The following is a 53,253-nucleotide window of genomic DNA, read 5'->3' as shown; positions in this document are numbered from 1 at the left end:
TCGATCCTGCTGATCGTGTTCTTCATCATGGTGGTGCAGTTCGGCGACCTGTTCGAATATTACGCAGGCCGCCAGTTCGGCCGCCGCCGCATCGCGCCGGACCTGTCGCCGAAAACCATCGAGGGCGTGATCGCGGGCGTGCTGGCCGCAGCCGTGATCGGCGGCTTCCTGGGATGGATCACCCCCTTCGGCATGATGGGGGCGGCGGCGATGGCGGCGCTGGCCTCGTTCACCGGGCTTCTTGGCAGCCTCGTCTTCGCCGCGATCAAGCGCGACCGGGGCGTCAAGGACTGGTCGCACCTCATCCCCGGCCATGGCGGGTTTCTCGACCAGCTCGACAGCGTCATCTTCGCGGCGCCCGTATTTTACCACGTCACGCTCTTTGTCTGGGGATAGGGTTGAAGCCGAGGCCGCTCTCATGCTTGATGGGTGTCAGCCACAAAACGGGAATCTACAAAAATGAAAGCTTCTGGTTATGCCCTGGCCGCGCTGCTGCCGTTGATCGCTGCCTGCGCGACCCTGCCAAGCGATGAGACCGAGGGGACCGACCCCGGCATCGTCACCGAAGTGCCGGAGGAGGTCCGCGCCCTTGCCGCCCCGAACCAGAGCCTCGCGGTCGTGCGGATCATGCCCGAAGACGGCTGCTACTGGTATCAGCATAGCGGCCCGGTGGAGAATACGTTCCTGCCGCTGCGCACGCGCGAGAACCGGATGATCTGCACCCGTCCCAACGATCCCGTGCTGGCCGCGACAGGGGGCTGAGGCCGTCTGCCGACGCCCTGTCCACGTCCAAGACCCTATGTTCGCGGCAGCGGCACCACTGTTGTGTTTGCCGCATCCGGGGCCAGTTCCTCGAAGTCGAAATTGTCCAGCCGTTCGGCGCGTTTGCCCGCCCGCGCGCTGGCGGTCAGAATGCCGTCCACGTCGTCACCTGCCTGCCGCAGATGCGTTTCCAGCTTGCCCGCGCGTTCGCCGATGATCTCCACGTCGCGGTGGAGCTGCTTCAGCGCCTTGCGGATCTCACCGGCCTGTTCGCGCATCCGCGCATCCTTCAATACCGCGCGCATCGTGTTCAGCGTCGCCATGCAGGTGGTCGGCGAGACGATCCAGACGCGGGCGTCGAACCCTGCGCGTACAACCTCGGGCAGGCGGGCGTGCAACTCGGCATAGACTGCCTCTGAGGGCAGGAACATCACCGCGCCATCGGCGGTTTCGCCTTCGATGATGTAGCGTTCCGAGATCGCCTTGATATGCACCCGCACGGCGGTGCCAAGATCGCGCAGGGCGCGCTTCACCGCCTCGGCCCCCTCGGCCTCGGTCAGGGTCTCATAGGCCTCCAGCGGGAACTTGGCGTCGATCACCAGCGGCCCCGGCGGGTTCGGCAGGTGAATGAGGCAATCGGCGCGTTTACCGTTCGAAAGTGTGGTCTGGAAACTGTAGGCGTCCGATGGCAGGGCCTTGGAGACGATATCGTTGAGCTGAATCTCTCCGAACATACCCCGGCGTTGCTTGTTCGACAGGATGTCCTGCAATCCCAGAACATCACCAGACAGCTTCTCGATATTGGCCTGCGCCTTGTCGATCTGTTCCAGCTTCTGTTGCAATTCGCCTAAGGAACGCGCGGTGCGGGTCGAGGTGCCGTGCAGCGTGTCGCCCATGCTTTTCTGGACTTCCTCCAGCCGCCGCTCCATCGCCTCCATCATCTGGGACTGGCTGCGCGCCTGCAATTCCGAGACATGAGTGAGCCCACCGGCCAACCGCTCCTGCCCGTTTGACAGTGCCTGCACGGTACCGCCGAGCGCGCCCATCTGATGCGCCAGGGGCTCCACCGCCCGCGCGGCACGGGTCGCGGCGGCCCCGGACCGCAGGACGAGCCAGAAGAGCAGGAGGAGCGCGATGAGGGCGCCCGCGACAACCCATGTGACGGGGTCGGAGGTGTCGATCTGATAGCCGCCGATCTGGATCATGTGCGCCCAAAAAGCCTCTCGATATCGGCCAGCCTCAGCTCCACATAGGTGGGCCGGCCGTGGTTGCATTGGCCCGAATGCGGCGTGGCTTCCATCTCGCGCAGGAGGGCGTTCATCTCCTCGGCGCGCATCTGGCGGCCCGAGCGGATCGAGCCGTGGCAGGCGACCCGGCTCAGGATCGCCTCGATCCGGGCCTGGAGCGTCCCGCTTTCGCCGATATCATCCAACTCATCCAAAATATCGCGCAGCATCGCCTCGGCGTTGACGGGGCCGAGGATCGCGGGCGTGGCGCGCACGGCGATGGCACCGGGGCCGAAGGGCTCGATACTGAGGCCAAGGCGGCCCAGTTCAGTGGCCAGTTCCACGAGGCGCTGGCCGTCCTCCTCGCTGACCGGGACGATCTCGGGGATCAGCAGGGCCTGGGATGTGACGCCGGTTTCGGCCATCTGGCGCTTCAGCTTCTCATAGACCAGCCGTTCATGCGCGGCGTGCTGGTCGACGATGACCATTCCGGTCTCGGTCTGCGCGATGATGTAGTTCTCATGCAGCTGCGCGCGGGCGGCGCCAAGCGGGCGGGTCGTTTCCTCGGTCGCATCCGCGACCTCCTCGACACGGGCCGAGGCGGGGGCGAAATCGGCTGGGGCCTCGTCCAGACCGGGGGCCTGCCAGCGGGCGGCATTGCCAAGGCTGCCCTGCGACGGGCGGTCCATCTGGTAGACGCGCGCGGGTCCGGGCTCATGGCGGCGGAACGCGCCGAGCGTGGCATCCGCGACGGTCGAGGAGGAGCGGTGCCCGGCCTCGGCCAGCGCATGGCGCAGCGCCGAGACGATCAGCCCGCGCGCGATCCCTGGCTCGCGGAACCGGACCTCGGCCTTGGCGGGATGCACGTTGACGTCCACCCGTTCCGGCGGGCAGTCGATGAAGAGGGCGACGGCGGGGTGCCGGTCACGGCTGAGGAAATCCGAATAGGCCCCGCGCAGCGCGCCGATCAGCAGCTTGTCACGCACCGGGCGGCCATTGACGAAGAGGAACTGCGCAATGGCAGAGCCGCGCGAATAGGTCGGCAGGGCGGCGTAACCGATGAGGCGCATCCCCTCGCGTTCGGCGTCGATGGGCAGGGCGTTGTCGATGAACTCCCGCCCCATGACCCGGCCAAGCCGCGCGCCAAGCGCATCGAAGAGGTCGCCGGTCTCGGCATCGGTGCGAAAGAGGATGCGTTCATGCCCCTCGGAGATGTCGCGCAGGGTGAAGCCCACGGCAGGCTCGGCCATGGCGAGGCGCTTGATCACATCGGTGATCGCCTGCAACTCGGCCCGGTCCGAACGCAGGAACTTGAGCCTTGCGGGCGTGGCGAAGAAGAGGTCGCGCAGCTCCACCACCGTGCCGGAGTTGAGCGCGGCGGGGCGCAGCACGGATTGCCGCCCGCCGGAGATCGCGATGGTATGCGCCCCGGTCCCCGCGGCGCGGCTGGTGATGACGAGGCGGCCGACGGCGCCGAGGGAGGGGAGGGCTTCGCCTCGGAAGCCGAAGGACTGGATGTTGAGCAGGTCTTTGCCGTCGATCTTGGAGGTCGCGTGGCGGGCAAGCGCGAGGGGCAGAGCGTCGGGGCCCATGCCGCAGCCGTCATCCGTCACCCGGATCAAGGCCTTGCCACCATTGGATATTTCCACGGTGATGCGGGTCGCGCCGGCGTCTATGGAATTCTCTACCAGTTCCTTGACGGCGGAGGCCGGACGCTCCACGACCTCGCCCGCCGCGATGCGGTTGATCGCGGCGTCGTCCAATTGGCGGATTACGGGCTGATCGCCGCCTATCTTGGGGTGAGGAATGGCCATGCCACAAGGGATAGCATGGGGCAGAACGATTCGGAAACATCAGATGGGGCAAACCGGCCCCGGATCGCGGCTGTGCACCCCCTGTACACCCCCCGATGCACCCCCCGTGCAGACGCGGCGGCGGAAACGGGGCGGTCGATGCGCGCAGGTCGGCGGGTGAGGCAGGCGCCTTCGAAGGCGCTTGCGAGGCATTTCGAAATGCCTCGGCACCCTTGCCGGGGCCTGCGTCCTGATCTTTGGTGGCTATTCCACCCCCTCCAGCCCCTGCGGCTGGCCCACCACCACGACATGCAGCGCGTCGGGGTCCATCAGGCGGGCGGCCATGGCGCGGACATCGTCGAGGGTGACGGCATTGACGCGGTCGTTGCGGGTGTTGATGTAGTCGATGGGCATGTCATCGGCCTGCATGCCCGCAAGGATGCTGGCGATGTTGGAATTGCCGTCGAAGCGCAGCGGGTATGAGCCGGTCATGTAAAGCTGCGCGGCCTCAAGCTCCTCTTCCGTGACGCCGTTTTCCGCCACCTCGGCCCATTCCGCGCGCAGCACGTCGATGGCCTCGGCCACCAACTCGTTCGAGGAGGAAAACTGCCCCATCATCAGGGGGCCGTGATCGAAAAGGACGAGGAAGGTGCTGATGCCATAGGTGAGGCCGCGATCCACCCGGACCTCCTGCATCAGGCGCGAGCGGAAGTTGCCGCCGCCCATGATCTGGTTGAGCACGAAGGCCGGGAAAAACTCCGGGTCGTCGAAGGCAATGCCGCGATGGCCAAAGAGCGCGGTGGATTGCGGTGTCGGGTAGTCGATGACGGTGATGCCGCCCTCCAACTCGTAGGGCGCGTCTTCGGGCATGGGCGCGCCGGTCTCGGGCAGGTCGCCAAGCAACTCGTCGAGCAGCAGGCCAAGCTCCTCGGGCGAGATGTCGCCCGCGGCACCGACATACATCCGGTCGCGGGCGAAGACGGCGCGATGCGCGTCGATCATGTCCTGACGGGTCAGCGCGGTGACGCTCTCAGACGTGCCCTCCTGCGGGCTGCCATAGGGGTGATCGCCGAAGGCCTGCGCGTAGAACTCGGTGCCCGCGATCTCGCTGGGGTCGTTGGCGTTGCGGTCGATGATGGCCAGCACCTGGCCGCGCACGCGGTCGAGGTCGTCCTGCTCGAAACTGGGTTCCTGGAGGGCGAGGCGCAGAAGCTCGGCGGCCTCGTCGCGGTTCTGGGTCAGCATCTGGGCGGTGATCGAGACGGAATCGACGCTTGCGTCAAACCCGAACCGCGCCGCGAGGGTTTCGACGCGGGTGGCAAATTCACGCGAATCGAGGTCGCCCGCGCCTTCCTCGAGCAGACCGGTCATCAGGTAGGTCGCGCCGCGCTTTCCGGGCGCGTCCAGCGAGGTGCCCCCCTGGAACCGGATATCCAGCGCCACGAAGGGGATGGTGTCGTCCTGCACGAGCCAGGCGGTGATGCCGCCGGGCGAGGTGACTTGCCTGATATCGACCTGCGCCTGGGCGGGGGCGGCGAGGAGAACCAGGAAGGTGAGAAATGCGCGGATCATCATGGGGGCGTGTCCTTACTGGTCTTCTGGGGCGGTCAGATAGCCGGTGACGGGATGGGTCTCCTCGAAGATGAGGCGGGCGGCGTCCATCACCTCGTCTTCCGTGATCGAGGCGATGATGTCGGGCCAGGCCTGCACATCGGCCACGGTGAGGCCCGAGGTCAGCGCGGCCCCGTAGCTGCGCGCCAACTGCCCGACATCGTCCTGCATGAAGATCTGGTCGGCGGCCCATTGGAACTTGATGCGCTCGAACTGTTCGGGGTCGATGCCCTCTTCCAGGAACTGCGCGATGACGCGGTCCATGTCGGCCTCGGCCTCCTCCAGTGTCACGCCGGGCACGGGGACGTTGAAGATCGAGAACACGGTGTCATCCAGGTTGGTGCCGCCATAGGAGGCGGAGGTGTAGAGCGCGCGTTCCTCCTCGACCTGGAGGATGCGCGGCATCAGCGAGGTCTGGCCGGAGCCGCCGAGGATGTTGGACAGCAGGGTGAGCGCCGCCGCCATGCGCTGATCGCCGGGGTCGCGTTCGGGGGCGAGGTAGCTGCGGATGACGTAGGGATCGGACACGCGCGGGTCTTCGTAATAGACGCGGCGGTCGGCGATGATGGGCGGGTCCATGGGCCGTTCGCGGGCTTCGATGCCCGAGGGTTCCAGCGGGCCGTAATATTGCTCGGCCAGGGCGCGGACCTCATCCGGGGTGACGTCGCCCGCGACGATGAGGATCGCGTTATCGGGCGCGTAATGGTCCTGGTAGAACTCGAAGACATCCTCACGGCCAAGGGTCTCGACCTCATGGCGCCAGCCGATGATCGGGATGCGGTAGGGATGGGCCAGGTAGAGCGACGCGCGCATCTGTTCGGTGAAGAGCGCGCCCGCGCTGCTGTCGGTGCGCTGGGCGCGTTCTTCCAGGATCACGCTGCGCTCGGTCTCGATATCCTCATCCGTGAGCAGGAGGTTCCGCATCCGGTCGGCCTCCATCTGCATCATCAGCCCGAGCCGGTCGGCGGCGATGCGTTGGATATAGCCGGTGTAATCCCACGAGGTGAAGGCGTTGTCCGAGCCGCCATTGGCCTCGACCGTGCGCGAGAACTCGCCGTTTTCCAGCGTCTCGGTGGCCTTGAACATCAAGTGTTCGAGGAAATGCGCGATGCCGGAACTGCCGATGGGTTCATCCGCCGCGCCGGCACGATACCACAGCATGTGGACGACGACGGGGGTGCGGTGATCCTCGATCACGACCACCTGCAGGCCGTTTTCCAGGGTGAACTCGGTGACCTCGGCGGCCCGGGCGGGTCCGGTCAGGGCCATCGCGGCCAGTCCGGCGGCCAGCGCAAATCGCAGCATTCTCAACCTCTCAGATAGGATTGTCGCCCTTAGACATACGGGGTTTCGGTCCCGCATCAAGCGCACTGACGTCGATGTGAAGCTCAGTTGACGTTGCCGATGGATTGCGGCGGGGCGGCCGGCGTGCGGATCCCGGCGGCGCGCATCCTCTCAAGCTCGCGGTAGCGGTCCAGCGCCATCTGGCGATATGCGCGGTGATAGACATTGACGTTGAAGATGCGTTCCAGCAGGCGGCCATCGTTCTGGCGGCGGAACTCCAGGTCTTCGCGGGCCAGTGCGTCGCGGATGCCCGCCGCGACGCCGAAGCGGGTGGCGTGGGTCATCAGGCTGTTGCTGCCAGCCGCGGCGCGGTTCACGTCGCCGCCAAGGGCGGCCGCGACATCGGCCTCGGGGTCGGGATCGACGCGGTTCTGGCCGCCGAGCGTGGGGGCGGGCAGGGCGTTGAGGTCGGCGGGCATTTCCAGGGGACGGGTCGGCAGCACGCCGAACTCATCCGGGCCCTCGCCGGTGGCGCGCAGGTTCAGCAGGGTGGGATCCCCCTGTTCGCAGGCCGCCAGTGCCAAAAGCACCAGACCTATTCCCAAGCTCTTGCGAAACCTGCTCATTCAGCCACTCCTTTGCGCATGGTTTAACGCATGTTTTTCCTGCCGTCACGGGGTGATCTTCTTCGCATCCGCGAAGATCAGCAACCCGGCGGCCCCCGCAAAGATGGCGATATCGGCAATGTTGAATGTGTAGGGGTTCTGAAAGCCGCAACAGGTGGTGTTGAGGAAGTCCACCACCGCGCCGTAGATCACCCGGTCCAGCGCGTTGGCCAGCGCCCCGCCGACGATGAGCCCCGCCGAGATCAGCGCCATGGCCCGCGTCAGCCCGGTGCGAGCCCACCACAGGATCCAGGCCGAGATGATCAGCGCGATGGCGATGAGGATCCAGCGCGTGGTCTCGGCGCTGTTGGCGAAGAGGCCGAAATTCACGCCGGTGTTCCAGCCGAGGCGGAAAGTCAGGATGCCGGGGATGACCTCGACCGGGCCGCGCGTGGCAAGCCCCAGCCCGTAGAGGATCCAGATCTTGCTGGCCTGGTCTGCCAGAAAGGCAAGGACGGCGGCGATGAAGGTCAGGCGCATCGGGGTCTCCTTTCTCAGTGCCGGAAATGGCGCATGCCGGTGAAGACCATGGCAAGCCCCGCCTCGTCGGCGGCGGCAATCACCTCGTCGTCGCGCATCGAGCCTCCGGGCTGGATCACGCAGGACGCCCCTGCGGCGGCGGCCTCCAGCAGACCGTCGGCGAAGGGAAAGAACGCGTCCGAGGCGACGGCGGAGCCTTGCGTCAGCGGCGCGGGAAGGTCCATCGCCTCGGCCATGCGGCGGGCCTTTTTCGCGGCAATGAGCGCCGAATCCAGCCGGCTCATCTGGCCTGCGCCCACGCCTACGGTGGCGCCGTCCTTGACATAGACGATGGCGTTGGACTTGACGTGTTTCGCGACCTTCCAGGCAAAAAGCAGATCGCGCATCTGGTCCTCGGTGGGCGCCAGCCTGGTCACGACCTTCAAGTCGTCCGGGCCGACAAAGCCCACATCCTTGTCCTGCACCAGCATGCCGCCCGCGACCTGCCGGTAGGTCAACCCGCCCGCGCGGGGGTCGGGCAGGCCATCGGTGGTAAGCAACCTCAGGTTCATCTTCTTGGCAAAAATACTCATGGCCCCATCGCTGGCCCCGGGCGCGATCACCACTTCGGTGAAGATCCCGGCAATCTCCTGCGCGGTCTCCTCATCCAGCGGCTGGTTCAGGGCGACGATGCCGCCGAAGGCCGAGGTCCGGTCGCAGTCGAAGGCAGATCGATACGCCTCCAACAGGGTCTTGCCGGTGGCGACGCCGCAGGGGTTGGCGTGTTTGATGATGGCGCAGGCGGGGCCGTTGGCGGGGTCGAACTCGGCCACCAACTCAAACGCCGCATCGGTGTCGTTGATGTTGTTATAGGACAGCGCCTTGCCCTGGTGCTGGCGCGCGGTGGCGACGCCGGGGCGGTGCGTGCCATCGGTGTAGAAGCTGGCCGCCTGATGCGGGTTCTCGCCATAGCGCAGGGTCTGCGCCAGGGTTCCGGCAAAGGCGCGACGGCGCGGGGCGGGATCATCCATGATCCCGGCCATCCAGGTCGAGACCGCCGCGTCATAGGCTGCCGTGCGCGCATAGGCCCGTTGCGCCAGCTTGCGCCGGAACCCGGGGCAGGTCGCGCCATCATGCTGGTCGAGATCGCCGAGCAGCCTGTCGTAATCCTGCACATCCACCACGACGGTGACAAAGGCGTGGTTCTTGGCCGCCGCGCGGATCATCGCGGGGCCGCCGATGTCGATGTTTTCGATGCAGGTGTCGACATCCGCGCCGCCTGCCACGGTGGCCTCGAACGGGTAGAGGTTGACGACAAGCAGGTCGATCTCCTCGATCCCGTGCGCCTGCATCGCCGCCTTGTGGTCGGCATTGTCGCGCAGGGCCAAGAGCCCGCCATGCACCTTGGGGTGCAGCGTCTTCACGCGGCCATCCATCATCTCGGGAAAACCGGTCAGGTCGGCCACGTCGCGCACCTCAAGCCCCGCCTCACGCATCGCTTTCGCGCTGCCGCCAGTCGAGAGCAGTTCGACGCCCCGCGCGGCCAATCCTCGCGCAAACTCGATCAGCCCGGTCTTGTCGGACACGGAAATCAGCGCGCGGCGCAGGGGGATGTGGGTCATGGTCTCGTCCTCGATCTGATCAGAGCCAGTCATCGTCACGTTCATAGTCACGATGGCCGCGCGGGGTATCCGTGGGCTTGGCCAGGCTCCAGCTTACGGCGGACCCATAATCGGTCAGGCGGGAAGATAGAACGATCTGTTTTGTCGCGCGTGGCTTGAGGCGACCGGATTCGAGGTAAACGCTTTTCTCCAGGCTCAGGCTGGCCTCCTGCCCGTGGCGGAAGACCCAGGTTTCGCCGCCGCGCAAGGTCAGCGAGACGGCGCTGCCGTTCATGTCCAGCTTGGCCTCGATATCGGGGTGCAGGTGGAAGCGGACCGAATAGGGGATGCCGTCCATCGGCAGGCGGGCGATGACCCGGTCCAGCGTGTCGCGGTCCTGGGCGTCGAGGGCGGCCAGCCCGTCTTCGCCGCGCAGGAGCCGCCCGTCGTTTTCCAAGGACAGGCTGCGCAGATGCACCAGGCCATGGGTGCGGCGGTATCCGTCATGCGAAAAGGCGATGGCGCGGGCGGCGCCGGTCTCGGCCTCCTGCACCTCGACCGTTTGCGGCCCGTCGATCAGCGCCTGCCGCACCACGCCCTGATGCGCGGCGCGGCGGCCAAGGCGGGACGATGAATAGCCCTCGATCGACAGGGTGGAATGCGACGGCGTGGCCCGGCCCGCGCGCCGCCAATCGGCCCCGAAACTGGCCCCGGAACCGCAATTCACGATCACGGGGCGGCGGCCGCTGGTCATCTCGAAGGCGAGCGTCGAGGCGTGCGAGTTGAGCGCGTCCGGCCCCATCATCGGGGGGCTCGCATCGACCACGATGGAGGTGCGCCCGGCAGAGAGGCGCGCGTATCCCATCGCCAGCCCCTTGAGGATCGAGGGGCGCACGCCCGATTGCGACAGCGCCTGATCCAGCCGCCCCGGCGCGCCGCGCCCGCCGCCCTGGAACCGAGCCAGCGCGCCATCGGCGTGGCGCAGGCTGCGCAGGGTGGGGGCGATGCGCATGATCGCGGTGTTGACCGCGGGGTCGGGTTTCTTGCCCGATTCCTGTAACACTGCGGCGGCCCATGTCAGCAGGGTGAAGACGTTGAGCAATTCCTCGGGGTTGCGGGTGACGATGCCGCCCGAGGCGTCGATCTCATGCGCGCATTCCGAGGCCAGCGCGCGCAGGGCGGCGGGCAGGTGATGCTCCATCCCCGTCAGGGCGCAGGCGGAATAGATCAGGCCGGTCAGCGCCTCGAACCGGGGCAGCCCGTGCGAGGTGGTCCTCCAGCGCCGCGCGAGAAAGGCGGTCTGGCGGCCCAGGGCGGCGAAGAAGGCGCGGGTTTCCGCGGTGCTCTGACCGCTCATCAGGAACAGCGCGTGGCTGATCCAGCGGATCTGCCGCCGGCCCACCAGATCGGGCGTCCAGCCGGGGCCTTTGCCGGAACCATAGCGTTTCAGCCAATCGGCCAGCCAGTCCTGCGCCATGGGACGCCCCGAGCCGTCGGCGATCGCGGCCAGGTGGTCGAGCCATTCGAAGCCGTGCAGCTCATCCTCGAACGCGTCCGAGGGGGGGTCGATCGCCCAGGGCAGATCCTCGGGCAGTTGCATGAGGACACCGGCGAAAAGCAGGTTGCCCGACATGAGCTGCCGCCCGCGCGTGTCCGAGCCGATGGAACGGGGATCGGGCTGCGAGGTGAAGCCGCGCGCGCGCGGCGAGAACCCGGCCCGCCACGCCGCCCACCGGTTGACGGATCGCAGGATCCGTCCGGGTCGTTCCCGCAGGGAAATCGGGGCCGGGGACAGGGTTTCAGGCATCAGGGCGCGCTGGCTGCTCTCGTTTATGTTTTGAGAGCGAGGATACAGGCATCAGGGCTTTTGCAAAAGAGCCATGTAAAACCCGTCCATCCCGCCGCGTTCGGCCCAGTAATCAGGGCGCAGGCGCAGGCCCCCTTCGGGGCTGGCCCAGGTGGCATCGCCGCCAAGCGGGGTCGGATCGGTCGGGATCACCCGCAAACCGTCATGGCGCTTGAGCGCCGCCTTGACCTGATTCTCGCCCTCGTTCGGCAGGAGCGAGCAGGTGCAGAACACCATCCGCCCGCCGGGTTCGAGATGGGTTAGCGCCTTGTCGAGCATCTGCATCTGGAGCTTGGTGAGCGCCTCCACCTCGTCCGCGGATTTGACGAAGGGCAGGTCGGGATGGCGGCGGATGGTGCCGCTGGCCGAGCAGGGCGCATCGAGCAAGATGGCGTCATACTGTCCGCCCTCCCAGGTCAGCAGGTCGGCGGTGATGAGCGTGGCGGTCAGCTGCGTGCGGGCGAGGTTTTCGGCGACGCGGTTGAGGCGATGCTCGGAGATATCCAGCGCGGTGACATCCGCGCCGCCTGCGGCCAGTTGCATGGTCTTGCCGCCAGGGGCGGCGCAAAGGTCGAGCACGGATTGACCCGTGACATCGCCCAGAAGGCGCGCAGGCATCGCGGCGGCGGCGTCCTGCACCCACCAGTCGCCCTGCGCGTAGCCGGGCAGGGCCGAGACCTGCGCGCCGGACAGCCGCAGCGAGCCGGTCGGCAGGGTTTCCGCGCCCTCCAGCGTGACGCCCGGTTTCGGGGTCAGGTCCAGCGGTGCGGGGCGTTCATGGGCGGCCTCGATGGCCTCCAATATGTCGGTCCCATAGGCTTTGTGCAGCGGCTTGCGCAGCCAGACGGGCAGTTTCTGCGGCGGGGTCGCCTGCCACACCTCCCGCGCCTCGGTATCCACCTTGCGCAGCACCGCGTTGACCAGACCGGCCCCGCGCCGCGTGCGGGCGTTGCGCTTGGCGACCTCGACCAGCGAGCTGACGACGCCATGCGCCTCGGACCCATCGACCAGCAGTTCCGCCGCGCCAAGGCGCAGGATGTTCTGCACCGCCATGTTGGGGCGACGTTCCAGGTAGGGGCGCAGCACGGCATCCAACCGGCCCAGGTGACGCAGCACGGTGAGGGTGAGACGCCCGGCGCGGGCGGCGTCCTCGGGCGGCAGATCGGGCGCGGAATGATGCGTCAGCAGACGCTTTTCCCAGAGCACGCCGTAAAGGTGATCCAGCGCCGCGCGGCGGGCGGAAAGGCCGGTCTCTGGCATCGGGCGCTCCTCTTGTCCTGACCCCCGGGGGGCGTATATCAAAGCCAAAGCCTTCACAAGGAGCCCCGCCGATGAGCGACCCGACAGACCGCCCCGACCTGCCCCCCGAAGCGCAACGCGCGCTGGCCGAGGCCGAGGCACGCCGCAAGGCAAAAGGCGAGATCGCGCTGCCCACCGAACTGGGCGGCCGCGACGGACCGGAACCGGTGCGCTACGGCGATTGGGAGAAGAAGGGCATCGCGGTCGATTTCTGAGGGGGGGGAGCTTGGGGGCTCATGTGTCTCGCGTTGATGGCGATACGGTCAGTCGCCAGCAGAAGGGCTCCACCTGATGCGCACCCGCGTTGCCGCTGATGCGCATCCTGGACCTGCTTGTTCGTCTTGAAGGAGCCTACCGCACAAATTTCTTGGTGCTTCAGCCGCTTCGGCTTTCACTCTCATCAAACACTCAACCGGGTGACGCTCTCATCGCTTTTCGTTGAAAAGCGACTGCCGCGCACGCCTTGGCCCCAAAGCGTGAAGCCCAAGAAACCCGTCCTAGCGGACGAATTTCTTGTGCTTCAGTCGTTTGGGCTCAAGGGCATCCGCGCCCAGGCGGCGCTTCTTGTCTTCCTCGTAATCCTCGAAATTGCCCTCGAACCATTCCACATGCGCCTCGCCCTCGAAGGCCAGGATATGCGTGCAGATGCGGTCGAGGAAGAAGCGGTCGTGGCTGATCACCACGGCGCAGCCGGCGAAGTCCACCAACGCATCCTCAAGCGCGCGCAGGGTTTCGACGTCGAGGTCGTTGGTCGGCTCGTCGAGGAGCAGCACGTTGCCGCCTTCCTTCAGCAGCTTGGCCATGTGGACGCGGTTGCGCTCGCCGCCTGACAATTGCCCGACCTTCTTCTGCTGGTCGCCGCCCTTGAAATTGAACGAAGAGCAATAGGCGCGGGAATTGACGCTGGCGTCACCCAGTTCGATCAGTTCGGCCCCGCCCGAGATCTCCTCCCACACTGTTGCATTCGGGTTCAGCGCATCGCGGGACTGGTCGACATAGGACAGGTCAACCGTGTCGCCATATTCCAGCGTGCCAGAATCCGGCTGTTCCTGGCCCGTCAGCATCCGGAAGAGCGTGGATTTGCCCGCGCCGTTGGGGCCGATCACGCCGACGATGCCGCCCGGTGGCAGGGCGAAGCTCAGATCTTCGACCAGAAGCTTGTCGCCATAGGCCTTTTGCAGGTTCTCCACCTCGATCACCTTGCCGCCGAGGCGGGGGCCGTTGGGGATGACGATGGTGGCGCGGGAGAGCTTCTCGCGCTCGGAGGTTTCGGCCAGCTCGTTATAGGCGGCGATCCGGGCCTTGGACTTGGCTTGCCGCGCCTTCTGCCCCTGCCGCATCCATTCCAGCTCGCGCTCCAGCGTCTTCTGCTTGGATTTGTCCTCACGCGCCTCCTGCGCCAGACGCTTGGCCTTCTGCTCCAGCCAGGCGGAGTAGTTGCCCTCGTAGGGGATGCCGCGGCCGCGGTCGAGTTCGAGGATCCAGCCGGTGATGTCGTCGAGGAAATAGCGGTCATGGGTGACGATCAGGATCGTGCCCTTGTAGTCGATGAGGTGCTGTTGCAGCCAGGCGATGGTTTCCGCGTCCAGGTGGTTGGTGGGTTCGTCCAGCAGCAGCATGTCGGGCGCCTCAAGCAGCAGCTTGCACAGCGCCACGCGGCGGGCCTCGCCGCCCGAGAGGTTTTCGGGCATCGCATCATCGGGCGGGCAGCGCAGGGCTTCGAGCGCGACGTCGATCTGGGCGTCGAGATCCCAGAGGTTTTCCGAGTCGATCTCGTCCTGAAGCTGCGCCATTTCCTCGGCGGTCTCGTCGGAATAGTTCATCGCCAGCTCGTTGAAGCGGTCGAGCTTGGCCTTCTTTTCGGCTACACCTTCCATGACGTTGTCGCGGACGGTCTTGGCCTCATCAAGCTGCGGCTCCTGCGGGAGGTAGCCGACACGCGCGCCCTTGGCGGCCCAGGCCTCACCGGTGAAATCCTTGTCGATCCCGGCCATGATCTTCATCAGGGTGGATTTACCCGCGCCGTTGGGGCCGACGACGCCGATCTTGACGCCGGGCAGGAAGCTCAGGCGGATGTTCTCGAAGCATTTCTTGCCGCCGGGATAGGTCTTGGAGACGCCATCCATGTGGTAGACATATTGGTAAGCAGCCATTGCGCATCCTCTGGGGAAAGTCCGAATTTCGCGCCTTGATATAGGGGATGAGAGGCAGGGGCAATCAGGCTGGCGGGAGGGCGGAGGCGGCGCCCGGATATGAGATTGTTGCCCTTGCCGTGGGGCTGAAACCGCGCCTCAGCGGTCCTGCCCGCGAGTGAGCAGGACCGGGTCGCCATGGGGCGTGTGCCGATAGGCGCGCGCCCATTCCGCCTTGCGGGAGGTGAGGTCGGAGGGGGTGAGGTCGGTGGCCTTAGTGGTCAGTTTTTCAAGGGCCGCGAGGGCGGCGAGGTAATAGGTTTCGGTCGTGTCCGGCTGCCCCCCCGCCTGCGCCGCGCGCAATTCGGCCCCGAGGGTGTCGGCCCAGTCGGTGGCGGAAAACCGGCCCGCCTGCACCAGTGTGTCGGCGATCGCCAGCACCTGCGCCTGCCACGCCTCGTCGAAGACCGGATCGCGGGGTTTCAGGGGATCATCGGGGCGGAACAAGGTAGCTTTCCCACAGTTCCAGCGTGACCGTGTCGGCGGGGTGGGCATCCGGCCCCCAAAGCTCGCGCGCGGTGAAGCTGATGGTGTAGAGGTGGTCGCCCACGTGGCGGCCCCTCGCGCCTTCATCGGGCAGCAGATGCGCGCCATGATGCGCGATGATGGTGCCGTGCCTGCCGCGCGCATAGCCGGGCAGGCGGGTGTGCGGCGCGGTACCGTGATCCAGCGTCAACACCTTGTCTCCAATAGAGAATTTCGCCGGAGCGTCGGGCGGGAGAGAGAAATCCGTGCACCCCGCGCGGACCTGTTCGACGACTTCCTCGGTGGTCTTTGCCGCCGCCCGCGGGGCGGGGTCGGCGACGTGGCCGGCCTCGATCTCCTGCAACGAGGCGATGCCGTCATCGGCGAAGATCATCAGGTAATTCGTGGCCCATTTCTCGAAATAGGACTGGGTCAGGTAGTCGGCGGGCACCATCATCTCCAGCCCGTGGCGGAACCAGTCGATGGTCATGGAAGGGACCAGCCCTTCGCGCGCGAGGCCCCACATGCGGCGCTCCCAATCATGCGAAAAGGGTGCGTCGCCGGTGTCCACCGGAACGGGCCCGTGGCCCTGTTTGCCGCCGAGATCGTGGATGCCGTCCATGGCTCAGCCCTCCGCTTTCAGGTCGCGCTCGGTCCCGATCATGGAATTACGGGTGACGATCCCGGCGAGGCGGTCCGTGTCCCATCCGTCGGTGCCGTCGGGGCGTTGCGGCACCACGATATAGCGCAGCTCGGCGGTGCTGTCCCAGACGCGCAGGGCGACATCGTCGGGCAGGAACACGCCGAACTCGGCCAGCACGGCGCGCGGTTCGCGCACGGCGCGGGAGCGGTAGGCGGCGGATTTGTACCACGCGGGCGACATGCCCAGGATCGAGAACGGGTAGCAGGAGCAGAGCGTGCAGACGACCATGTTGTGTTGCGCATCGGTGTTTTCGACCGCGTGCAGGTGGCCGGTGGCGTTGCCTTCAAAGCCAAAATCCTTGATGGCCTCGGTCGCGTTCTCCATCAGGCGGGACTTGAAATCGGGGTCGGTCCAGGCGCGCGCGATGACCTGCGCGCCGCGCATCGGGCCGATATGTTCGGAATAGGCCTCGACCCAGGCGTCGATGGTCTCGGGCGCGACGAGGCCGCGTTCAACGGCGAGGCTTTCCAGCGCCTTGACGCGCAGCGCGGGGTCGGAAGGCAGGTGGCTGTGCAGGTGGCGGTGAAGCTCTGCGGCTTTGTCGCTGTCGAAACTGGTCATGGGATTTCCCTTTCGCGGGCAGGCTGACCGCTGCACAAGGGGCAAGTCAAGCCCAAGCCACTGGACTTGGCGGCAAAGCCCCGCGACAAAGGCCGTCATGATGCGTGCCGGATTGCCATATGCCTGCCCCGGTCAGACCGTGGGCCTGTTCGGGGGGTCGTTTGACCCGCCCCATGCGGGCCATGTCCATGTCAGCCGCGAGGCGCTGAAGCGGTTCGGGCTGGACCGCGTCTGGTGGCTGGTCAGCCCCGGCAATCCGTTGAAGCGCGAGGGGCCTGCGCCGCTGGAACGGCGGATGCAGGCAGCGCGGGCGCTGGTCACGCATCCGCGCATCGAGGTCACGGATATAGAGGCACGGATCGGCACGCGCTATACGGCGCAGACGCTGGCCCGCCTCTTCGCGCTTTATCCCGGTGTGCGCTTCGTCTGGCTGATGGGGGCCGACAGCCTTGCCGATCTGCATCGCTGGCAGGATTGGCAATGGATCGTCGAGAATGTTCCGATGGGGGTGCTGGCGCGGCCCGGTCAGAGGATCTCGGCCCGGTCGGGCAAGGCGGCGCGGGTCTACAGGGATTGGAAAGTGCGGGCATCGGCGGCGGGCGGGCTGGCCCATATGGTCGCGCCTGCCTGGTGTTTCCTGAACGTGCCGATGGTGGATGTGTCGTCGAGCGAGATCCGGGCGCGGGGCGAGTGGCGCCGTTAGGGCCGCTCGCGCAGGGTCAGGCTGGCGAGGCCGGTGACGATGAGGAGCGCCAGGCCGAGCGTGGCGAGAAGATCGGGCAGGTCGCCGAAGACGATCCAGCCAAGCGCCGTGGCCGCGACCAGTTGCATGTAGACGAAGGGGGCCACGCGCGAGGCGGGTGCGAGGCGCAGGGCCAGGATCAGGAGCAGGTTTCCAAGCATGGAGCCAAGCGCCGAAGCACTGGACAGCGCCACCACTGGCAGGGTGAGCGGCGGCATTGTCATCAGGCCGAAGGGGGCCAGCACCAGCGCCCCGATGACAAGCTGCGTCAGCATCAGCGCGCGGGGCTGCCCGACCTGCGCCAGCCAGCGCGAGGCGGTGAGGAAACCGCCATAGAAGGTGCCCGCCAGCACCGCAAAGCCAAGCCCCGGCGTCATGCCGAATCCGGGTTTGACAACCAGAAGAACCCCCATGAATCCCAGCAGAAGCAGCAGCGTGCGGATGGGCGTGATCGGCTCTCGCAACAGGAGGGCGGAGAGGAAATAGCTGAGGATCGGGCCGACGAAGAACGCGCCGAAGACATTGGCCATGGGCTCCGTGCGCAGGGCGGTCAGGATCGAGGTGATTCCGCCGACGACCAGAAGCGCGCGCAGCCAGACCCGCCAGTCAAGGAAAAGCCGCATTGGCATCGCGGTGGTGACAAACGGGGCCAGCAGGATGGCGCCGATGGCAAAGCGGCTCCAGGCGATGAAGACCGGATGCACGCCATGGGTCTCGCCCAGGATCTTGCCCGCCGTATCCCCCGCCGGGATCAGGCACATGGCAAGGAGGACGAGCGGCAGCGCCTGGCGGATCGGATGGGTCATGGCCCCGCGCATATGAGGTTTTTGTGACCGGCGAAAGGGTTGAGATAACGCCGCCTTTTGGGTTTAGTCGGGGGGGCAGAAGGGTTTTTGACAAAATGGTTTCAAGACGCCTGTTTTTGAGCGGAGCATTGGCGGGGCTGGCCCAGGCGGGCTTTGCGATGCCGCCGGAATTGTCCCCCTATCCTGTTCGCAGACCCGGTGGGGTCCAGCAGCGCACGGTGCGGGAGGCTGCCGAGCTGATCGCGGAGGCCGCCCTTGGCGGGACGGTGTCCTTTGCCGTGGCCGATGCCAATTCGGGCGTGATGCTGGAGGCGGTCAACCCGCTGCGCGCGATGCCGCCCGCCTCGGTCACCAAGGCGTTGACGGCGGCCTACGCGCTCAACCGGCTCGGTCCCGGCTACCGGTTCCGCACAAGGGTGCTGGCCGATGGGGTGGTGACGGATGGCCGGCTGGAGGGCGATCTGTGGCTGGTCGGCGGGGCCGATCCGCTGCTGGATACCGACCGGCTGAACGACCTGACCCGGAGCCTGGCCGAGGCGGGGCTGCGCGAGGTGACGGGGCGGTTCATCGTGGCGGCGGGGATGCTGCCGATGATCCACGAGATCGACCCGGACCAGCCCGCGCATGTCGGGTATAATCCGGCGATCTCGGCGCTGACGCTGAATTTCAACCGGGTGCATTTCGAATGGGAGCGCGGGCAGGACGGCTATGAGGTGCGGATGGACGCCCGGTCGGAGAGCGTGCGGCCCCCGGTCTCGATGACGCGGATGCAGGTGGTGGACCGGACCGCGCCCGTCTATGGCTATTCCACGACCGAGACCCATGAGAACTGGACCGTGGCCGAGGGTGCGCTGGGCCGTGGCGGGGCGCGCTGGCTGCCGGTGCGCAGGCCGCATCTTTATGCAGCCGAGGTGTTCAAGGTGCTGGCGCGATCGCGCGGCATCGTGCTGGACGAGGTGCAGGTGGAAACGGGGGCGCCGCCCGAGGATGCGCTGGTGATGGCGGCGCATGTGTCCGAGCCGCTGGAGGAGATCCTGCGCGGCATGATGCGCTGGTCGACCAACCTGACCGCCGAGATCGTGGGGCTGCTGTCGACGCAGGCCGGGGGCGGGAACCCGCAGACGCTGCCGGAGTCGGCGGAGGCGATGGGCGACTGGATGCAGGAGCGCTGGGGCGTGCGGCGGCAGCATTTCGTGGACCATTCGGGGCTGGGCGACGAGAGCCGGATGAACACGCGCGAGATGGTGCGGGCCTTGGTCGGCTCCGGGGCGAACGGGGGCCTCAGGCGGCTGATGAAGGACATCCCGATGCGGGATCAGGACGGCAACGTCTTGCCCGATCACCCCGTCGATGTGGTGGCCAAGACCGGCACGCTCTATTTCGTCTCGACCCTTGCGGGGTTCGCGCGCGCACCGTCAGGCCGCGACCTGGCTTTCGCGATCTTCTGCGGCGACCTGGAACGGCGCGGAACCTTCGACACCTCGCAGGAGACACGCCCGCCGGGGGCAAGGGGCTATAACGGCCGCGCGAAACAGTTGCAGCAGGCGCTGATCGAGCGGTGGGCGGCGGTGCATGGGTGAGGCTTTGGTGCGCCGCAACGGGGTCGCAAACAGGCGCGACAGGCGACGGAATTGACCCTTACCTGCCGGACACGACCCGTCCGCAAGGCCCCCCGACATGAGCGTCACCCTTCAGACCCCGCCGATCTTTGTATCGCGCAGCCTTCAGGGCATTCTCTGTGTCATCATCGGCATGGCGCTGTTCGTCGCCCAGGATGTGGCGATGAAGGTGTTGATCACGCAATATCCGCTCTGGATGCTGATGACCGCGCGCGGAGTGGTCGGGTTGGCGGTGCTGGTACCGCTGATCGTGCTCCTGGGTGGTCCGCATCGGTTGCTGACCCCTCTCTGGCCGCTGCATCTGACGCGCGCGCTATTGATCACGCTGGCGTTCTCGGTGTTCTACGCGGTGTTCCCCTTCATGGGGCTGGCCGAAGTCTCGACCATCTTCTTTGCCGCGCCCCTGATTATCGCGGTGATGGCATGGGGCATTCTGGGTGAACAGATTGGCCCGCACCGGAGCATCGCCCTGTTGATCGGGTTCGCGGGCGTACTGGTGGCGCTGAACCCCGGCGGCGCGGCCTTTCAGCCCCTGTCACTGCTGCCGCTGCTTTGTGCCGCGGGCTATGCTGGGTCGCAGATCCTGGCGCGGGTGATCGGGGATCGCGATTCGCCGCTGACGGTCGGGGTCTACACGGTAGGGGCGATGGTGGTTACGGTGCCGCTGGTCGGGGCGCTGGTCAGTGCCGTCTTGCCCGAGACCGCCGCCATTCATCACTTGCGATGGGAGTGGTACGTGCCACGCGGTCAGGCCGCACTGCACCTGGGCGGGCTTGGGGTGATCGGGCTGGTCGGCCTGATCTTCCTGTCACGCGCCTACCAGATTGCCAGCGCGGGCGTCGTGGCCCCCTTCGACTATGCCTATCTGCTATGGGGAGAGGTTCCGGGGCCGGCGACTCAACTCGGCATGGTGATGATCGTCGCAAGCGGGGTCTATCTGGGCTACCGGGAATACCGCGGCTCGGGTACGGTCGCGGCGCAGATCTCGCCTCACAACACCTGATGCCGCGCGCGGGCGCCGCGCTCGATGGCGGCGGCGTGCAACCTGTCGATGTTGAACTGGTAGCGGATCTCCATCAGCATCTCCAGTTCCTCCTGTCGTAGCAGACCGTCCGCCGCCGCCACGTCGCAGGCCAGCGCGTAGCCGGTCTCGTAGAGGCGCTCGGGCAGGGCGTCGGTGATCAGGCCGAAGAGGGCGTCCAGCCCGTCCTCGTCCTCGAACAGGTCGAAGACGATGCGGCTGACGGTGCTCATGCGGTCGTCGTCGTAATCGCCGAAGACCGGCAGGTGATTGACGATGCGTTCGATGGTGACAAGCTCGGCGGTGCGGATGTTTTCGTCCGAAACCGAGACGGCCATCATCAGGGCGACCAGCGCGTCCTGCGGCGAGAGGGAGGGTTGTTCGGTCACGGGAGCCTTGCCTTTCGATGGGGTATGCCCGGTATTTATTGACCCCGCCGCCTTGGCGCAATAGGGGCTGGCGCAGGCGCGGCACCGGGCCGCGTGACCCTTCTTATCTGATGGAAAGAGACATGACCGATCTGCGTGACGCTGCGATGAGCTCCAAGGCCTGGCCCTTTGAAGAAGCGCGCCGGTTGCTCAAACGCTACGAAAAGGCGCCGCCCGAGAAGGGGTATGTCCTGTTCGAGACCGGATACGGGCCGTCGGGCCTGCCGCATATCGGCACCTTCGGCGAGGTCTTGCGCACGACGATGATCCGGCGCGCCTTCGAGGTGATCTCGGATATTCCGACGCGGCTCATTTGTTTCTCCGACGATGTCGACGGGATGCGCAAGGTGCCGGGCAATGTGCCCAACCGCGAGGCGCTGGCCGAGCATCTGCAAAAGCCGCTGACGAGCGTGCCGGACCCGTTCGGCACACATGAGAGCTTTGGCCACCACAACAACGCCATGCTGCGCCGGTTCCTGGATACGTTCGGGTTCGAGTACGAGTTCTATTCCGCGACCGAGTTCTACAAGTCGGGCCGCTTCGACGAGGTGCTGAAACGCGCGGTCGAGCGCTATGACGACGTGATGAAGGTGATGCTGAAATCCTTGCGCGAGGAGCGTCAGCAGACCTATTCCATCTTCCTGCCGATCCATCCCGAGACGGGGCGGGTGATGTATGTGCCGATGAAGGAGGTGAACGCCAGGGATCACACGATCACCTTCGACGACGAGGACGGGCGCGAATGGGTGCTGCCGGTGACGGGCGGCAACGTCAAGCTGCAATGGAAGCCCGATTTCGGCGCGCGGTGGGCGGCGCTGGACGTGGATTTCGAGATGTATGGCAAGGATCATTCCACCAACACGCCGATCTATGACCGGATCTGCGAGATCCTGGGCGGACGGAAGCCCGAGCATTTCACCTATGAGCTGTTCCTCGATGAAAACGGGCAGAAGATCAGCAAATCGACCGGCAACGGGATTTCCATTGATGAATGGCTGACCTATGCCAGCACGGAGTCGCTGTCCTATTTCATGTATCTCAAGCCGAAGACGGCGAAGCGGATGCATTTCGACGTAATCCCGAAGGCGGTGGACGAGTATCACCAGCAATTGCGCGCCTATGCGGGGCAGGATGCCGCCACGCGCGTGAACAACCCGGTCTTCCATATTCATGGGGCGGATGTGCCGGAATCGAACATGGTGGTGAGCTTTGCGATGCTGCTGAACCTGGCCTCGGTCGCCCATGCCGAGGACAAGGAGGCGCTGTGGGGCTTCATCCGCCGTTATGCGCCCCAGGCCAGCCCCGAGACGCATCCCGACCTGGACGATGCGGCGGGGTTCGCGATCCGCTATTACAACGATTTCGTGAAGCCGCATCGGCAGTTCCGGCGGGCCGATGAGAAAGAGGCCGCGGCGATGGCCGACCTGGCGGCGCGGCTGCGCGCCTATGACGGCGAGGTCGAGGATGAGGCGTTGCAGACGATGGTGTTTGCGGTCGGCAAGGAGCACGGGTTCGAGCCGCTGCGCGACTGGTTCAAGGCGCTTTACGAGGTCTGTCTTGGGGCCTCGCAGGGCCCGCGTTTCGGGGGCTTCATCGCGCTTTATGGCGTCATGGAGACCGCCGATCTGATCGACGCCGCGCTGAAGGGCCAACTGGCATCGTGATTTGACCTCCTCCGCTGTCGCGCTAGTTTTTCCGTCAGGGGACATGCAAGCGGAGGAGATTTCCATGCGCAGAGCGATCCTTGCCCTGAGCCTGATCCTGGCCCCCCTCTGGGCCAGCGCACAGGAGGCGGAGACGCCGGACCTGGCGATACAGGGCGTCATATCCGACCAGTTTTCGGCCTTTTCCACCGGCAATGTGTTTACCGCCTGGACCTATGCCAGCCCGACGATTCAGAGCATTTTCCAGAACCCGCAATATTTCGGGGCCATGGTGGAGCGCGGCTTTCCCATGGTCTGGGATCCCGGCGAAGTGACCTTCCAGGGGCTTGAGATCCGCAATGGCCGCCCCGTGCAGCGGGTGCAGGTGATCGACCAGGCAGGCAACGCGCATCTTCTGGATTACGAGATGGTGATGGTGGAGGGCGACTGGCGCATCAGCGCGGTCGAGATCGTCGAGGCCCCCGGCGTGGGTGTCTGAGCTTAACCGCTTCTTAAGACCTCTTCGCTAAATCTGTCACATAACCGGGCCTTTCGGCACCGGCATCCTTCTGGACACGACTGAAAACCGAGAACCCCACGTGCAGGTCAGGCACGCGGGGTCGAAACGCGTGTCCGGGTCAAGGGCGCGCGGCACGCAAAAAGGGGTCTGATATGAACCAAGTGATTACCGACGGGCTGAACCTGATGCCGCCCTCCTTTGGCGATGGCCTGGGCGTCTGGAGCCAGGAGGACGGCACACCCGGCACCGATACCTATGCAAGTGCCGCCAACGCGGCTCTGGTCGCTGCCGACCAGGATTTCGGCACCTGCCTGGAGATCCTGAAGACCGCTGGCACCACGCGGCTGCGCTATATGGGTGAGACGCCGGTTCTGCCGGGGCTCTACCTGCGTGTCTCGGCCCGGATCAAGGCGCTGTCGGGCAGCCTGCCCGATGTCCGTATCGCGGCCTGGGCGGGGCGGTCGAATGACACCAACGTGCCGGGCGTCACCGAGGTCGGTCCGCAGACCGCGCTGACCGCCTATGGCGAGGTGGTCACGGTCTCCGCCATCATCGGGGTCGGCGCGCGCGGCGGTGTCGACATGGCCTGGGGCGAGGAAGCGGCCTATGGCCATATGGGCCTGGACCTGACCGGGGCCAATGGCGGCACCGTGCGGATCGAGAGCATCAAGGTCGAGGACATCACCCATGTCTTCTACCGCAAGCTGATGGATTGGGTCGACGTCAAGGATTTCGGCGCTGTCGGCAATGGCTCCACCGACGATACCGGCGCGTTCAACGCGGCCGATGCGGCGGCGAACGGGCGCGAGGTTCTGGTCTCGGAAGGGACCTATCGCATCAATGGCAACCTGACGATGCAGAGCCCGGTGCGGTTCCAGGGACAATTGTCGATGCCAGATTACGCGCGGCTGGTGCTGTCGAAGAATTTCGACCTGCCGAGCTATGCCGATGCCTTTGGCGGCGACGAGGTGCAGGGGTTCAAGAAGGGCTTTCAGGCCATGCTGAACCACGGCGATCACGAGTCATTCGACATGGGCGGGCGGCGGGTGCTGCTGGACGCGCCGATCGACATGCAGGCGGTGGTCGGCAACAAGAACACCTATGCCAATCAGCGCAGCATCCAGAACGGGCAGTTCTCCTGCATCGACAGCCCGAATTGGAATGACACCGTGACGACACGCAACGCCACATGGTCGGCATCCCAGGCCGACCGGCTGGACAATGTCACCAATGCCGGGGCCATCCCCATCGGGTCGCTGGTCACGGCGGGCCAGGGTGTCGGGCGCGAGGTCTATGTGCGGGCGATCAACGTGGCGGCGGGTCGCGTCTTCCTGTCCAGCCCGCTCGGCACGGCGCCGAGCCAGCAGACCTATACCTTCCGCCGGTTCAAATACATCCTCGACTTCTCGGGCTTCGAGCAGTTGCAGCGGTTCTCGATCTCGGGGGTGGAGTTCCTCTGTGCCGGGCGGGCCAGCGCCGTGATGCTGCCCAAGGACGGGCTGATCTTCCACGTCAAGGATTGCTTCTTCACCGGCCCTAAGGATCGCGGCATCACCTCGATCGAAGGCGGCTGCGCGGGGATGCTGCTGGACCGCAACCAGTTCCTGTCGAACGAACAGACATTGCGCGTTCAGGACCGCACGACCATCGCCTTCAACACCAATTCCAACGATGTGAAGGTGCGCGACAACCGGTCGGTCAAGTTCAAGCATTTCGGCGTCTTCGGCGGCAATGGCAACCTGATCACCGGCAATCACTGGTTCCAGGGCGACAGCGAGCCGAACGGGTTGATCACGGCGGGCATCGTGCTGACCAACACCAACGTCAAGACCACGATCCACGGCAACTATATCGACAACAGTTTCATCGAATGGGGCAATGAGCACGACCCGGAGCCGGAGATGTCGGGCGAGTTCTCGTTCGGCGGGCTGACGATCAACGCCAATATCTTCACCGCGAACGGGATCGCGGGCTGGTCGAAATTCATCCAGATCAAGCCCTATGGACCCGATCACTACATCAACGGCCTGTCCATTTGCGACAATGTGTTCAAACATCTGAACGGCAATGCGCTCGGCTCGGCGGAAGGGGTCGATGACAGCATCGCGCCGCTCGACCACACCCGTGCGCGCAATTTCCTGATGTCGGGCAATGTCTATCACGGCGTCAACCGCAATTCGCAGAACCCGGTGACGGTGCGGGTCAATGAAAGCGGCGACAGCAATACCTGGGAGGTCGATCTGCGCGATTACCTGCCGTTCGGGTCCGAGGCGCGGGTGGCGGTGTCGGTCCTGCCCGAGGGCGCGATCCGGTCGCCCGGAAATGTCGCGGTCTATACCATGCCCTATTGCACTACGCGTCACGGTGTCGGGCGCGGGTCGATCCGGATCAACTGGTCGCAGCCGGTGCATGGCACGGTGCAACTGACGGCGCGTTGCGACACGGTGTGATCCTGCCGTGAAGGGCGGCCCGCCGGGTGCGCGGGCCGCCCTGTCCTAGGCGCGCTTATATTCTATAAGAACTTTCCAGCTTTGCGGGTCCATCAGGGTCCAGCTCTCCCGCCCCACGGTATAGCCGTAGCGCGCGGGCGGGCCGTCAGCGAGGGTGAAGGTCACCTCGGCGCCGTTGGTCTCGATCCGGCCCAGATGTTCGCGCGTCCAGAGCGTGGCACCTTCATCCTGCGCCGACCAGATGCCATGCGCCTCCTCGCCATCCGTCCAGTGCAGCGTATAGCTGCCATCGGGGCGGAAATACCATTCGTCCAGCGTGGCGCGGTTGCGCCAGACGCCCTCGACGCTTGCCTCGGTTCCCAACACGCGGTCGAACTCCTCCCCGTCCCAGGTCATGGCCTGGCCGCCGCGATGAATGGAAATCGGGGCGGCGGGTTCGGCGATGTGATAGCCGCCATCGGGCGCGACCTCGTAGGTGGCGGGTTCACCGGGGATGATCCAGATGCCTGGCAGGTCGGGGTCGATGGTCATGCGGGCATGGTGACGCGCGGGGGCCGGTTTGGCAATGCGCGTCAGATGTCGGCCGTCGCGCCGGACAGGTCCAAGTCTTCCGCGCTGATCTGGTAGGCGCGTCCGAAGCCGCCGTTCAGGTGGCCGGCCTGCACCTCGAGCCGCATCATGATGAAATCGCTGAAATCGTAGTAAAGCGTCGCCTTGGGGTGCTGCGCCAGAAAAAGCGACTTGAGGGCGGCCTTGTCGGTGGGGCGCGCCACGCACTGCAGGGTCAGGCGCGGATGGGTCAGCGGATCGCCGCGCGCGCCCGCGTCCCCCACCAGGAGCGAGCAGGCCGGGTTCTGCTTGAGCGCGCCGGTATGCATGGATATTTCCGAGATCAGTGTCACCGGCATCCCGTCCGGCGCGGTCCCGACCGAGACGCGGGTGACATGCGGGGCCTGCGTTCCGGGGCAGATCACGCCAAGCGCCCCGTGCCGCGCCGAGCGCAGCAGATGCTGTGCCAGCGAGCGCGACGCCTCGCCGGTTTCCAGCAGATGGGACTTTGCGTCCGACATGGCCGCACCTCCTTGGCAAGAAGGCGTAGCATGGCAGGCGCTTTGAATGAACCTGACCATATGGTCAGAATTGGTGCCAGAGGCCCAGTTCCAGGCCGAACCTTGGGTTTTCCTCGAAACTGGTGCGCGCGCCCAGTTCCAGCGATGTGCCGTCGCGGATGCGGAACACGACCGAGGGGTTGATGCCGTAGCTGATGTCATTGCCCGGCCAATCCTCGGCCATCAGTTGCAGCATCACGGACAGCCGGTCGGATCTGCGCAAGCCAAGCGTGGCCTCGACCTTCCAGCGCTGCGTGTCTCGCGTCAGGTCGCGGATCGCCACCGCCTCCAGCCCGATCCAGCCGCCCGCCATCCCGCCCGGTATCCAGTCCAGCGCTTCGGCCCCGATGCCGCGCCCGACCGAGAGGCCCGCGCGGGCAAGGCGGCTGTCGTCCAGACCCGCGACGCGGCGCTGCCCAAGCCCGAAATCCAGCGCCACCTGCCAGGTCGCGTCAGGCCGGGTCAGGGTGCGGCGCAGGAAGATCAGTGCCTCATCCGTGTAGGTGCCGCGCCCCAGATCCAGCCCCAGGGTCAGGCGGCGGCCAAGCCCGACCTCGCCATAGAGCGAGCTGAACGCCTCCATCCGCATATCGCCCGCGGCGAGCGCGTCGGCGGTGGTGGCGAGGTTGTGCGAATAGGACAGGAACACCTCACCCGGTGCGCGTGCCCAAGGGCCGGCCTGGACGGAGGGCGCAAGGAGGCCCGCGAGAGCCAGGAGGGCAGCGAATAGCCGGTGCATGCCCCGAGGCTCCTCCGATACCGGTTAACACAATGCTAACGCCTGCGGCGAAAGGCCGTTTTCAATTCAAACTGATGTCAAATTGTAACCGTCTTTGCGGTGCAGACTGACGCCGGAACCCTACCCCCCGTGCCCATCGGAGCCTTGCCCATGTTTACCCAGTGCCTTCTTTCGTTCATCCGCCGCGACAGCGGGGCCGTGACCGTCGACATGACCATCTTGATGGCCGCCATTGTCGGGCTTGGCCTGGCCACGACGGCGGTGGTCAATTCCGGCACGGCCGACCTGAGCCAATACGTGGATGACCAGTTGACCGACATGGTCGACGACCCGACAAGCTTGCAGATGCTGAGGGCCAATCACGACGCCAGTTGGCGGGCCGAGTTGCAGGAGCGGGTGGCGGGCTTCAACGACAACCGGCTGACGCGCGGCTACAACAACCTCTATGCCCGCGCCCAGACCGGCAATGCGAACCAGCGCGCCAACCGCATCGACCGGCTTGGCGTGTTCGAGGCCGAGATGATCGCGCGCGGCCTGCCGATCCCGGATGGCAACACCCGCCATGCCGATCTGCACGCCGCGTGGCTGGCCACCTATTCCTGACGGTTTCGCGGGCGGCGAAATGGTGTAGGGCAGGGGCGATGCAATCCTCTGGAACCCCCCGATGCCTGACACGCGCATGAAACTGGTCCTGGTCACCCCCGAGATCCCCGGCAATACCGGCACCATCGGGCGCACCTGCGTGGCGCTGGACCTGGAGCTGATCCTGATCCGACCTTACGGGTTCTCGATCGACGACAAGGCGGTGCGGCGCGCGGGGCTGGATTACTGGAAACATGTCCGCTTGAGCGAATATGACAGCTGGCAGGCTTTCCTTGAGGATCGCCAGCCGCCGCGCGAGAGCCTGTTCCTGTTCGAGGATGACGGTGCGGGCAGCGTCTATGACCCCCTCTACCCCGACGACGCCTATCTGGTCTTCGGACGCGAGACCAAGGGTTTGCAGGCGGAAATACTGGAGGGAATGGAGGACCGCATCTTTCACCTGCCGATGCTCAGCCCGCATATCCGCTCGCTCAACCTGGCCAACGCGGCGACGGCGGTGGTCTACCAGGCGATGCGGGCGCGGTTCACCGGCTGAGGTCGCAAATCGGCCCGAATTGATCCTTGAAATGTCCCGACCCGCGCAAAGGCCCGCCGCGATTGCCCTCTACGTCAGGGCGGGACACAGCATTGAGGACAGAAAAAATGTATCTATCGAGCAGATTGAAGACTTTCGCAGCCGGAGAGTCCGGGGCCGTCACCGTCGATTGGGTGATCCTGACCGCTGGACTCGTCGGGTTGGGGCTGGCCACCATGACCGTGGTCAGCGCGGGCGTGGAGGATGTGAGCGGCGATACCGGAGATGCCCTGACCGATTTCGAGATCGCCAGCAGCTTTGCCGAGCTGGTCGATTATTCGGGCCATTCGCTGGTCGGGCCCTCGCATAACGAGGCCTGGCGCACCGGTGAGACCGCGCGGTTCGGGGCCATGTCGGATGCCGACCTGATGGCGGCCTACAATGCCTCCTACGGGATCGCGACGGGCGGCGTTTACCCCCATGCCCAACATGAGACCGATCGGATCGGGGTGATGGAGCAGGAGATGGCCGCGCGCGGGATGACCATCCCCAACGGCAACACGCCCTATACCACATTGCACACCAACCAGGGTGGCACGGTCAGCTGACGCGGACGCGTGGATGAAGCTGGCGGGCGGGTCCGGAAAAGGGCCTGCCCGTTCTGGCATCCGGGTCTGGCGGGGGCTGCGATGGGTTGCTAGGCTGATCTCCAGTGATGGGAGTAAGCCAGATGCCGAACATTCAGAAAGGTGCCGACCTGCAAACGGTCATCACCACATTCGAGACCACGCCGGGAACCTGCCAGGACCTGCTGGACGCGCTGACCGACGCCTATGCCGTCTTCATCTCGAAGCAGCCGGGATTCATCGGGGCGGGCCTGCATGTCAACGATGCGCAGACGCGGGTGGCGAATTACTCGCAATGGACGCGGCGCGAGGATTTCCAGGCGATGCTGCGCTCGGACGAGATGCGCAGGCGCAACCGGATCATCCATGACATGTGCCGCAGCTTCGAGCCGGTGATGTATGATGTCACCGCCACGTTTTGACGATAATCGCGCTTGAGGTCTGCGTCGACACGCTGGCCGGTGCGAAGGCCGCGCAGGAGGGGGGCGCGGACCGGGTGGAACTGTGTTCGTCGCTGTCGGAAGGCGGGCTGACGCCGTCGGCGGGGTTGATGCAGGCGGCGGCAAGGCTCGACATTCCCTGTGTCGCCATGATCCGGCCCCGGTCGGGGCTGTTCGATTTCGACGCGGGCGATCTGCCCGTGATGCTGGCCGATATCGCGGCGGCGAAGGCGGCGGGATTGGCGGGCGTGGTTCTGGGCGTGCAGGGCGCCGATGAGCGGCTGGACACCGGGTTGCTGCGGCAATTGCTGGAGGCCGCCCGCCCGTTGCCCGCGACGTTGCACCGGGTGATCGACGTGGTGCCGGACCCGATGGCGGCGCTGGACCAGGCGATTGCGTTTGGCTTTGAACGGGTGCTGACATCAGGCGCGGAGCCTGCGGCCCCGGATGGCGCGGCCCTGATCCGGGCGATGGTGGCGCGCGCGGGCGGGCGGGTCTCGGTCATGCCGGGTTGCGGGCTGGAGCCGGGGAATGTCGCCGCGCTGGTGCGCGCCACGGGGGTGACGGAGGTTCACGCGGCCTGCGCCTCGCCCGCACCCGGCGCGCGCGCGTTTTCCGATTTCGACCCGCCGGGCGGGCGCTTCGTGACCGACCCGGCAAAGGTGGGCGCGATGGTGGCGGCACTGGACGGGGTGGCGCCATGAGTAGCGATTTCAAGAGCGAGCTCAAGCTCTTGCGCCAGGAGGTCGCGCGCCTCAACGCGCATCGGTTCATCCGGTTGCAGAACTCGGTTCCCCGGATGCTGGCCTTCAACTTCGCGCGCGGGCTGGCCTTTGGCCTCGGCACCGTGGTCGGCGCGTCCTTCCTGGTCTCGGTCGTGGTCTACGCGCTGAGCCAGATCGATTTCATCCCCGTCCTGGGCGATTGGGCGGCGCAGATCGCCGACCAGATCCGGAACGCGCCCTGACGGGGCTTGTCCGGCCTCCGCGTTCCCCTATCTAAAGGGTCAGGATTAACGCAGCCCAGGAGACCTAGCCGATGCAATGCCCCGTCGATGGAGCCACCCTTGTCATGACCGACCGAAACGGGGTCGAGATCGACTACTGCCCCACCTGTCGCGGCGTCTGGCTGGACCGGGGCGAGCTGGACAAGATCATCGAACGCAGCGCCGCACCTGCCGCGCCGCCCCGTGGCGAGGATCGGGACTATCGCGAGCGCCGCGACAAGCCCCGCAAGCGCGAGGGCGTGGGGTCGTTCCTGGGCGATATCTTCGACTTCTGAGGCGCGGTCTGGCATGGTGGCACCCGAGACCCCACCAGCGGAGGCCCCATGTCCGAGCTACCCGTGATCGGCGCGCAGTTGTGCGTGCTGGATATCGACCGCCACCGCGACTGGCTGTTCGAGAAGAACCGCGACCTGGAGTTGCCGGAATTCTGCCTGGCCGACATCCTGAACGCGCCCGCGCCCTTCATCGGGATGGCGAAGGCCAAGCTGGATGGCTGGCACGGGCGGCTTGGTATTCACGGGCCGTTTTCGGGGTTCGAACTGGACGTGAAGGATGCCGAGATCCGCGCCGTGGTGCAGAAGCGGATCGACCAGGCGCTCGATGTCTGCGCCGCGCTGGAGGCGCGCCAGATGGTGCTGCATTCGCCCTATGACGTCTGGGATCATGCCAACCTGGACAATGGGCCGGGCGACCGCGCGCGCCATGTCCGGGCGGTTCTGGAAACGCTGAAACCGGCGCTGGACCGGGCCGAGGCCCTGGGCGTCGTGCTGGTGCTGGAGAACATCAAGGATGTCGATCCCGCCGCCCGCGCCGCCGTGGTGGACGCCGCCGACAGCCCCGCCCTGCGCCTCTCGGTCGATACCGGCCACGCGCTTTGGGCGCATGTGACCTGTGGCGCGCCGCCCGTGGATCGGTTCATTTCGCAGGCGGGCGCGAACCTGGCGCATATTCACCTTCAGGATGCCGACGGCTATGCCGACCGGCACTGGCCGCTCGGGCGGGGCAATATCTTGTGGGAGGCGGTCTTCACCGCGCTGGCCGGGACCAAGGCCGCCCCGCACCTGATCGTCGAGATCAACGATTTCGACCGGGTCCGCGAGAGCGTGGCGCATCTGGAACGGTTGGGGCTGGCCTGCTGACCGGGTCGGCGCGGGAACGCCCCCGACCGGGTTTGGCGGGGGCGTTCGGTCATGTTGCGCTCTGGCGTCAGTCGAATTGCACCTGGATCAGGTCAAAGGCCGGATCGGCGACCCGCGCGCAGGCCGTCTGTCCATCATCGCTGATCGGCAGGGCAAGCTCTCCGCCCGCTGCCAGCATGGCGATGGCCTGGGTGATCCGTGTGCCGGGGGCCATCGTGACGCAGGCATTGACCGCGCCCGGCATCATCGGAACGGCTGCGATGGACTGGTTCGGTTCGGTCGGCGCGACGGCAAGGCCGGTCGCGTCGAGCGTCTGCCCGTTGCTGTCCATCTGGGTCATGGCGACCTCGATCTGGGCCGGGTGGGCATTGCTTGAGAAGGCCGCGATGAACTGTTCGGCGGTGGCGGTGGTGGCGGTAGCGCCCAGAACGAGGGCGGCAGTAAGAAGGCGTCGCATGGTACGTTTCCTTTCCTGAAGCATCCGCCCGTCCAATTGAAGCGGGCGCATGGGGGCTGCGCGGGCGGTGCTGGTCTTGCAGTGACCTGCGTGGCCGCCCGTGATGCGGAAAGAACGCCGCCGGTGCGGTTCGGTTCCCGGCACCCATCACCATATGTGGCAAATGCGCAACAGGTTAGGTGCCTCAGTCGAAATTCACCACGATCATGTCGAGATTGGACAAGCTGCCGGGGGTGCAGGTCGTGCGCCCGTCGGAGGTGGCGGCAAGCGCCTGTTCGCTGCCGTTTTCCATCAAGGCGCGCGCGCTGGTGATGCGCTGCGATCCGCTCAAGCTGACGCAGACGCGCGCGGCTGAGGGCAGCATGTTCACCGCCCAGGTCGATTGTCCGGCCCCGATGCGCGCGATGCGCTGGCGCTCGGTGTCGATGGTGCCGCCGGAGGCGTCGAATTGGGTGATCTGAATGTTGAGCGTGTTGGGGTGCGAGGGGCTGAGGAAGGTGGCGATGAATTGTTCGGCGCTGGCAATATGGGCCGAGCCGAGAAGCAGCAGGGCAGAGAGGGCAAGACGCATTGCAATGTTCCTTTGGAGAAATCAGGGCGCGGTTATTTTAACATAATATGGGCTCGTGCGGAATTGAATCGTCGCTCAGGGGGCGGGGGCCACGCAGAGCACGACCTCACGCGTGGTGCAGGCGGTGTCGAGGCAGGTGATCTGGTCGAGATGGACGGGGTCGGAGGGCGCGGGGTCTTCGCCAAAGGCGAGCACGCGGGTCACGCATTGCGGCGTCGCGGGCAGCGCGGTGCCCAGATCGGTGCCCAGATCGGTGACATAGCTGGCGGCGGCAAGGTCGAGCCCGATGGCGGGGCGCGCGTTATGGGCCAGCGCGGGGCTGAAGCCGAGGGCGAGGCAGAGCGGGGCGAGGAACTGGCGCATGGGGTCAACCTCCGAGCGGGCATTCAGGGGTTGGTCGTGCGGGGGCGGGAACGGGTTCAAAAATCCCGATGGTTTACCCGGTGTTTACTCCGGCTTCGCTAGCGTCGGGCGCGAAGGAGGGCCGTGCCATGCATCCGGCAAGCGAGTATTTTCAATTGAAACAGCAGATCAAGGAGATGACCGCGCGCGCCGATGCGATGCGGGCGGGGTTTCTGTCCGGCGCGCTGCCGGTGGCCAGCAACGCCCATATCGTGCGGGTCCGGCAGCAAAAGCGCCGCGTGTTCAAACGCGACCGGCTGCCGCCCGAGATCCTGTCGGACCCGCGATACTGGGACGAAGCGGTGTCGCCGGTTGTCTCGGTTCGGTCCACCACGCCGCTGCTGGAAGAGGAGGAGTTCGAGCTGCTGGAACGCTGGTAGGCGTCAGGGTCGGCGCGCGATGCAATCGACCTCGACCAAGGCCCCCACGGCCAGCGCGGTGACCCCGATCGTGGTGCGGGCGGGGCGACTGTCCGGGGCGAAATAGCCCTGGTAGGTGTCGTTGAACGCGGCGTAGTCGCGGGTGAACTCGGTCAGGTAGGCGCGGACCTGCACGACATGGGCTAGGTCGAGGGAAAGCTCCCCCAGGATCAGCGCGAGGTTGTCCATGACGCGGGCGGTCTGCGCCGCGATTCCCTCGGGCAGGGGGGCGTCGGGGGCCTCCGGGTCTGTGGGCATCTGGCCGGTCAGGAACACGAAGCCGCCGGTCTCTACCGCGTGCGAAAACGGAGCGACCGGGCGGGGGCCCCTGGCGAAGAGGTGGAACTCGGGCGGCATGGGCGGATCCTTTCAGGCGGAGGGCGCGTCGGTGCAGGCGCGGAAGGCGGCGACGGCGGGGGCGGCATCGGTCAGCGGGACCGGAATTGCGGCATCACCGGTCAGCGCCGTTGCGGTGCGATTGAATTGCAGACCGTCCAGAACGTTGCCGAAGCCCCGGTCGGTGACGGAGAGGGAGAACCCGTCGATGACATGCCGGTCGGTGGTGATCAGGTTGGGTCTGTCCCCAGTGAATTGCAGCGCGAAGACGGGGGCCACGGGCCAAGGTGTCCCTGCGCGGGTCAGGATGATCGCGTATTCCGGCGGGCCGGGGTCGTAGGTCAGGCGGATATGCAGATCGGTCTCGGTATGGGTGAGGGTGCAGAGCGCACCTTCGCTCGCGGCTTCCCAGCCATGGGCCGGGGTCGTGAGAACAGCAAGGAGAAGGAGCGCGCGCATGGGGGAAGTGTGGCCCGGCGCGCGGCGTTTGTGAAGGGTGCCGGGATCAGCGCCGGGTGAAGGGGCAGATCGTGATCGTCATGTCATCGCAATGCCGCCCGGAACAGGCCACGGCGCGGATCGCGGTATCGTCGGGAAAGCTCACGGCGCGGTCGCCATCGGTGATGATCTCATAGTCAGACATAAGCACGTGCTTAGGGCTATCCCTAAGCCTCCATGGGTATGCCCAAGTGTCCCGTCGAAAGGGGGACCAGTTCATCGGGTGACGTTGGGGAAGGGTTCAAGGGTGGGGTGGTGTGAAGGGATGCCTAGGGTGGGCAGTTCTGCCCGCCATCCGGATCAACACGACGTTAACCTTCCTGCGTCAATGATGGCCCATGCCGACCTATCGCCGCCTTCATCTGCCCGGGACCAGTTACTTCTTTACTGTCAATCTTGCGGACCGTCGGGCGTCCCTCCTGACCGATCGTATCGCCGATCTGCGCCGTGCTTATGCCGAGACGGTGGCCTCAGCCCCGGTCATCTGTGATGCGATGGTGGTCCTGCCGGATCACCTCCACGCGATCTGGACCCTGCCGCCCGGTGACAGCGACTATTCCGAGCGCTGGCGCAAGATAGAGCACCGCTTCACGCGTGCGGTCGGGGCGGAGGTGGGCAGAACTGCCCACCCTACGCGGTCGGCCAGCAAGCGGGCGAAGCATGAGGCCGGGATCTGGCAGAGAAGGTTCTGGGAACATGCGATCCGGGACGCGCGGGATTATCGGATGCATGTCCGGTATTGTTGGGGCAACCCGGTGAAACACGGGCTGGTGGCCAGGGCCGCGGAGTGGCCATTCTCCTCGATCCACCGCGATATTCGGGCGGGCCGGGTCGATGCCGGTTGGGCCGGGGAGTTGCCGGAGGGCGCCTTCGGGGAGTGAAGGGCGGTCGGGTTTGGTGGGCGGAGGTTGGGATGGTGGGCAGAACTGCCCACCCTACGGGGTGCTGTCTATTGTCGCTTTACCGAACTTTCAGCTTATCCTCAGGGAATTTTGTTTCCCACGTCTCAATTAGAAACAACGAATAGCTTGTCGCCGAATTGACGGCCAATCTAGCAATTCTTGGGTCAACCCGAACGAACCCTCTCTCGCGCCCATGTGCCGAACCCGTATGAGTGCGGAGCGCACCAATGCCACTGATTACATTACCCAAAGCAGCCAAAATTGTTCGAACATCTGATTCAACAGTGGCGGGCTTTACTGCTTTGTCCGGGTTGAGCTCAAAGATGCCCCGCACTTTCTTGTAAAGGGTTTGAATATCCATGCGTTCGGGTAAGTCTTCGCCACGGCCAAGAATGATCGACCGGCAAACACTCTCCAGCATGGAGCACGCAGCAGTTATTGCAGTCTCAGGATCTTTATCGACGCCTTCCAGTGCTCGCGTGATCTCGCGCTCCACAGTGTCCAAGGTCCATTCCGAACTCATCTTTTGTAGGTGAGGTGTTGCTGAGTGGCTTGGTAGCGACCCGATATCATTAACAAGGGATTGGAAGGCCTGATCCTCAATTGCTGCGGCTTCTTGTAGCGCAGAAACGTATTCGAGACTAACCGTGCTCCAATCGCCGTCCAGTGCTTGCTGCGATTTCATGATGTGATCATTTCGATCTCGATTCAGACGCCGCCATAATACATCAATAAGTTCTATGACAACATGAGGGGGCGACACAGTGATGAAGGCGCGCAATCGGTTGAATTTTGATGTGCCGAGTTCGCTAAAAGCATCGGCGTAAATATTGGTTTCAAAATGATCTTCAAAGAACTCTCGAAAGGTCTTGTTCGAAAAATCCAACACGTAACCGGGCTCCGGACAAAACCAATCGCGGAGTTGATCCCACTGATAGTGCTTCAGCTTTGTCACCGCCCCCTCCTCGCCTTCCCGCCCCTTTGCCCAGGCCGCCCCGCCGTGGAGCGCCCGCTCATCTTCGCCGCGCCTTCGACCGCCGCATCCACCGCCGATTGCCGCGCCAAGGGGTCGTCTGACACCACCAGATCGACCACCTCCAGCCGTTTGACCTCGTCGCGCAGCCGGGCGGCTTCCTCGAATTCCAAGTTCTCGGCGGCCTTGCGCATCTGCTCGCGCAGGCCCTCCAAATGGGCCTCCAGGTTGGCGCCGTGCAGCGGCTTTTCGACCTTTGCCGTGACCCGGTTCATGTCGACATCGCCCTGGTAGAGACCGGCCAGGATATCCTCGACGTTCTTCTTGACCGTCTCGGGGGTGATGCTGTGTTCCTCGTTATAGGCCAGTTGCTTGGCCCGCCTGCGATCGGTCTCGCGGATGGCGCGTTCCATGCTGCCCGTCACCCGGTCGGCATACATGATCACCTTGCCATCGACATTGCGCGCGGCGCGGCCGATGGTTTGCACCAGCGAGGTTTCCGAGCGCAGGAAGCCCTCCTTGTCGGCGTCCAGAATGGCGACCAGCCCGCATTCGGGGATGTCCAGCCCCTCGCGCAGCAGGTTGATGCCGACCAGCACGTCGAAGGCCCCGAGGCGCAGGTCGCGCAGGATCTCGATGCGTTCGATGGTGTCGATATCGGAATGCATGTAGCGGACCTTGATGCCCTGTTCATGCAGGTATTCGGTCAGATCCTCGGCCATGCGCTTGGTCAGGACCGTCACCAATGTGCGGTAGCCTGCGGCGGTGACGCGGCGGATCTCGTCCATCACGTCATCGACCTGCGTGGTGACGGGGCGGATCTCGACGGGCGGGTCCAGAAGGCCGGTGGGGCGGATGACCTGTTCGGTGAAGACGCCGCCGGTGCGCTCCAACTCCCAGGCGGAGGGCGTGGCCGAGACGAAGACCGATTGCGGGCGCATCGCGTCCCATTCCTCGAACTTGAGGGGTCGGTTGTCCATGCAGGAGGGCAGGCGGAAGCCGTGTTCGGCCAGCGTGAACTTGCGCCGGTAGTCGCCGCGATACATGCCGCCGATCTGGGGCACCGAGACGTGGGATTCATCGGCGAAGACGATGGCATTGTCGGGGATGTATTCGAAGAGGGTGGGGGGCGGTTCGCCAGGGGCACGGCCCGTCAGGTAGCGCGAGTAATTCTCGATCCCGTTGCAGACGCCGGTGGCCTCCAGCATTTCCAGGTCAAAGCGGGTGCGCTGTTCCAGCCGTTGCGCTTCCAGCAATTTACCCTCGTCTTCCAGCTGCTTCAGGCGCACCGTCAGCTCCTCGCGGATACCCTTGATGGCCTGTTTCATGGTCGGCGTGGGCGTGACGTAATGCGAATTGGCATAGACGCGGACTTTTTCGAGCGTGTCGGTCTTGGCCCCGGTGAGGGTGTCGAATTCGGTGATCGCCTCAAGCTCCTCACCGAAGAAGGAGAGGCGCCAGCCGCGATCCTCCAGGTGGGAGGGCCAGATCTCTAAGCTGTCGCCGCGCACGCGGAAAGACCCACGCTGAAACGCGGCGTCGTTGCGGCGGTATTGCTGCGCGACCAGGTCGGCCATGACGGCGCGCTGGTTGTATTCGCGGCCGACCTCCAGATCCTGGGTCATCGCGGTGTAGGTCTCGGGGCTGCCGATGCCGTAGATGCACGAGACCGAGGCCACGATGATCACGTCGTCGCGTTCCAGCAGCGCGCGGGTGGCCGAGTGGCGCATCCGGTCGATCTGCTCGTTGATCTGGCTCTCCTTTTCAATGTAGGTGTCCGAGCGCGGCACATAGGCCTCGGGCTGGTAGTAGTCGTAATAGGAGACGAAATACTCGACCGAGTTGTCGGGGAAGAAGCCCTTGAACTCGCCGTAGAGCTGTGCGGCGAGCGTCTTGTTGGGGGCCAGGATGATGGCGGGGCGCTGCGTTTCCTCGATCACCTTGGCCATGGTGAAGGTCTTGCCCGAACCGGTGACACCCAGAAGCACCTGGTCCTGTTCGCCGTCCTTCACCCCTGCCGCCAGTTCCGCGATGGCCGTCGGCTGGTCGCCCGCGGGCTTGAACGTGGTGCTCATGACGAAGCGCTTGCCGCCCTCCAGCTTGGGCAGGTCGCGGTTGGGCGCGGCTGTCATCATCGGCGATTGTGTCGTGGACATGGGCGATTCCCTCAGACTGCCCCATTAGAATGATCTTATTTTGTTCCGGTTCAAGGGGGCCTCCTGACAGGGTTTGTCAGGAGGCGCAGGGCTTTGCGCATTTGCCGACAATTTTAGCGAAATGCGAGAGGCTATTCGCTTGCCGTGCGGGGTCATGCGCGCCTAATCTCTGCCTGCAAGCATCTTTCGGTTGCCGGTCGGTCCCCCCGCACCACCCACCCCACCCCTCGCTCCACGGGGGGCGCCGGTCGGCAACCCGCTTGACCCACCCCTCCCCGCGACCAGAATGCCCGTTGCATCGGCGCCCGTTTGCCGGGATAAATGGGCGCATCAGCCAAGGAGTCCCGCCAGATGCGCGCGCGTATTTACAAACCGGCCCGGAACGCCATGACCTCGGGCACCGCCAAGACCAAGACCTGGGTGCTTGAATTTGCCCCCGCCGAGCGGCGCGAGGTCGATCCGCTGATGGGCTGGACCAGTTCCGGCGACATGAACAGCCAGGTGAAACTGCGCTTCGACAGCGCCGAGGCGGCACAGGATTACGCCCGCGCCCATGGTATCGACGCCATCGTGCAGCAACCGAAAGGCCGCAAACCCAATATCCGCCCCGGCGGCTATGGCGACAATTTCGCCACCAACCGGCGCCAGGTCTGGACCCACTGAGCACCCATGCCGGACGGCCTGTCCTTCCAAGCCGACGATCCCGCACGCGCCCCCGTGGCCGACCTGCTGGCGTGCCATCACGCGATGATGCGGGCCGGGTCGCCGCCCGACAGTTGCCATGTGAGAACGGCGGAGGAATTGGTCGGCGGTGGGGCGCAGGTCTTTTCCATCACCGATGCAGGCGGCGCGGTTGTCGCGGTCGGCGGGTTGAGCCCGGTTGCCCCCGATCACCTGGAGCTGAAATCCATGCATGTCGCGGCTGGCCTGCGCGGCACCGGCATCGGGGCCCACCTGCTGGCACGGATGATCGAGGCCGCCACCCGCGCCGGGGCCACGCGGCTGAGCCTGGAGACCGGGTCCGGCCCCGACCACGCCGCCGCCCGCGCGATCTATGCCCGGGCCGGGTTCGTGCCCTGCCCGCCCTTCGGCAGCTACCGGCCCGATCCGCTGAGCGTGTTCATGACGAAGGTGCTCTGATCACGCTTGCATCCCGCCCGCCCCTTGCGCAATGAAGGGGACCAGCGGTCCCGTAGCTCAACTGGATAGAGCAGCTGACTTCTAATCAGCAGGTTCGGGGTTCGAGTCCTCGCGGGATCGCCAAGCTTGCCATGTCTGATCCGGCGGCTTGTGCCCGAGGCAATCCGCGCGCGACCGGGCGTCGCGGAAACCGCCGGGGGCTTCATGGCCGATCGGCGAATCCCGGCCCCTAGTCATCCGGGCAGTCGCAGCTCATGCAACGATCTGTGACAGGACATCGCGGATCGGGGCCGGCACTGCGCCATCGTAGGCGTTCCAGTAGCTGGGGGTCGATTTATAGGCCAGCTTGATATGCGAATGGACGTGCCGGAACATCAGGCTCTGCTGCAGGATCCGCAGGTCGCCCCGGACCTCTTCGGCGAGAACGCTGGCGAAGATCCTGTCGGCCTGGACGGCATCGCCTGCGGCAAGAAGGGCCTGTGCCCGCTGCATGGCCCCGGCGTGAGCGTTCGGGGCGGCGGTGCTCTTCGGATTTCGTTCGACGACCCTGCGCAGCAATGCCGCGGCGGCGGTGGCCTCGCCTTCCGCGTTCAGCGCCTGGGCCATGTCGATCTGGTTGCGCGCCCGTGCTGCGCCCGCGTCGATCAGCGCAGCGAGTTTTTTGCCGCCATCGCATGATCAGGGTCGGATTGCAGTACCGCCCGGTAAAGGGACCGGGCGCGCGCCGGCATGTCAGCGGCAACGAAGCCCGCAGCTTGGGACATGCGCAGCGGGTTGTCGATGGCCTTCGCTGACTGCACCCGATCCTGGTGCCGCTCCATGCGCGCCAGCACCGCGTCCCTGGCCATGTGTATCGCCGATGTCGCTTCAGCCATTGTCGCACTCGTTCCTGTCAGACCAGACGCGGCAGTTTCCACCGAACCTCTGGCAAGTTCAAGGGCTTGGTGCGGTTGGACGCAGCTTGGATCCGGCCGCTATTCGGCCTGCACCATCGCCGCCTCCCATTCGCGCAGGAATTGCTGGCGTTTCAGCCGGTCCAGGTAGACCAGAAGGCCGGGGCCAAGCGCGATGGGGCGCAATCCGGCATTGCCCGACAGCCCCTCGCCGGTGATGCCCGGAAAGGCGAAACCGTTGTCGGGGCGCAGCCATGAGGTCTGGATCAGATGGTCGATGAAGGCCCCGGCCTGGTCGGGCAGGGTGGCGGTTTCGGGGATCAGCACGGTGCGCAGCATCACAGTGGTGAAATCCTGCGGCGCGATGATGTGGATCGCGTCATGCAGGTCGGCGCGGGCCTGCGCGTAGGAGCCGAGCACGTTGTAAGCCACCGCGATCTCGCCGCTGGCGACATCCTCGATCATCGCGCCGGAGCAGCAGTAGAGCCGGGTTTGCAGGCTGCCCATGACCTCGGCCAGCCGCCAGAAGGTCTCGGACGTGCGCCCGTCCTGGGTGGCGAAGAGGTAGCCCAAGCCGCTGACCCGCACGTCATAGGTGCCGATCCGGCCCGCGAAACGGTCGGGATTGTCGCGCAGCACGGTGATCAGTTCCTGCCGCGTCCGGGGCAGGGGCAGCCCCTCGAAGGCCGCGCGCGACAGGACCATGGTGGCCGGCTCCTGGGTGAAGGCGAAGACCTGCCCGTGCCAGCGCGCCCAGGGCGGCAGGGCCGCGGTCTGGACCGACTGGTAGAGCCGCGCCAGCCCGTCATTGGCCAGCTTCACCTGCAAATCCATCGCGCTGGAAATGGCCAGGTCAAAACTCTCGCCCTCCTCGGCCAGGGCGATCATCAGTTCTGTTGTGCTGACGACGTGATAGGCGACGGAAATGCCCGGGTTCGCCTGCTGAAACTCCAGGATGAAGGGGGCGAAAAGCTCGGTATCGGCGGTCGAGATGACGCGCAGCTCGGCGGTCTCGTTCTCGGCCGGAAACTGCACCAGTTCCTCGATCTCGAAACCGGGCGCGGCACTGGCGACGAGGCTCAGCGCAAGGGAAAGGACAAGCTGACGCATGCGCCGGGGCCTCCTTCATTGTTGGACATTGCAAGGTGGCCGCCATGGGCGCGGGCGACCTCATCGGCGATGGTCAGGCCAAGGCCCGACCCGACAACGCCCGTGGCGTTCGTGCCGCGCGTGAACCGGCCCCTGAGGGGGGTGGTGTCGGCCTCGGGAAAGCCGATGCCCTCATCGTGGATGGTGAGCGTGGCTGTGGTGCCGTCCGAGGTGGTTGTCACCGCGATCCGGGTCTCGGAGGGGGCGTATTTGATCGCGTTGTCCAGCAGGTTGCGCACCGCGTTCTGGATCAGGATCGTATCGCCCATGATAGCGCCGCGCGCGCCGGTCTCAAGCCGGATCTCCATGTCCTTCAGTTCCGCCACCGGGCGCAGGCGGTCCACAAGCTCGACCACCAGCGCGTTCAGGTCGAGCGGTTCCAGTTCCAGCTGGTCGGCGCGCAGCGACACCATGGCGTGGTCCAGAAGCTGCCCGGCGGCGCGGCTGCTCTCATCAATGGCGCGGATCATCTCGCGCAGGGAGGCGCGGTTCTCCTCGCGGTCCACCCGGCGCAGCGTGTTCTCGGCATGGGCGCGGACCGTGGCCAGCGGCGTGCGCACGCGGTGCGCGGCCTCGGCGATGAAATCCTCGGTCCGGTTCAGCGCGGTTGAAAGCCGCGCGATCAGCCGGTTGAGCGATTGGACCAGGGGCACCATCTCGCTCGGCACTTCGGCCTCCACGGGCCGCAGGTCCTGCGGGCCGCGCCGCGAGACCGAACCCGCCAGCCGCCGCAGCGACCCGGCGGTGACCTGCCCCGCCAACACCGCCAGCACGGCGGAGACGGCGAAGAAGCCGAGGCCCAGATAGACCGAGATGCGGCTGATGCGTTGCAGGGTCTGGGCCTGCGCATCGCGGGTCTGGCCGACGGTCACGGCGATCTGGACCGGGGCGCCGTTCACGGACAGACGCCGGGTCGCGGTGACGGTGCGCAAGGTCTCGTCGCGATAGGGCAGGGTGGCGGTGCCGGGGGTGGTCGCGGGCAGGTCGTCATAGCCGGTGATCACCTCGCCATCCTGCATGATGCGGTAGAACACGCGGTCATCGCTGGGATTGTCCAGCATGGTGAAGGCGGAATAGGGGATATCGACGCTGACCTCGCCCGAGGCAACCGAGACGGCATCGAGGATTGAGGCCACCGAGGCGGACAGGATCCGGTCCTGCGATTCGGCGCTGATCTGGCGGGCGAAGCTGGAGACGATGAGAAAGAGGATCACTGCCAGGATCGCCGCGCTGGTCAGCAGTTGCAGCGTCAACCGGCGGCGGATCGAGCCGCGGGCGCGGGGCCAGCCGGTCATGGCACCGACAGTCTGTAGCCAAGCCCGCGCACCGTCACGATGGCCACGTCGGAGCCTTCAAGGTGCTTGCGGATGCGCCCGACATAGACCTCGATCGCGTTTTCCGAGACGTCCTCGTCATAGGAAAACAGCCGGTCGATGAGTTGCGGTTTGGCAATGATCTGACCGGGGGCGGCGAAGAAGACCTCCAGGAGGCGCAGCTCGCGATTGCGCAGGGTGATGGCGCGATCCGCGACCGTCAGCGTGCCCGCGAGCGTGTCGAATGCGACGTTTCCGAATCGAATCCGGTTGCTTGCGGTGCCCGCGCGGCGGCGCAGGACGGCCCTGACCCGCGCCTCCAGCTCGGCGAAATCGAACGGTTTGGAGATATAATCATCGGCCCCCATATCCAGCGCACCGACCCGGTCCGAGACCTCGGAGCGCGCCGTCAACACGATCACCGGCGTCTCGGCCCCGCGCGCGCGCTGCGCGTTCAGAAAGTCGCGGCCATCACCGTCGGGCAACATAATATCCAGCAAGATCAGATCGTAACCCGTTGTCGCGGTGTAGTCGGCGGCGGTGGCAAGGTCGCTTGCGTGATCGACGACATGGCCATCCTGGCCGAGCCGGTCCAGGATCGCGGCGGCCAGTTGCGGGTTATCTTCGACAAGCAGGAAACGCATGGGGTGCCGGAAAAGCCTTTGGGGCGTGACAGCAAGGTGTCAGGTTGAGGTGGTGATCATTCGACATGGGCAGGCAAGCCCCAATTTGTCAAACTGGGAGGACAGACATGACAAGATTGACTTTGACCCGCCGGGCCTTTGCGGCCGCGGCGGTGGCGACCATGAGCCTTGGCAGCCCGGCCTTTGCCGGAGGGCATCAGATGCTGGACAGTGTCCACTTCCTGATCCCCGGCGGGGCGGGCGGCGGCTGGGACGGCACCGCGCGCGGCACCGGCGAGGCGCTGACCGAGTCCGGCCTTGTCGGCACGGCCAGCTACGAGAACATGTCGGGCGGCGGCGGAGGGGTGGCCATCGGCTACCTGATCGAAAACGCCGAGAGCCAGTATGGAACGCTGATGGTGAACTCCACCCCCATCGTGATCCGCTCGCTGACGGGCGTGTTCCCCTACAACTTCTCGGACCTGACGCTTGTCGCGGGCACCATCGGGGATTACGCGACGCTGGTGGTGAATGCCGATAGCGACATCGAGTCCATGGACGACCTGCTGGCCGCCTATCGCGCGGATCCGCAGGGCACCGCCATCGGCGGCGGCTCGGTTCCGGGCGGCATGGATCACCTGGTCGCGGCCATGGTGATGGAAGCGGCGGGCGAGGATCCGCTTGAGGTGACCTACATCCCCTATGACACCGGCGGACCGGCCATGGCGGCGCTGCTGTCGGGTGAGATCGCGGCGCTATCGACGGGCTTTTCCGAGGCCGTCGATCTGGCCGAGGCCGGTGAGGTGCGCATCATCGGCGTGACATCGGAAGAGCGTGTGCCGGCCTATCCGGACGCGCCCACGATGATGGAGCAGGGTATCGACACCAGCTTCGTCAACTGGCGCGGCTTCTTCGGCGCTCCGGGGATGCCCGAGGATCAGGTCGCGGCCTACCAGGCAGCACTGGCGGCGATGTACGAGACGGAAGAATGGGAAGAGGTCCGCGCCCGCAACGGCTGGGTCAATATCCACAATTCCGGCGACGATTTCCGCGCCTTCCTGGAAGAGCAGGAAGAGGTGATCGGCACTCTGATGCGTACGCTGGGCTTTCTCTGAAGCCTGACGCCTGAAACGGGGACGAGGCTTTTCGAAAAGCCTCGTTTTCCGGATTTTCAGAATCCGGGAGGCGCGGGGGTGACCCCGCGCGGCCCAAGGCGCATCGACGCGCCTTCCCCCTCCGACCGCAAGCGAGCACAAGGGAGACTGACATGGCCCTCGACCGATGGATCGGCCTCGTGATCCTGATGATATGCCTGGCCTATGGCTACGGCGCGTTCTTTACCATGGATGCGGGCCTGCCGCCCTTCATGCAGCGCAACCCGGTCTGGCCCTCGACCTTCCCCAAGGTGCTGTCGGTCCTGGCGATCCTGACCGCGCTGGTCATCGTTTTGGGGCTGGAAAAGCCCGCCGGTGAGCCGTCGCCGCAGGATATCAACTATCGCCGCCTGGGCGATTACAAGATCGGCCAGGCGTTGACGCTGTTGGGGCTGATGGTGGCCTATGCGCTGCTGCTGCGTCCGGCGGGGTTCCTTCTGTCCACCACCGGCTTCCTGATCATCAGTGGGATGGTCCTGGGCGAGCGCCGGTTTCACATCCTGATCCCCGTCGCGCTGATCGCGGCCGGGTTCATCTGGTGGCTGGTGCAGGAGGTGCTCGGCATCTTCCTGCGCCCCTGGCCGTTCTTCATGGGAGTATGAGCGATGCTTGAAGGCATGATGATCGGCCTCTCGACGGCCTTTTCAGTCACAAACCTCCTGATGGTGATCGGCGGCTGCCTGATCGGCACCTTCATCGGCATGTTGCCGGGCCTGGGTCCGATGTCGATCATCGCCATCATGATCCCGGTGGCGATCACCATCGGCGATCCCTCCGCGGCGCTGATCCTTCTGGCGGGCGTCTATTACGGGGCCATTTTCGGCGGCTCGACCTCGTCGATCCTGATCAATGCGCCGGGGGTCGCCTCGACCGTGGCGACCAGCTTCGACGGCTACCCGCTGGCGCGACAGGGCAAGGCGGGCAAGGCGCTGACGGTGGCCGCGATCTCGTCCTTTTGCGGCGGCACGATCGGGGCGATCCTTTTGATGATCTTCGCGCCGATGCTGGCCTCGGTCGCGCTGCTCTTTCATTCCGCCGAGTATTTCGCGCTGATGGTGGTGGGCCTGTCGGCCATCGCGGCCTTCGCGGGAACCGGCAATGTCGCCAAGGCGCTTCTGATGACGCTGCTTGGGCTGATCATGGCCACCGTGGGGGAAGGCGCGCTCTTCAACATGCCACGCTTCACGATGGGGATCATGGACCTGCAATCGGGCTTCGGCTTCATCACGCTGGCCATGGCGATGTTCGCCCTGCCCGAGGCCATGTACCTGGTGCTGGACCCGAGCCGGTCGAACGAGGGCGGACCGGGCGGCGAGATCAAGGACATGCGCATCACGCGGGCCGAGGCGCGCCAGATCGCGCCCGTGATCGGGCGGCAATCGGTGCAGGGCTTCCTGGTCGGCGTGCTGCCCGGCGCGGGGGCTACCATCGCCTCTTTCCTGGGTTACGCGGTGGAGCGCAATATCGCCCCCAAGGAGGAGCAGGACCAGTTCGGCAAGGGCTCCCTCAAGGGCCTCGCGGCGCCGGAATCGGCCAATAACGCGGCCTGCACCGGGTCTTTCGTGCCGCTGCTGACGCTTGGCATTCCGGGCTCGGGCACCACGGCGATCCTGCTTGGCGCGTTGATCGCGCTCAATGTCAGCCCCGGCCCGCGCCTGATGATCGACGAGCCGCAGATCTTCTGGGCCGTGATCATCTCGATGTATCTGGGCAACCTGATCCTGCTGGTTCTGAACCTGCCGCTGATTCCCTATATCGCCAAGGTGCTGGCGGTGCCGCGCAGCTTCCTCATTCCGTTCATCCTCTTCTTCACCCTGATGGGGGCCTATATCGGGCAGAACAACGCGACGGAACTGCTGATCCTGGTGGGGTTCGGCATCTGCGCGACGATCCTGCGCTTTGCCGATTACCCGCTGGCCCCGCTTCTGATCGGGTTCATCCTGGGCTCGATGCTGGAGGACAATTTCAGCCGCGCGATGCAGCTTTACGGCGGCGTCAGCTTCATCCTGGAACGGCCGATGACGCTTGGCCTCTTGCTGCTGGCGGTGGCGCTGGTGGTGGTGCCGAGCTACCGGGCACGCCGCGCGCGGGCGCGTGCCAAGGGCGTGGCCGACGGGGATTGATCCGGATCGACGCCTTCGGCGCCGACCGGGGAACGCGCGGCCTCGGGCCCCAGACGGGGCCGCTCGGGCCGCGCGTGGTGCCCCCGCCTGGAATGGCGGAGGTTTCGCGTGGGGGCCAATGTCGGATGCCTCCGGCGGGGATATTTGCGGAACAAAGAAGGCGGGATCAGTAGGGGTCTTGCGGGCCGCGATCCGCGCTGAGGCTTTGCTGGTGGCGGGTGACGAGGGTTTCGATGGCGTCGGCCAGGTGAACCTCCGCGATGTGGCCGTCGCCCGCGGCGACCCGGATGCGATGCGCCTCGATCATCACATCGGCATGGGTGCAGCCCGTGGGCGGCTCGAACCGGTAGCAGGCCAATTCTATGAGCAGGCCCATCGGATCCTTGAAATAGATCGAGTCCATGAAACCGCGATCTTTCGGGCCGGAATGTGTGATGCCGCGCGCGTCCAGACGCTCGACTGCCTGGCTGAAGGTGGCCTTGGAGACGTTGAAGGCGAGGTGATGCACGCAGCCGGGTTCGGTCGGCGTGCGGCGCGGGTCGGCTGTGCGGCCCTCATTGGTGAAGACGGTGATGAGGCGCCCGTCGCCGGGGTCGAAATAGAGGTGGCCTTCGTCCGGGTTATCCAGATTGGGCTGGTCGAAGATGAAAGGCATGCCCAACACGCCCTCCCAGAAGTCGATGGATGTCTGGCGATCCGCGCCGGTCAGGGTAATGTGATGCACGCCCTGTGCCTGTAGCTTTCTCATATCTCGGCTCCTGCTGGTTTGAGCCGCAACTGTAGCCCGAATGGCGCATCAGGCAAATTCGGCTTTGCCAAAGCGGCGCGGGCTTTGCAGACTGGCGCGACACGAAGGGGGACGCGATGGCAGGCTCACCTATTCCGCCGCTCCTGTCTGTGGTCATCGACCGGCAGGGTGGCGCGGCTGTTCGGGCGGAGAACGCGTTTGCCGATCCCGCGCCGGAGGCCGCGCTGCTGTGGCAGCATCTCTACCGCGACGCTCCGCGCGCGGCGGCCGAACTGGCGGCCTCGGGGCTGGACAGTTTCGTTCTGGACGCGCTGACCGCCAAGGAAACAAGGCCGCGCTGCACCGTGCATGGATCGGGCGTGGTCCTGAACCTGCGCGGCGTGAACCTCAACCCCGGCGCGGAGCCTGAGGACATGGTCTCGGTCCGGTTGTGGCTGGAAGCGGGGCGCATCTTCGGCGTCTGGCTCAGGCCCCTGCAAGCGGTGGAGGATCTGCTTGGCGCGATGGAGCGCGGACAGGCGCCGGCCACGCCCGGTGAGTTTGTGGCCCGGCTGGCCCTGCGCCTGGCGGATCGGGCCGAGCCGGTGGTCGCCACCCTGAACGAGAGGATCGACACGCTGGAGGAACAGGTGCTGGACCAGGAGGCGGGCCTGGCGCGCGGCGACCTGGCCGAGGTGCATCGCAGCGCCATCATCCTGCGCCGCTTTATGCAGCCGCAGCGCGACGCGCTGACCACGCTGGAGATCGAGGACCTGGACTGGCTGACCGAGCGCGACAGATCGCGCCTGCGCGAGGCGGCGGAGCGGGTGCAGAGGCTGGCCGAGGACCTGGATGCGATCCGCGACCGCGCGCAGGTTGTGCGCGACCAGATCATGGAACTGCGCAGTGACCAGATGAACCGGCGGATGCTGGTCCTGTCGATCGTGGCCGCGGTGTTCCTGCCGCTTGGGCTGCTGACGGGGCTACTCGGGATCAACGTGGGTGGCATGCCGGGGGCGGAAAACGCGTGGGCGTTCTGGATCGTCACGGGCGGGTTGGTGGCGCTTGGCTGGGGGCTGGTCTGGTGGGTCTGGCGGTTGGGGATGTTCCGGTAGGGGGGATGGCCTTGTCGACGTCAATACGTGACGTCACATCTGAGAGTGTATTCAAGGAGCCAGAATTGACCGGCAAGCGAAGTTTGACTGCAATGATCTCTACAGCAATGCTGATGCTCGCAATCGGGTCCGCTGATGCTGACGAGACAAACCATTGTATTTCTACAAGGGCTGCGTCTTTCAGACTCGAACGTGAACCTGTAGCGATTGCCGGACTGGACCTGCCAGTCAGTCTCCCGCGGGAGGGTTTCGTGCAGGTCGGCGAGATGATCCGACCCTCGCCGGTGGGCGATTTCACGAATTCAGCTGGCCCTTTTGATCCCGCCAGTCAACGACTCTACCTCTGGGCCTATTCTCAAAATGGTTGGAACAATGTCCGCACGGGCGAGAGTGGCGTGATCCGCCCTCCTCTGTATTTTCCGGCGAACGATGTCGAAGACAGCACGTTCATCGAGCGTAGCGAGGTCTTGGGAGTCCAGTTTTACAGCGGCTACACAGCACCACACTGGTTGACGGGCGCGCAGTTCTATCGCGTGTACCAGATCGACGGCGCTGAAATGACAAGGGTGGCTGCACTGGAGGCGCGGATGCTGCGTTACGTTGGTGATGATCCCGAGGCGGGATTGGCGGTTTTTGCGCGCGCTGACGTCCTATGGCCCCGCGATCCGAGCAGTCTGGCCTGGTACGATGGTGAGCGTATCACATCGACATCTCCATCAGGCCCGCCGGTTCGAACAAGAAGATGCGACTTGCCTGAATGACATTCTTGTCTGACGGACGAACCGGAAGCCTAATGAATTCGTCGTGAATCGTGCTGGCTTCGTTGGCCAGCGCTATCATGGACAGCCTGGTCAACCATTTTGGTGCCCCTGCCAGCCCAGTGAGAAAAGGGCCACCCGCACTCGGATGGCCCCTCCCTAATTCACCCCGCCGCTTTCGCCTGCCGTTTCCGCTCATGCGGGTCGAGATAGCGTTTGCGCAGGCGGATCGCGTTCGGCGTCACTTCGACCAGCTCGTCATCGTCGATATAGGCGATGGCCTGTTCCAGCGACATGGTGACGGGCGTGGTCAGGCGCACAGCCTCGTCGGTGCCCGACGCGCGCACGTTGGTCAGTTTCTTGCCCTTCAGCGGGTTCACTTCCAGGTCATTGTCGCGGGAATGCTCGCCGATGATCATGCCGGTATAGACCGGCTCCTGCGCGCCGATGAACATCTTGCCGCGATCCTCCAGGTTCCACAGGGCAAACGCGACCGAGGTGCCGTTCTCCATCGAGATCAGCACGCCCTGACGGCGGCCGGGAATTGTGCCCTTGAAAGGTTCCCAGGCGTGGAACACGCGGTTCAGGACGCCGGTGCCGCGCGTATCGGTCAGAAACTCGCCGTGATAGCCGATCAGCCCGCGTGACGGCACATGCGCGATGATGCGGGTCTTGCCCGCACCCGCCGGTTTCATCTCGACCAGATCGCCCTTGCGCGCGCCGGTCAGCTTTTCGATCACCGCGCCCGAATATTCGTCATCGACATCGACGGTAACCTCCTCGACCGGCTCCAGCTTCTGTTCGCCATCATCGCGGATCAGGACCTGCGGGCGCGAGATGGACAGCTCGAACCCCTCGCGGCGCATGTTCTCGATCAACACGCCCATCTGCAATTCGCCTCGGCCCGCGACCTCGAAGGCCTCGCCGCCGGGCGTGTCGCTGATCTTGATGGCGACGTTGCTTTCGGCTTCCTTCATCAGGCGTTCACGGATGACGCGGGACTGCACCTTCTTGCCGTCGCGGCCCGCAAGGGGCGAGTCGTTGATGCCGAATGTGACGGTGATGGTGGGCGGGTCGATGGGCTGCGCGTAAAGCGGCTCATCGACGGCCAGCGCGCAGATCGTGTCGGCGACGGTGGCCTTGGACATGCCCGCGATCGAGACGATGTCGCCCGCCTGCGCCTCGTCGATATCCTGCTGCGCGAGGCCCCGGAAGGCCTGGATGCGGGTGACGCGGAACTGCTCGATCTTCTCGCCGACGCGGGAGAGCGCCTGAACCGTGGCCCCGACCTTGAGCTTGCCGGATTCGACGCGGCCGGTCAGCAGGCGGCCGACGAAGGGGTCGGCGCCGAGCGTGGTGGCCAGCATCCGGAAATCCTCGCCCTGGCGGGCGATCTGGCGCGGGCGCGGCACGTGGTTGACGATCAGGTTGAAGAGCGCGTGCAGATCCTTGCGCGGGCCATTCAACTCGGCATCGGCCCATCCGTTGCGGCCCGAGGCATACATATGCGGGAAATCCAGCTGGTCCTCATCGGCATCGAGCGACGCGAAGAGGTCGAAACACTCGTCCAGCGCGCGGTCGGGTTCGGCGTCGGGCTTGTCGACCTTGTTCAGCACCACGATGGGGCGCAGGCCAAGCGCCAGCGCCTTGGAGGTGACGAACTTGGTCTGCGGCATCGGGCCTTCGGCGGCATCGACCAGCAGCACCACGCCATCGACCATGGAGAGGATGCGCTCCACCTCGCCGCCGAAATCGGCGTGGCCGGGGGTGTCGACGATGTTGATCCGCGTGCCCTTCCATTCGACCGATGTGGGCTTGGCGAAGATGGTGATGCCGCGCTCGCGTTCGATGTCGTTCGAATCCATCGCGCGTTCGGCCACGGCCTCGTTGGCACGGAAGGCACCGGATTGTTTCAGAAGCTCGTCAACAAGGGTGGTCTTGCCGTGGTCAACGTGGGCGATGATCGCAATATTGCGAAGGTCCATGGGGGGAGGCCTTAAATTTCAGGATTTGGCGAGGCGTTACAATGGCGCGGGCGCAATGGCCAGCCCAAAACTCCTTCCGGGGAGTTTTGGAATTCCTTGTGAGGAATTTGGCGCGCCGTCAGGATGTCTTGCGCAGGCGGATCACCACATCGACCTTGTCGATCTCGAAGCCTTCGGGCGGGGTCGGTAGAGTGGCGATTTCCAGTTCGGATTTCTTCGCATCGACCAGCCGCCCTTCGCAGCTTTCGCATTCCATGAAGAAATGCGGGTGGTCGTCCATGCGCGTATCGAAATAGGAGCGGGTGCCGTCAACGGTGACTTCCTGAACCAGCCCCGCGTCGCAGAAAGCGCGCAGGGTGTTGTAGACGGTGGCCAGCGACACCTTTTCGCCCGCCGCGACCGAGGAGGCATGCAACCCCTCCGCCGTGACGTGGCGATCCTGCCCGTCGCCCACCAGCAGCGTTGCCAGCGACAGGCGCTGACGGGTCGGGCGCAGATCGGCCTGGGCCAGCCATTTGGTGCTGCGTTCGAGGGCTTCGGGGGTCATCGGGGCGGCATTCCTTGCGTTACAGGGTCAATATAGGGGTTGATCGGGAGGATTTTCAATTGGAATCGGGCCTGAACGCCTTAGATTGGACTTAGGTGTTTCCTTGCGCCCGCATCGCGGCGGATGCTAGGGGACGACGGATTTCAGGCGCTGGTGCCTGGGGCAGCAATAGCGAAGGGCAGGGGGCTTAATGGCTGGATATCCCACGAGTTTCGACCGGGACGATCTGTTGAAATGCGCACGCGGAGAGCTGTTCGGCCCCGGCAATGCGCAATTGCCCGAACCGCCGATGCTGATGATGGACCGGATCACCGATATTTCCGGCGATGGCGGCGCGCATGGCAAGGGGCATGTAATCGCCGAGTTCGACATCACCCCGGACCTGTGGTTCTTCGAATGTCATTTTCCCGGCAACCCGATCATGCCCGGCTGTCTGGGGCTGGATGGCCTCTGGCAACTGACTGGCTTCAACCTGGGCTGGCGCGGCTGGCAGGGGCGCGGCTATGCGCTTGGCGTGGGCGAGGTCAAGCTGACCGGCATGGTCCGGCCCGACCGCAAGATGCTGACCTACAAGATCGACTTCACCAAGGCGATCCAGACGCGGAGGCTCACCATGGGGGTTGCCGACGGCATCGTCGAGGCCGATGGCGAGGTGATCTACCAGGTCAAGGACATGAAGGTCGCGTTGAGCGAGAGTTGATTGGGGTGCCGCATCGCCCGCCCTCGGCGGGTGCCGCGTTTGATCGCGGTGCCGACCCATGCTGACCTACCTGCGCGGCCACTGGCAGCTTCTGGCGATCACCCTGATCGTTTTCGCGCTGTGGTCCACGCCCGTGGTCCTGCCGCTCAAGTTCCTCGTCGTTTTCTTTCACGAGCTGTCCCACGCGCTGATGGCCATTGCCACCGGCGGGTCGGTCGAGAGCTTCTCGGTCAATTTCCAGCAGGGTGGAGAGGTCTGGACGCGGGGCGGGTCGCGGTTTCTGACGCTGACGGCGGGGTATCTCGGCTCGCTCCTGATCGGGGCGGGGGTGTTGCTGGCGGCGCTGCACAGCCGGATGGATCGGGCGATCCTCGGCGGGATCGGGGTGCTGATGCTGGCGGTCCTGGTGCTCTATGTCCGCGACCTTGCCGCCATTGTGA

General features: G+C 65.5%; 62 protein-coding genes and 1 tRNA gene (2 of these 63 cut by a window edge). 29 read left to right on the top strand and 34 right to left on the bottom strand.

Annotation, left to right across the window (positions count from 1 at the left end):
- Together AC13C7_RS15460 and AC13C7_RS15455 are read left to right on the top strand one after the other, a co-directional pair.
- Positions 1-396, top strand: the final stretch of a protein-coding gene (locus AC13C7_RS15460; protein WP_482868017.1) for a phosphatidate cytidylyltransferase. It extends 546 nt beyond the left edge of the window; 396 of the gene's 942 nt are visible here — the last part of the coding sequence; its start codon lies beyond the left edge, outside the window; it ends in the stop codon at positions 394-396.
- Positions 397-459: 63 nt separating this feature from the next.
- Positions 460-762, top strand: coding sequence for a hypothetical protein (locus AC13C7_RS15455; RefSeq protein ID WP_172320467.1), 303 nt, complete (start codon positions 460-462; stop codon positions 760-762).
- A 35-nt stretch (positions 763-797) separates the two neighbouring features.
- Here AC13C7_RS15455 and AC13C7_RS15450 read toward each other — a convergent pair whose 3' ends face one another.
- The 9 genes from AC13C7_RS15450 to AC13C7_RS15410 form a co-directional block, all read right to left on the bottom strand.
- Entirely contained in the window at positions 798-1,967 is a 1,170-nt protein-coding gene (locus AC13C7_RS15450; RefSeq protein WP_482868016.1) for a DNA recombination protein RmuC, read from the bottom strand.
- Positions 1,964-3,802, bottom strand: a complete 1,839-nt coding sequence (gene mutL / locus AC13C7_RS15445; protein WP_482868015.1) for a DNA mismatch repair endonuclease MutL — start codon at positions 3,800-3,802, stop codon at positions 1,964-1,966. Before mutL ends, AC13C7_RS15450 begins: the two co-directional genes overlap by 4 nt.
- 243 nt (positions 3,803-4,045) lie before the next feature.
- The gene (locus AC13C7_RS15440; RefSeq protein WP_482868014.1) at positions 4,046-5,356 is read right to left on the bottom strand and encodes a M16 family metallopeptidase; all 1,311 of its coding nucleotides are present in this window, start codon (positions 5,354-5,356) and stop codon (positions 4,046-4,048) included.
- Between the two features lie 12 nt (positions 5,357-5,368).
- The gene (locus AC13C7_RS15435; protein ID WP_482868013.1) at positions 5,369-6,697 is read right to left on the bottom strand and encodes a M16 family metallopeptidase; all 1,329 of its coding nucleotides are present in this window, start codon (positions 6,695-6,697) and stop codon (positions 5,369-5,371) included.
- An 83-nt stretch (positions 6,698-6,780) separates the two neighbouring features.
- Positions 6,781-7,302 carry a DUF3035 domain-containing protein gene (locus AC13C7_RS15430; protein ID WP_172320473.1) on the bottom strand — a complete coding sequence of 174 codons (522 nt, stop codon included), beginning with the start codon at positions 7,300-7,302 and terminating at the stop codon, positions 6,781-6,783.
- A gap of 45 nt (positions 7,303-7,347) precedes the next feature.
- Positions 7,348-7,821, bottom strand: coding sequence for a signal peptidase II (gene lspA, locus AC13C7_RS15425; RefSeq protein WP_446169713.1), 474 nt, complete (start codon positions 7,819-7,821; stop codon positions 7,348-7,350).
- A gap of 14 nt (positions 7,822-7,835) precedes the next feature.
- The gene (gene purH, locus AC13C7_RS15420; RefSeq protein WP_482868012.1) at positions 7,836-9,455 is read right to left on the bottom strand and encodes a bifunctional phosphoribosylaminoimidazolecarboxamide formyltransferase/IMP cyclohydrolase; all 1,620 of its coding nucleotides are present in this window, start codon (positions 9,453-9,455) and stop codon (positions 7,836-7,838) included.
- Positions 9,442-11,208: a heparinase II/III family protein gene (locus tag AC13C7_RS15415; RefSeq protein ID WP_482868011.1), complete on the bottom strand. Its 1,767-nt coding sequence runs from the start codon at positions 11,206-11,208 to the stop codon at positions 9,442-9,444. The genes purH and AC13C7_RS15415 overlap by 14 nt, the downstream gene beginning before the upstream one ends.
- 51 nt (positions 11,209-11,259) lie before the next feature.
- Positions 11,260-12,507, bottom strand: a complete 1,248-nt coding sequence (locus AC13C7_RS15410) for an RsmB/NOP family class I SAM-dependent RNA methyltransferase (RefSeq protein WP_482868010.1) — start codon at positions 12,505-12,507, stop codon at positions 11,260-11,262.
- Between the two features lie 71 nt (positions 12,508-12,578).
- On the opposite strand from AC13C7_RS15410, the gene AC13C7_RS15405 reads away from it, so the two are divergent.
- Positions 12,579-12,761, top strand: a complete 183-nt coding sequence (locus AC13C7_RS15405; RefSeq protein WP_482868009.1) for a DUF1674 domain-containing protein — start codon at positions 12,579-12,581, stop codon at positions 12,759-12,761.
- 282 nt (positions 12,762-13,043) lie between these two features.
- On the opposite strand, the gene ettA is transcribed toward AC13C7_RS15405, so the two are convergent.
- The 4 genes from ettA to nthA all read right to left on the bottom strand — a co-directional run bounded on the left by ettA (position 13,044) and on the right by nthA (position 16,467).
- On the bottom strand, positions 13,044-14,699 hold the full coding sequence (gene ettA / locus AC13C7_RS15400) for an energy-dependent translational throttle protein EttA (protein WP_482868008.1): 1,656 nt from the start codon (positions 14,697-14,699) through the stop codon (positions 13,044-13,046).
- 138 nt (positions 14,700-14,837) lie between these two features.
- Positions 14,838-15,185, bottom strand: a complete 348-nt coding sequence (locus AC13C7_RS15395) for a nitrile hydratase accessory protein (protein ID WP_482868007.1) — start codon at positions 15,183-15,185, stop codon at positions 14,838-14,840.
- Positions 15,169-15,825 (bottom strand): nitrile hydratase subunit beta, encoded by a 657-nt coding sequence (gene nthB / locus AC13C7_RS15390; protein WP_474889680.1) that lies wholly within the window; start codon positions 15,823-15,825, stop codon positions 15,169-15,171. Before nthB ends, AC13C7_RS15395 begins: the two co-directional genes overlap by 17 nt.
- A gap of 3 nt (positions 15,826-15,828) precedes the next feature.
- On the bottom strand, positions 15,829-16,467 hold the full coding sequence (gene nthA, locus AC13C7_RS15385) for a nitrile hydratase subunit alpha (protein ID WP_482868006.1): 639 nt from the start codon (positions 16,465-16,467) through the stop codon (positions 15,829-15,831).
- 100 nt (positions 16,468-16,567) lie between these two features.
- Here nthA and AC13C7_RS15380 point away from each other — a divergent pair, with 100 nt between their 5' ends.
- Positions 16,568-17,170, top strand: coding sequence for a nicotinate-nucleotide adenylyltransferase (locus AC13C7_RS15380; RefSeq protein WP_482868436.1), 603 nt, complete (start codon positions 16,568-16,570; stop codon positions 17,168-17,170).
- Here AC13C7_RS15380 and AC13C7_RS15375 read toward each other — a convergent pair.
- A complete protein-coding gene (locus AC13C7_RS15375; RefSeq protein ID WP_482868005.1) occupies positions 17,167-18,015 on the bottom strand; it encodes a DMT family transporter in 849 nt (282 codons plus the stop codon). The genes AC13C7_RS15380 and AC13C7_RS15375 overlap by 4 nt on opposite strands.
- A 116-nt stretch (positions 18,016-18,131) precedes the next feature.
- Between AC13C7_RS15375 and dacB the strand changes: the two genes are divergently transcribed.
- A complete protein-coding gene (gene dacB, locus AC13C7_RS15370; protein WP_482868004.1) occupies positions 18,132-19,595 on the top strand; it encodes a D-alanyl-D-alanine carboxypeptidase/D-alanyl-D-alanine endopeptidase in 1,464 nt (487 codons plus the stop codon).
- A 97-nt stretch (positions 19,596-19,692) separates the two neighbouring features.
- Positions 19,693-20,637: a DMT family transporter gene (locus tag AC13C7_RS15365; protein ID WP_482868003.1), complete on the top strand. Its 945-nt coding sequence runs from the start codon at positions 19,693-19,695 to the stop codon at positions 20,635-20,637.
- Here AC13C7_RS15365 and AC13C7_RS15360 read toward each other — a convergent pair.
- Entirely contained in the window at positions 20,625-21,044 is a 420-nt protein-coding gene (locus AC13C7_RS15360) for a tellurite resistance TerB family protein (RefSeq protein WP_328700527.1), read from the bottom strand. The two genes, AC13C7_RS15365 and AC13C7_RS15360, sit on opposite strands and share 13 nt — an antisense overlap.
- Before the next feature lie 122 nt (positions 21,045-21,166).
- Between AC13C7_RS15360 and AC13C7_RS15355 the strand changes: the two genes are divergently transcribed.
- The 3 genes from AC13C7_RS15355 (at position 21,167) to AC13C7_RS15345 (ending at position 25,696) form a co-directional block, all read left to right on the top strand.
- Positions 21,167-22,747, top strand: coding sequence for a lysine--tRNA ligase (locus tag AC13C7_RS15355; RefSeq protein ID WP_482868002.1), 1,581 nt, complete (start codon positions 21,167-21,169; stop codon positions 22,745-22,747).
- Positions 22,748-22,811: 64 nt separating this feature from the next.
- Positions 22,812-23,225 carry a DUF4864 domain-containing protein gene (locus tag AC13C7_RS15350; RefSeq protein WP_474889842.1) on the top strand — a complete coding sequence of 138 codons (414 nt, stop codon included), beginning with the start codon at positions 22,812-22,814 and terminating at the stop codon, positions 23,223-23,225.
- Positions 23,226-23,398: 173 nt separating this feature from the next.
- Positions 23,399-25,696, top strand: a complete 2,298-nt coding sequence (locus tag AC13C7_RS15345) for a glycosyl hydrolase family 28-related protein (RefSeq protein WP_446120348.1) — start codon at positions 23,399-23,401, stop codon at positions 25,694-25,696.
- 45 nt (positions 25,697-25,741) lie between these two features.
- On the opposite strand, the gene AC13C7_RS15340 is transcribed toward AC13C7_RS15345, so the two are convergent.
- The 3 genes from AC13C7_RS15340 to AC13C7_RS15330 form a co-directional block, all read right to left on the bottom strand.
- Positions 25,742-26,227 (bottom strand): hypothetical protein, encoded by a 486-nt coding sequence (locus AC13C7_RS15340; RefSeq protein ID WP_482868001.1) that lies wholly within the window; start codon positions 26,225-26,227, stop codon positions 25,742-25,744.
- Positions 26,228-26,268: 41 nt separating this feature from the next.
- Positions 26,269-26,766 (bottom strand): HugZ family pyridoxamine 5'-phosphate oxidase, encoded by a 498-nt coding sequence (locus tag AC13C7_RS15335; RefSeq protein WP_482868000.1) that lies wholly within the window; start codon positions 26,764-26,766, stop codon positions 26,269-26,271.
- Positions 26,767-26,830: 64 nt separating this feature from the next.
- A complete protein-coding gene (locus AC13C7_RS15330; protein ID WP_482867999.1) occupies positions 26,831-27,544 on the bottom strand; it encodes a hypothetical protein in 714 nt (237 codons plus the stop codon).
- A 150-nt stretch (positions 27,545-27,694) separates the two neighbouring features.
- Here AC13C7_RS15330 and AC13C7_RS15325 point away from each other — a divergent pair, with 150 nt between their 5' ends.
- The 8 genes from AC13C7_RS15325 (at position 27,695) to AC13C7_RS15290 (ending at position 31,872) form a co-directional block, all read left to right on the top strand.
- Positions 27,695-28,147, top strand: a complete 453-nt coding sequence (locus AC13C7_RS15325; protein ID WP_172320393.1) for a hypothetical protein — start codon at positions 27,695-27,697, stop codon at positions 28,145-28,147.
- 61 nt (positions 28,148-28,208) lie between these two features.
- Positions 28,209-28,682 (top strand): tRNA (cytidine(34)-2'-O)-methyltransferase, encoded by a 474-nt coding sequence (locus AC13C7_RS15320; RefSeq protein WP_172320490.1) that lies wholly within the window; start codon positions 28,209-28,211, stop codon positions 28,680-28,682.
- Positions 28,683-28,807: 125 nt separating this feature from the next.
- On the top strand, positions 28,808-29,269 hold the full coding sequence (locus AC13C7_RS15315) for a hypothetical protein (protein WP_172320394.1): 462 nt from the start codon (positions 28,808-28,810) through the stop codon (positions 29,267-29,269).
- 122 nt (positions 29,270-29,391) lie between these two features.
- Positions 29,392-29,709, top strand: coding sequence for an antibiotic biosynthesis monooxygenase family protein (locus AC13C7_RS15310; protein WP_172320491.1), 318 nt, complete (start codon positions 29,392-29,394; stop codon positions 29,707-29,709).
- Positions 29,706-30,431, top strand: a complete 726-nt coding sequence (locus AC13C7_RS15305) for a copper homeostasis protein CutC (protein ID WP_482867998.1) — start codon at positions 29,706-29,708, stop codon at positions 30,429-30,431. The genes AC13C7_RS15310 and AC13C7_RS15305 overlap by 4 nt, the downstream gene beginning before the upstream one ends.
- Positions 30,428-30,694 (top strand): DUF5665 domain-containing protein, encoded by a 267-nt coding sequence (locus AC13C7_RS15300; RefSeq protein WP_172320493.1) that lies wholly within the window; start codon positions 30,428-30,430, stop codon positions 30,692-30,694. Before AC13C7_RS15305 ends, AC13C7_RS15300 begins: the two co-directional genes overlap by 4 nt.
- Positions 30,695-30,765: 71 nt before the next feature.
- On the top strand, positions 30,766-31,008 hold the full coding sequence (locus AC13C7_RS15295; RefSeq protein ID WP_172320494.1) for a TFIIB-type zinc ribbon-containing protein: 243 nt from the start codon (positions 30,766-30,768) through the stop codon (positions 31,006-31,008).
- A gap of 48 nt (positions 31,009-31,056) precedes the next feature.
- Entirely contained in the window at positions 31,057-31,872 is an 816-nt protein-coding gene (locus AC13C7_RS15290) for a sugar phosphate isomerase/epimerase family protein (RefSeq protein WP_172320495.1), read from the top strand.
- A 67-nt stretch (positions 31,873-31,939) separates the two neighbouring features.
- Here the strand turns inward: AC13C7_RS15290 and AC13C7_RS15285 are convergent, their stop codons facing one another.
- The 3 genes from AC13C7_RS15285 to AC13C7_RS15275 all read right to left on the bottom strand — a co-directional run bounded on the left by AC13C7_RS15285 (position 31,940) and on the right by AC13C7_RS15275 (position 33,263).
- Positions 31,940-32,329, bottom strand: coding sequence for a hypothetical protein (locus tag AC13C7_RS15285; RefSeq protein ID WP_446119789.1), 390 nt, complete (start codon positions 32,327-32,329; stop codon positions 31,940-31,942).
- Between the two features lie 184 nt (positions 32,330-32,513).
- Positions 32,514-32,900 carry a hypothetical protein gene (locus tag AC13C7_RS15280; RefSeq protein WP_172320497.1) on the bottom strand — a complete coding sequence of 129 codons (387 nt, stop codon included), beginning with the start codon at positions 32,898-32,900 and terminating at the stop codon, positions 32,514-32,516.
- A 75-nt stretch (positions 32,901-32,975) separates the two neighbouring features.
- Entirely contained in the window at positions 32,976-33,263 is a 288-nt protein-coding gene (locus AC13C7_RS15275; protein WP_482867997.1) for a hypothetical protein, read from the bottom strand.
- 128 nt (positions 33,264-33,391) lie between these two features.
- On the opposite strand from AC13C7_RS15275, the gene AC13C7_RS15270 reads away from it, so the two are divergent.
- Positions 33,392-33,682, top strand: a complete 291-nt coding sequence (locus tag AC13C7_RS15270) for a hypothetical protein (RefSeq protein ID WP_172320499.1) — start codon at positions 33,392-33,394, stop codon at positions 33,680-33,682.
- 3 nt (positions 33,683-33,685) lie between these two features.
- Here AC13C7_RS15270 and AC13C7_RS15265 read toward each other — a convergent pair whose 3' ends face one another.
- From AC13C7_RS15265 to AC13C7_RS15255, 3 genes are read right to left on the bottom strand one after another with little or no spacing between them, the layout of a single operon-like run.
- Entirely contained in the window at positions 33,686-34,078 is a 393-nt protein-coding gene (locus AC13C7_RS15265) for a RidA family protein (RefSeq protein WP_482867996.1), read from the bottom strand.
- Between the two features lie 12 nt (positions 34,079-34,090).
- Positions 34,091-34,516: an excinuclease ABC subunit B gene (locus tag AC13C7_RS15260; protein WP_482867995.1), complete on the bottom strand. Its 426-nt coding sequence runs from the start codon at positions 34,514-34,516 to the stop codon at positions 34,091-34,093.
- A gap of 46 nt (positions 34,517-34,562) precedes the next feature.
- Positions 34,563-34,700, bottom strand: coding sequence for a hypothetical protein (locus AC13C7_RS15255; protein WP_474889825.1), 138 nt, complete (start codon positions 34,698-34,700; stop codon positions 34,563-34,565).
- 193 nt (positions 34,701-34,893) lie between these two features.
- On the opposite strand from AC13C7_RS15255, the gene AC13C7_RS15250 reads away from it, so the two are divergent.
- Positions 34,894-35,436 (top strand): REP-associated tyrosine transposase, encoded by a 543-nt coding sequence (locus AC13C7_RS15250; RefSeq protein WP_482867994.1) that lies wholly within the window; start codon positions 34,894-34,896, stop codon positions 35,434-35,436.
- A 79-nt stretch (positions 35,437-35,515) separates the two neighbouring features.
- On the opposite strand, the gene AC13C7_RS15245 is transcribed toward AC13C7_RS15250, so the two are convergent.
- Positions 35,516-36,412 carry an abortive infection family protein gene (locus AC13C7_RS15245; RefSeq protein ID WP_482867993.1) on the bottom strand — a complete coding sequence of 299 codons (897 nt, stop codon included), beginning with the start codon at positions 36,410-36,412 and terminating at the stop codon, positions 35,516-35,518.
- Positions 36,409-38,586 (bottom strand): excinuclease ABC subunit UvrB, encoded by a 2,178-nt coding sequence (uvrB, locus tag AC13C7_RS15240; protein WP_482867992.1) that lies wholly within the window; start codon positions 38,584-38,586, stop codon positions 36,409-36,411. Before uvrB ends, AC13C7_RS15245 begins: the two co-directional genes overlap by 4 nt.
- Before the next feature lie 351 nt (positions 38,587-38,937).
- Between uvrB and AC13C7_RS15235 the strand changes: the two genes are divergently transcribed.
- From AC13C7_RS15235 to AC13C7_RS15225, 3 genes are all read left to right on the top strand, one after another.
- Positions 38,938-39,249 carry an ETC complex I subunit gene (locus AC13C7_RS15235; RefSeq protein ID WP_474889178.1) on the top strand — a complete coding sequence of 104 codons (312 nt, stop codon included), beginning with the start codon at positions 38,938-38,940 and terminating at the stop codon, positions 39,247-39,249.
- Positions 39,250-39,255: 6 nt separating this feature from the next.
- A complete protein-coding gene (locus AC13C7_RS15230) occupies positions 39,256-39,726 on the top strand; it encodes a GNAT family N-acetyltransferase (protein WP_172320506.1) in 471 nt (156 codons plus the stop codon).
- A gap of 46 nt (positions 39,727-39,772) precedes the next feature.
- Positions 39,773-39,849: transfer RNA gene (locus AC13C7_RS15225), tRNA-Arg, on the top strand.
- Positions 39,850-39,978: 129 nt separating this feature from the next.
- Here the strand turns inward: AC13C7_RS15225 and AC13C7_RS15220 are convergent.
- The 5 genes from AC13C7_RS15220 to AC13C7_RS15200 all read right to left on the bottom strand — a co-directional run bounded on the left by AC13C7_RS15220 (position 39,979) and on the right by AC13C7_RS15200 (position 43,725).
- Entirely contained in the window at positions 39,979-40,332 is a 354-nt protein-coding gene (locus tag AC13C7_RS15220) for a hypothetical protein (RefSeq protein ID WP_172320507.1), read from the bottom strand.
- 38 nt (positions 40,333-40,370) lie between these two features.
- Positions 40,371-40,601, bottom strand: a complete 231-nt coding sequence (locus tag AC13C7_RS15215) for a hypothetical protein (RefSeq protein ID WP_172320508.1) — start codon at positions 40,599-40,601, stop codon at positions 40,371-40,373.
- Positions 40,602-40,700: 99 nt separating this feature from the next.
- The gene (locus AC13C7_RS15210) at positions 40,701-41,729 is read right to left on the bottom strand and encodes an ABC transporter substrate-binding protein (protein ID WP_172320509.1); all 1,029 of its coding nucleotides are present in this window, start codon (positions 41,727-41,729) and stop codon (positions 40,701-40,703) included.
- A complete protein-coding gene (locus AC13C7_RS15205; RefSeq protein WP_172320510.1) occupies positions 41,699-43,063 on the bottom strand; it encodes a sensor histidine kinase in 1,365 nt (454 codons plus the stop codon). Before AC13C7_RS15205 ends, AC13C7_RS15210 begins: the two co-directional genes overlap by 31 nt.
- The gene (locus AC13C7_RS15200; RefSeq protein ID WP_172320511.1) at positions 43,060-43,725 is read right to left on the bottom strand and encodes a response regulator transcription factor; all 666 of its coding nucleotides are present in this window, start codon (positions 43,723-43,725) and stop codon (positions 43,060-43,062) included. The genes AC13C7_RS15205 and AC13C7_RS15200 overlap by 4 nt, the downstream gene beginning before the upstream one ends.
- Before the next feature lie 107 nt (positions 43,726-43,832).
- Here AC13C7_RS15200 and AC13C7_RS15195 point away from each other — a divergent pair, with 107 nt between their 5' ends.
- From AC13C7_RS15195 to AC13C7_RS15185, 3 genes are all read left to right on the top strand, one after another.
- Positions 43,833-44,819, top strand: a complete 987-nt coding sequence (locus AC13C7_RS15195) for a Bug family tripartite tricarboxylate transporter substrate binding protein (RefSeq protein ID WP_172320512.1) — start codon at positions 43,833-43,835, stop codon at positions 44,817-44,819.
- A 152-nt stretch (positions 44,820-44,971) separates the two neighbouring features.
- Positions 44,972-45,460: a tripartite tricarboxylate transporter TctB family protein gene (locus tag AC13C7_RS15190; RefSeq protein WP_172320513.1), complete on the top strand. Its 489-nt coding sequence runs from the start codon at positions 44,972-44,974 to the stop codon at positions 45,458-45,460.
- A 3-nt stretch (positions 45,461-45,463) separates the two neighbouring features.
- Positions 45,464-46,981 carry a tripartite tricarboxylate transporter permease gene (locus AC13C7_RS15185; protein ID WP_172320514.1) on the top strand — a complete coding sequence of 506 codons (1,518 nt, stop codon included), beginning with the start codon at positions 45,464-45,466 and terminating at the stop codon, positions 46,979-46,981.
- Positions 46,982-47,147: 166 nt separating this feature from the next.
- Here the strand turns inward: AC13C7_RS15185 and AC13C7_RS15180 are convergent, their stop codons facing one another.
- On the bottom strand, positions 47,148-47,729 hold the full coding sequence (locus AC13C7_RS15180; protein WP_482867991.1) for a VOC family protein: 582 nt from the start codon (positions 47,727-47,729) through the stop codon (positions 47,148-47,150).
- Between the two features lie 116 nt (positions 47,730-47,845).
- On the opposite strand from AC13C7_RS15180, the gene AC13C7_RS15175 reads away from it, so the two are divergent.
- A complete protein-coding gene (locus AC13C7_RS15175) occupies positions 47,846-48,823 on the top strand; it encodes a zinc transporter ZntB (RefSeq protein ID WP_482867990.1) in 978 nt (325 codons plus the stop codon).
- Positions 48,824-48,888: 65 nt separating this feature from the next.
- A complete protein-coding gene (locus tag AC13C7_RS15170) occupies positions 48,889-49,584 on the top strand; it encodes a hypothetical protein (RefSeq protein ID WP_482867989.1) in 696 nt (231 codons plus the stop codon).
- A gap of 161 nt (positions 49,585-49,745) precedes the next feature.
- On the opposite strand, the gene typA is transcribed toward AC13C7_RS15170, so the two are convergent.
- Both typA and irrA read right to left on the bottom strand, forming a co-directional pair.
- The gene (typA, locus tag AC13C7_RS15165; protein WP_172320517.1) at positions 49,746-51,566 is read right to left on the bottom strand and encodes a translational GTPase TypA; all 1,821 of its coding nucleotides are present in this window, start codon (positions 51,564-51,566) and stop codon (positions 49,746-49,748) included.
- A 118-nt stretch (positions 51,567-51,684) separates the two neighbouring features.
- On the bottom strand, positions 51,685-52,113 hold the full coding sequence (gene irrA / locus AC13C7_RS15160) for an iron response transcriptional regulator IrrA (RefSeq protein WP_172320518.1): 429 nt from the start codon (positions 52,111-52,113) through the stop codon (positions 51,685-51,687).
- A 190-nt stretch (positions 52,114-52,303) separates the two neighbouring features.
- Between irrA and fabA the strand changes: the two genes are divergently transcribed.
- Positions 52,304-52,813, top strand: coding sequence for a bifunctional 3-hydroxydecanoyl-ACP dehydratase/trans-2-decenoyl-ACP isomerase (gene fabA, locus AC13C7_RS15155; protein ID WP_172320519.1), 510 nt, complete (start codon positions 52,304-52,306; stop codon positions 52,811-52,813).
- Between the two features lie 58 nt (positions 52,814-52,871).
- Positions 52,872-53,253, top strand: partial view of a M50 family metallopeptidase gene (locus AC13C7_RS15150; RefSeq protein ID WP_446117519.1) — the 5' portion only. The gene runs 302 nt beyond the window's last position; only the first 382 of its 684 coding nucleotides appear in the window; it begins with the start codon at positions 52,872-52,874; its stop codon lies off the right edge, out of view.

The organism is Alterinioella sp. B-7, assembly GCF_056857775.1.
This window is presented reverse-complemented; position numbering and strand designations above follow the sequence as displayed.

Excerpts from the sequence above, each read along its gene's own strand:
- AC13C7_RS15285 (WP_446119789.1), bottom strand. The coding sequence starts at position 32,329 with ATGCGACGCCTTCTTACTGCCGCCCTCGTTCTGGGCGCTACCGCCACC.
- AC13C7_RS15320 (WP_172320490.1), top strand. The coding sequence starts at position 28,209 with ATGCCTGACACGCGCATGAAACTGGTCCTGGTCACCCCCGAGATCCCC.
- AC13C7_RS15405 (WP_482868009.1), top strand. The coding sequence starts at position 12,579 with ATGAGCGACCCGACAGACCGCCCCGACCTGCCCCCCGAAGCGCAACGC.
- AC13C7_RS15255 (WP_474889825.1), bottom strand. The coding sequence starts at position 34,700 with ATGTCTGACTATGAGATCATCACCGATGGCGACCGCGCCGTGAGCTTT.
- AC13C7_RS15330 (WP_482867999.1), bottom strand. The coding sequence starts at position 27,544 with ATGCACCGGCTATTCGCTGCCCTCCTGGCTCTCGCGGGCCTCCTTGCG.
- AC13C7_RS15345 (WP_446120348.1), top strand. The coding sequence starts at position 23,399 with ATGAACCAAGTGATTACCGACGGGCTGAACCTGATGCCGCCCTCCTTT.
- AC13C7_RS15350 (WP_474889842.1), top strand. The coding sequence starts at position 22,812 with ATGCGCAGAGCGATCCTTGCCCTGAGCCTGATCCTGGCCCCCCTCTGG.
- nthB (WP_474889680.1), bottom strand. The coding sequence starts at position 15,825 with ATGGACGGCATCCACGATCTCGGCGGCAAACAGGGCCACGGGCCCGTT.
- AC13C7_RS15415 (WP_482868011.1), bottom strand. The coding sequence starts at position 11,208 with ATGCCTGAAACCCTGTCCCCGGCCCCGATTTCCCTGCGGGAACGACCC.
- AC13C7_RS15210 (WP_172320509.1), bottom strand. The coding sequence starts at position 41,729 with ATGCGTCAGCTTGTCCTTTCCCTTGCGCTGAGCCTCGTCGCCAGTGCC.
- fabA (WP_172320519.1), top strand. The coding sequence starts at position 52,304 with ATGGCTGGATATCCCACGAGTTTCGACCGGGACGATCTGTTGAAATGC.
- AC13C7_RS15450 (WP_482868016.1), bottom strand. The coding sequence starts at position 1,967 with ATGATCCAGATCGGCGGCTATCAGATCGACACCTCCGACCCCGTCACA.
- AC13C7_RS15280 (WP_172320497.1), bottom strand. The coding sequence starts at position 32,900 with ATGCGTCTTGCCCTCTCTGCCCTGCTGCTTCTCGGCTCGGCCCATATT.
- AC13C7_RS15220 (WP_172320507.1), bottom strand. The coding sequence starts at position 40,332 with ATGGCCCAGGCGCTGAACGCGGAAGGCGAGGCCACCGCCGCCGCGGCA.
- mutL (WP_482868015.1), bottom strand. The coding sequence starts at position 3,802 with ATGGCCATTCCTCACCCCAAGATAGGCGGCGATCAGCCCGTAATCCGC.
- AC13C7_RS15335 (WP_482868000.1), bottom strand. The coding sequence starts at position 26,766 with ATGTCGGACGCAAAGTCCCATCTGCTGGAAACCGGCGAGGCGTCGCGC.
- AC13C7_RS15235 (WP_474889178.1), top strand. The coding sequence starts at position 38,938 with ATGCGCGCGCGTATTTACAAACCGGCCCGGAACGCCATGACCTCGGGC.
- AC13C7_RS15275 (WP_482867997.1), bottom strand. The coding sequence starts at position 33,263 with ATGCGCCAGTTCCTCGCCCCGCTCTGCCTCGCCCTCGGCTTCAGCCCC.
- uvrB (WP_482867992.1), bottom strand. The coding sequence starts at position 38,586 with ATGTCCACGACACAATCGCCGATGATGACAGCCGCGCCCAACCGCGAC.
- AC13C7_RS15185 (WP_172320514.1), top strand. The coding sequence starts at position 45,464 with ATGCTTGAAGGCATGATGATCGGCCTCTCGACGGCCTTTTCAGTCACA.
- nthA (WP_482868006.1), bottom strand. The coding sequence starts at position 16,467 with ATGACCAGTTTCGACAGCGACAAAGCCGCAGAGCTTCACCGCCACCTG.
- AC13C7_RS15190 (WP_172320513.1), top strand. The coding sequence starts at position 44,972 with ATGGCCCTCGACCGATGGATCGGCCTCGTGATCCTGATGATATGCCTG.
- AC13C7_RS15200 (WP_172320511.1), bottom strand. The coding sequence starts at position 43,725 with ATGCGTTTCCTGCTTGTCGAAGATAACCCGCAACTGGCCGCCGCGATC.
- AC13C7_RS15300 (WP_172320493.1), top strand. The coding sequence starts at position 30,428 with ATGAGTAGCGATTTCAAGAGCGAGCTCAAGCTCTTGCGCCAGGAGGTC.
- typA (WP_172320517.1), bottom strand. The coding sequence starts at position 51,566 with ATGGACCTTCGCAATATTGCGATCATCGCCCACGTTGACCACGGCAAG.
- AC13C7_RS15380 (WP_482868436.1), top strand. The coding sequence starts at position 16,568 with ATGCGTGCCGGATTGCCATATGCCTGCCCCGGTCAGACCGTGGGCCTG.
- AC13C7_RS15270 (WP_172320499.1), top strand. The coding sequence starts at position 33,392 with ATGCATCCGGCAAGCGAGTATTTTCAATTGAAACAGCAGATCAAGGAG.
- AC13C7_RS15265 (WP_482867996.1), bottom strand. The coding sequence starts at position 34,078 with ATGCCGCCCGAGTTCCACCTCTTCGCCAGGGGCCCCCGCCCGGTCGCT.
- AC13C7_RS15195 (WP_172320512.1), top strand. The coding sequence starts at position 43,833 with ATGACAAGATTGACTTTGACCCGCCGGGCCTTTGCGGCCGCGGCGGTG.
- AC13C7_RS15375 (WP_482868005.1), bottom strand. The coding sequence starts at position 18,015 with ATGACCCATCCGATCCGCCAGGCGCTGCCGCTCGTCCTCCTTGCCATG.
- AC13C7_RS15355 (WP_482868002.1), top strand. The coding sequence starts at position 21,167 with ATGACCGATCTGCGTGACGCTGCGATGAGCTCCAAGGCCTGGCCCTTT.
- AC13C7_RS15365 (WP_482868003.1), top strand. The coding sequence starts at position 19,693 with ATGAGCGTCACCCTTCAGACCCCGCCGATCTTTGTATCGCGCAGCCTT.
- ettA (WP_482868008.1), bottom strand. The coding sequence starts at position 14,699 with ATGGCTGCTTACCAATATGTCTACCACATGGATGGCGTCTCCAAGACC.
- AC13C7_RS15290 (WP_172320495.1), top strand. The coding sequence starts at position 31,057 with ATGTCCGAGCTACCCGTGATCGGCGCGCAGTTGTGCGTGCTGGATATC.
- AC13C7_RS15260 (WP_482867995.1), bottom strand. The coding sequence starts at position 34,516 with ATGCGCGCGCTCCTTCTCCTTGCTGTTCTCACGACCCCGGCCCATGGC.
- AC13C7_RS15175 (WP_482867990.1), top strand. The coding sequence starts at position 47,846 with ATGGCAGGCTCACCTATTCCGCCGCTCCTGTCTGTGGTCATCGACCGG.
- AC13C7_RS15410 (WP_482868010.1), bottom strand. The coding sequence starts at position 12,507 with ATGCCAGAGACCGGCCTTTCCGCCCGCCGCGCGGCGCTGGATCACCTT.
- AC13C7_RS15295 (WP_172320494.1), top strand. The coding sequence starts at position 30,766 with ATGCAATGCCCCGTCGATGGAGCCACCCTTGTCATGACCGACCGAAAC.
- lspA (WP_446169713.1), bottom strand. The coding sequence starts at position 7,821 with ATGCGCCTGACCTTCATCGCCGCCGTCCTTGCCTTTCTGGCAGACCAG.
- AC13C7_RS15325 (WP_172320393.1), top strand. The coding sequence starts at position 27,695 with ATGTTTACCCAGTGCCTTCTTTCGTTCATCCGCCGCGACAGCGGGGCC.
- irrA (WP_172320518.1), bottom strand. The coding sequence starts at position 52,113 with ATGACCCCCGAAGCCCTCGAACGCAGCACCAAATGGCTGGCCCAGGCC.
- AC13C7_RS15440 (WP_482868014.1), bottom strand. The coding sequence starts at position 5,356 with ATGATGATCCGCGCATTTCTCACCTTCCTGGTTCTCCTCGCCGCCCCC.
- purH (WP_482868012.1), bottom strand. The coding sequence starts at position 9,455 with ATGACTGGCTCTGATCAGATCGAGGACGAGACCATGACCCACATCCCC.
- AC13C7_RS15250 (WP_482867994.1), top strand. The coding sequence starts at position 34,894 with ATGCCGACCTATCGCCGCCTTCATCTGCCCGGGACCAGTTACTTCTTT.
- AC13C7_RS15310 (WP_172320491.1), top strand. The coding sequence starts at position 29,392 with ATGCCGAACATTCAGAAAGGTGCCGACCTGCAAACGGTCATCACCACA.
- AC13C7_RS15340 (WP_482868001.1), bottom strand. The coding sequence starts at position 26,227 with ATGACCATCGACCCCGACCTGCCAGGCATCTGGATCATCCCCGGTGAA.
- AC13C7_RS15205 (WP_172320510.1), bottom strand. The coding sequence starts at position 43,063 with ATGACCGGCTGGCCCCGCGCCCGCGGCTCGATCCGCCGCCGGTTGACG.
- AC13C7_RS15430 (WP_172320473.1), bottom strand. The coding sequence starts at position 7,302 with ATGAGCAGGTTTCGCAAGAGCTTGGGAATAGGTCTGGTGCTTTTGGCA.
- AC13C7_RS15455 (WP_172320467.1), top strand. The coding sequence starts at position 460 with ATGAAAGCTTCTGGTTATGCCCTGGCCGCGCTGCTGCCGTTGATCGCT.
- AC13C7_RS15435 (WP_482868013.1), bottom strand. The coding sequence starts at position 6,697 with ATGCTGCGATTTGCGCTGGCCGCCGGACTGGCCGCGATGGCCCTGACC.
- AC13C7_RS15180 (WP_482867991.1), bottom strand. The coding sequence starts at position 47,729 with ATGAGAAAGCTACAGGCACAGGGCGTGCATCACATTACCCTGACCGGC.
- AC13C7_RS15215 (WP_172320508.1), bottom strand. The coding sequence starts at position 40,601 with ATGGCTGAAGCGACATCGGCGATACACATGGCCAGGGACGCGGTGCTG.
- AC13C7_RS15230 (WP_172320506.1), top strand. The coding sequence starts at position 39,256 with ATGCCGGACGGCCTGTCCTTCCAAGCCGACGATCCCGCACGCGCCCCC.